This window comes from Gilliamella sp. GillExp13, assembly GCF_001690815.1.
Classification (GTDB): Bacteria; Pseudomonadota; Gammaproteobacteria; order Enterobacterales; family Orbaceae; genus Gilliamella; species Gilliamella bombi.
The window spans coordinates 1-53,232 of record NZ_LZHJ01000024.1; the positions used below are offsets into that span (position 1 = coordinate 1).

Annotated in this window: 47 protein-coding genes and 5 pseudogenes; 35 read left to right on the forward strand and 17 right to left on the reverse strand. The window is 34.3% G+C overall.

The window, feature by feature from the left end; all coding sequences use genetic code 11:
• The 4 genes from A9G37_RS01915 to frdD all read left to right on the forward strand — a co-directional run.
• A partial coding sequence (locus A9G37_RS01915) for an IS30 family transposase (RefSeq protein ID WP_141671010.1) occupies positions 1-455 on the forward strand: 455 nt, incomplete at its 5' end.
• A 609-nt stretch (positions 456-1,064) separates the two neighbouring features.
• Positions 1,065-1,415, forward strand: a complete 351-nt coding sequence (locus A9G37_RS01920) for a hypothetical protein (protein WP_065574489.1) — start codon at positions 1,065-1,067, stop codon at positions 1,413-1,415.
• Positions 1,416-1,687: 272 nt separating this feature from the next.
• Positions 1,688-2,083: a hypothetical protein gene (locus A9G37_RS01925; RefSeq protein ID WP_065574464.1), complete on the forward strand. Its 396-nt coding sequence runs from the start codon at positions 1,688-1,690 to the stop codon at positions 2,081-2,083.
• Positions 2,084-2,097: 14 nt separating this feature from the next.
• Positions 2,098-2,454 (forward strand): fumarate reductase subunit FrdD, encoded by a 357-nt coding sequence (gene frdD / locus A9G37_RS01930; protein WP_065560802.1) that lies wholly within the window; start codon positions 2,098-2,100, stop codon positions 2,452-2,454.
• 83 nt (positions 2,455-2,537) lie between these two features.
• Here frdD and A9G37_RS01935 read toward each other — a convergent pair whose 3' ends face one another.
• The 10 genes and pseudogenes from A9G37_RS01935 to A9G37_RS13415 all read right to left on the reverse strand — a co-directional run bounded on the left by A9G37_RS01935 (position 2,538) and on the right by A9G37_RS13415 (position 13,861).
• Positions 2,538-3,401, reverse strand: coding sequence for a hypothetical protein (locus A9G37_RS01935; protein ID WP_065574465.1), 864 nt, complete (start codon positions 3,399-3,401; stop codon positions 2,538-2,540).
• A gap of 247 nt (positions 3,402-3,648) precedes the next feature.
• Positions 3,649-5,232 (reverse strand): annotated as a pseudogene (gene yejF, locus A9G37_RS01940) (microcin C ABC transporter ATP-binding protein YejF); the annotation flags it as partial.
• On the reverse strand, positions 5,229-6,260 hold the full coding sequence (locus tag A9G37_RS01945) for an ABC transporter permease (RefSeq protein WP_034910222.1): 1,032 nt from the start codon (positions 6,258-6,260) through the stop codon (positions 5,229-5,231). The pseudogene yejF and the gene A9G37_RS01945, both read right to left, overlap by 4 nt.
• Complete coding sequence (locus tag A9G37_RS01950) at positions 6,260-7,348, reverse strand: microcin C ABC transporter permease YejB (protein WP_065574467.1); 1,089 nt, start codon at positions 7,346-7,348, stop codon at positions 6,260-6,262. The genes A9G37_RS01945 and A9G37_RS01950 overlap by 1 nt, the downstream gene beginning before the upstream one ends.
• A 1-nt stretch (position 7,349) precedes the next feature.
• Positions 7,350-9,320, reverse strand: a complete 1,971-nt coding sequence (locus A9G37_RS01955; RefSeq protein WP_081297612.1) for an extracellular solute-binding protein — start codon at positions 9,318-9,320, stop codon at positions 7,350-7,352.
• A 383-nt stretch (positions 9,321-9,703) separates the two neighbouring features.
• A complete protein-coding gene (locus A9G37_RS12715; protein ID WP_176701841.1) occupies positions 9,704-9,928 on the reverse strand; it encodes a helix-hairpin-helix domain-containing protein in 225 nt (74 codons plus the stop codon).
• Between the two features lie 226 nt (positions 9,929-10,154).
• A pseudogene (locus A9G37_RS01965) lies at positions 10,155-10,466 on the reverse strand (PTS sugar transporter subunit IIA); the annotation flags it as partial.
• 184 nt (positions 10,467-10,650) lie between these two features.
• The gene (locus A9G37_RS01970; protein WP_065574470.1) at positions 10,651-12,066 is read right to left on the reverse strand and encodes a PTS fructose transporter subunit IIC; all 1,416 of its coding nucleotides are present in this window, start codon (positions 12,064-12,066) and stop codon (positions 10,651-10,653) included.
• A gap of 11 nt (positions 12,067-12,077) precedes the next feature.
• A pseudogene (gene pfkB / locus A9G37_RS13410) lies at positions 12,078-12,997 on the reverse strand (1-phosphofructokinase).
• Positions 12,998-13,008: 11 nt separating this feature from the next.
• A pseudogene (locus A9G37_RS13415) lies at positions 13,009-13,861 on the reverse strand (tagatose bisphosphate family class II aldolase).
• A 345-nt stretch (positions 13,862-14,206) separates the two neighbouring features.
• Here A9G37_RS13415 and A9G37_RS01985 point away from each other — a divergent pair.
• Both A9G37_RS01985 and A9G37_RS01990 read left to right on the forward strand, forming a co-directional pair.
• Positions 14,207-15,028 (forward strand): DeoR/GlpR family DNA-binding transcription regulator, encoded by an 822-nt coding sequence (locus A9G37_RS01985; protein ID WP_065574471.1) that lies wholly within the window; start codon positions 14,207-14,209, stop codon positions 15,026-15,028.
• A 1-nt stretch (position 15,029) separates the two neighbouring features.
• Positions 15,030-15,994, forward strand: a pseudogene (locus A9G37_RS01990) (sugar kinase).
• A 244-nt stretch (positions 15,995-16,238) separates the two neighbouring features.
• On the opposite strand, the gene hemW reads toward A9G37_RS01990, so the two are convergent.
• Complete coding sequence (gene hemW, locus A9G37_RS01995; RefSeq protein WP_034910203.1) at positions 16,239-17,366, reverse strand: radical SAM family heme chaperone HemW; 1,128 nt, start codon at positions 17,364-17,366, stop codon at positions 16,239-16,241.
• A 180-nt stretch (positions 17,367-17,546) separates the two neighbouring features.
• Between hemW and A9G37_RS02000 the strand changes: the two genes are divergently transcribed.
• The 21 genes from A9G37_RS02000 to yfbR all read left to right on the forward strand — a co-directional run bounded on the left by A9G37_RS02000 (position 17,547) and on the right by yfbR (position 40,134).
• Positions 17,547-18,419, forward strand: a complete 873-nt coding sequence (locus A9G37_RS02000; protein WP_051634138.1) for a D-hexose-6-phosphate mutarotase — start codon at positions 17,547-17,549, stop codon at positions 18,417-18,419.
• A gap of 181 nt (positions 18,420-18,600) precedes the next feature.
• Positions 18,601-18,885, forward strand: coding sequence for a 50S ribosomal protein L25 (rplY, locus tag A9G37_RS02005; RefSeq protein WP_034910200.1), 285 nt, complete (start codon positions 18,601-18,603; stop codon positions 18,883-18,885).
• A gap of 181 nt (positions 18,886-19,066) precedes the next feature.
• Positions 19,067-20,527, forward strand: coding sequence for a glucose-6-phosphate dehydrogenase (gene zwf, locus A9G37_RS02010; protein WP_034910197.1), 1,461 nt, complete (start codon positions 19,067-19,069; stop codon positions 20,525-20,527).
• A 13-nt stretch (positions 20,528-20,540) separates the two neighbouring features.
• On the forward strand, positions 20,541-21,239 hold the full coding sequence (gene pgl / locus A9G37_RS02015) for a 6-phosphogluconolactonase (RefSeq protein WP_065560400.1): 699 nt from the start codon (positions 20,541-20,543) through the stop codon (positions 21,237-21,239).
• 255 nt (positions 21,240-21,494) lie between these two features.
• A complete protein-coding gene (gene mraZ / locus A9G37_RS02020) occupies positions 21,495-21,941 on the forward strand; it encodes a division/cell wall cluster transcriptional repressor MraZ (RefSeq protein ID WP_065574472.1) in 447 nt (148 codons plus the stop codon).
• A 15-nt stretch (positions 21,942-21,956) separates the two neighbouring features.
• On the forward strand, positions 21,957-22,892 hold the full coding sequence (rsmH, locus tag A9G37_RS02025; protein WP_034910189.1) for a 16S rRNA (cytosine(1402)-N(4))-methyltransferase RsmH: 936 nt from the start codon (positions 21,957-21,959) through the stop codon (positions 22,890-22,892).
• The gene (gene ftsL, locus A9G37_RS02030; RefSeq protein WP_080702296.1) at positions 22,885-23,265 is read left to right on the forward strand and encodes a cell division protein FtsL; all 381 of its coding nucleotides are present in this window, start codon (positions 22,885-22,887) and stop codon (positions 23,263-23,265) included. The genes rsmH and ftsL overlap by 8 nt, the downstream gene beginning before the upstream one ends.
• The gene (gene ftsI / locus A9G37_RS02035; RefSeq protein WP_065574473.1) at positions 23,265-25,043 is read left to right on the forward strand and encodes a peptidoglycan glycosyltransferase FtsI; all 1,779 of its coding nucleotides are present in this window, start codon (positions 23,265-23,267) and stop codon (positions 25,041-25,043) included. The genes ftsL and ftsI overlap by 1 nt, the downstream gene beginning before the upstream one ends.
• Positions 25,044-25,052: 9 nt before the next feature.
• Complete coding sequence (murE, locus tag A9G37_RS02040) at positions 25,053-26,606, forward strand: UDP-N-acetylmuramoyl-L-alanyl-D-glutamate--2,6-diaminopimelate ligase (RefSeq protein WP_081297613.1); 1,554 nt, start codon at positions 25,053-25,055, stop codon at positions 26,604-26,606.
• Positions 26,603-27,976 (forward strand): UDP-N-acetylmuramoyl-tripeptide--D-alanyl-D-alanine ligase, encoded by a 1,374-nt coding sequence (gene murF, locus A9G37_RS02045; RefSeq protein WP_065574474.1) that lies wholly within the window; start codon positions 26,603-26,605, stop codon positions 27,974-27,976. The genes murE and murF overlap by 4 nt, the downstream gene beginning before the upstream one ends.
• Before the next feature lie 4 nt (positions 27,977-27,980).
• Positions 27,981-29,063 carry a phospho-N-acetylmuramoyl-pentapeptide-transferase gene (gene mraY / locus A9G37_RS02050; protein WP_034910182.1) on the forward strand — a complete coding sequence of 361 codons (1,083 nt, stop codon included), beginning with the start codon at positions 27,981-27,983 and terminating at the stop codon, positions 29,061-29,063.
• Positions 29,064-29,085: 22 nt separating this feature from the next.
• The gene (gene murD / locus A9G37_RS02055; RefSeq protein WP_065574475.1) at positions 29,086-30,420 is read left to right on the forward strand and encodes a UDP-N-acetylmuramoyl-L-alanine--D-glutamate ligase; all 1,335 of its coding nucleotides are present in this window, start codon (positions 29,086-29,088) and stop codon (positions 30,418-30,420) included.
• The gene (gene ftsW, locus A9G37_RS02060; protein ID WP_081297614.1) at positions 30,417-31,568 is read left to right on the forward strand and encodes a cell division protein FtsW; all 1,152 of its coding nucleotides are present in this window, start codon (positions 30,417-30,419) and stop codon (positions 31,566-31,568) included. Before murD ends, ftsW begins: the two co-directional genes overlap by 4 nt.
• Complete coding sequence (gene murG / locus A9G37_RS02065) at positions 31,568-32,620, forward strand: undecaprenyldiphospho-muramoylpentapeptide beta-N-acetylglucosaminyltransferase (protein ID WP_034910177.1); 1,053 nt, start codon at positions 31,568-31,570, stop codon at positions 32,618-32,620. Before ftsW ends, murG begins: the two co-directional genes overlap by 1 nt.
• A 160-nt stretch (positions 32,621-32,780) precedes the next feature.
• Positions 32,781-34,229: a UDP-N-acetylmuramate--L-alanine ligase gene (gene murC, locus A9G37_RS02070; protein ID WP_065574476.1), complete on the forward strand. Its 1,449-nt coding sequence runs from the start codon at positions 32,781-32,783 to the stop codon at positions 34,227-34,229.
• Position 34,230: 1 nt separating this feature from the next.
• On the forward strand, positions 34,231-35,139 hold the full coding sequence (locus A9G37_RS02075) for a D-alanine--D-alanine ligase (RefSeq protein ID WP_034910172.1): 909 nt from the start codon (positions 34,231-34,233) through the stop codon (positions 35,137-35,139).
• A 13-nt stretch (positions 35,140-35,152) separates the two neighbouring features.
• The gene (locus A9G37_RS02080; protein WP_051634136.1) at positions 35,153-35,986 is read left to right on the forward strand and encodes an FtsQ-type POTRA domain-containing protein; all 834 of its coding nucleotides are present in this window, start codon (positions 35,153-35,155) and stop codon (positions 35,984-35,986) included.
• 21 nt (positions 35,987-36,007) lie between these two features.
• Entirely contained in the window at positions 36,008-37,261 is a 1,254-nt protein-coding gene (ftsA, locus tag A9G37_RS02085; RefSeq protein ID WP_034910169.1) for a cell division protein FtsA, read from the forward strand.
• 81 nt (positions 37,262-37,342) lie between these two features.
• The gene (gene ftsZ, locus A9G37_RS02090) at positions 37,343-38,482 is read left to right on the forward strand and encodes a cell division protein FtsZ (RefSeq protein WP_065560412.1); all 1,140 of its coding nucleotides are present in this window, start codon (positions 37,343-37,345) and stop codon (positions 38,480-38,482) included.
• A gap of 69 nt (positions 38,483-38,551) precedes the next feature.
• Positions 38,552-39,466, forward strand: a complete 915-nt coding sequence (gene lpxC / locus A9G37_RS02095; RefSeq protein ID WP_065574477.1) for a UDP-3-O-acyl-N-acetylglucosamine deacetylase — start codon at positions 38,552-38,554, stop codon at positions 39,464-39,466.
• Between the two features lie 80 nt (positions 39,467-39,546).
• On the forward strand, positions 39,547-40,134 hold the full coding sequence (gene yfbR / locus A9G37_RS02100; RefSeq protein WP_065574478.1) for a 5'-deoxynucleotidase: 588 nt from the start codon (positions 39,547-39,549) through the stop codon (positions 40,132-40,134).
• 7 nt (positions 40,135-40,141) lie between these two features.
• On the opposite strand, the gene A9G37_RS02105 is transcribed toward yfbR, so the two are convergent.
• The 3 genes from A9G37_RS02105 to A9G37_RS02110 form a co-directional block, all read right to left on the reverse strand.
• Positions 40,142-40,348: a zeta toxin family protein gene (locus A9G37_RS02105; protein ID WP_065574479.1), complete on the reverse strand. Its 207-nt coding sequence runs from the start codon at positions 40,346-40,348 to the stop codon at positions 40,142-40,144.
• Positions 40,349-40,502: 154 nt separating this feature from the next.
• Positions 40,503-40,652, reverse strand: coding sequence for a hypothetical protein (locus A9G37_RS12720; protein ID WP_176701842.1), 150 nt, complete (start codon positions 40,650-40,652; stop codon positions 40,503-40,505).
• Between the two features lie 433 nt (positions 40,653-41,085).
• Positions 41,086-41,790, reverse strand: a complete 705-nt coding sequence (locus A9G37_RS02110; RefSeq protein WP_065574480.1) for a lipopolysaccharide core heptose(II) kinase RfaY — start codon at positions 41,788-41,790, stop codon at positions 41,086-41,088.
• A gap of 184 nt (positions 41,791-41,974) precedes the next feature.
• Here A9G37_RS02110 and A9G37_RS02115 point away from each other — a divergent pair, with 184 nt between their 5' ends.
• Positions 41,975-42,268, forward strand: a complete 294-nt coding sequence (locus A9G37_RS02115) for a GIY-YIG nuclease family protein (RefSeq protein ID WP_065574493.1) — start codon at positions 41,975-41,977, stop codon at positions 42,266-42,268.
• Between the two features lie 12 nt (positions 42,269-42,280).
• On the opposite strand, the gene A9G37_RS02120 is transcribed toward A9G37_RS02115, so the two are convergent.
• From A9G37_RS02120 to argD, 3 genes are all read right to left on the reverse strand, one after another.
• Positions 42,281-43,267 carry a serine/threonine protein kinase gene (locus A9G37_RS02120; RefSeq protein ID WP_065574481.1) on the reverse strand — a complete coding sequence of 329 codons (987 nt, stop codon included), beginning with the start codon at positions 43,265-43,267 and terminating at the stop codon, positions 42,281-42,283.
• Positions 43,268-43,278: 11 nt separating this feature from the next.
• Complete coding sequence (gene yihA / locus A9G37_RS02125) at positions 43,279-43,890, reverse strand: ribosome biogenesis GTP-binding protein YihA/YsxC (RefSeq protein WP_065574482.1); 612 nt, start codon at positions 43,888-43,890, stop codon at positions 43,279-43,281.
• 65 nt (positions 43,891-43,955) lie between these two features.
• Positions 43,956-45,167 (reverse strand): bifunctional acetylornithine/succinyldiaminopimelate transaminase, encoded by a 1,212-nt coding sequence (argD, locus tag A9G37_RS02130; RefSeq protein WP_065574483.1) that lies wholly within the window; start codon positions 45,165-45,167, stop codon positions 43,956-43,958.
• 214 nt (positions 45,168-45,381) lie between these two features.
• On the opposite strand from argD, the gene A9G37_RS02135 reads away from it, so the two are divergent.
• The 7 genes from A9G37_RS02135 to pflA all read left to right on the forward strand — a co-directional run bounded on the left by A9G37_RS02135 (position 45,382) and on the right by pflA (position 52,875).
• A complete protein-coding gene (locus tag A9G37_RS02135) occupies positions 45,382-45,651 on the forward strand; it encodes an oxidative damage protection protein (RefSeq protein ID WP_065574484.1) in 270 nt (89 codons plus the stop codon).
• Positions 45,652-45,659: 8 nt separating this feature from the next.
• The gene (gene mltC / locus A9G37_RS02140; RefSeq protein WP_065574485.1) at positions 45,660-46,727 is read left to right on the forward strand and encodes a membrane-bound lytic murein transglycosylase MltC; all 1,068 of its coding nucleotides are present in this window, start codon (positions 45,660-45,662) and stop codon (positions 46,725-46,727) included.
• Between the two features lie 569 nt (positions 46,728-47,296).
• A complete protein-coding gene (locus A9G37_RS12725) occupies positions 47,297-47,470 on the forward strand; it encodes a hypothetical protein (RefSeq protein WP_176701843.1) in 174 nt (57 codons plus the stop codon).
• A gap of 123 nt (positions 47,471-47,593) precedes the next feature.
• Positions 47,594-48,241 carry a hypothetical protein gene (locus tag A9G37_RS02150; protein ID WP_065574487.1) on the forward strand — a complete coding sequence of 216 codons (648 nt, stop codon included), beginning with the start codon at positions 47,594-47,596 and terminating at the stop codon, positions 48,239-48,241.
• Between the two features lie 410 nt (positions 48,242-48,651).
• The gene (gene focA / locus A9G37_RS02155) at positions 48,652-49,500 is read left to right on the forward strand and encodes a formate transporter FocA (protein ID WP_081297615.1); all 849 of its coding nucleotides are present in this window, start codon (positions 48,652-48,654) and stop codon (positions 49,498-49,500) included.
• Positions 49,501-49,567: 67 nt separating this feature from the next.
• Positions 49,568-51,850 carry a formate C-acetyltransferase gene (pflB, locus tag A9G37_RS02160; protein ID WP_065574488.1) on the forward strand — a complete coding sequence of 761 codons (2,283 nt, stop codon included), beginning with the start codon at positions 49,568-49,570 and terminating at the stop codon, positions 51,848-51,850.
• Between the two features lie 245 nt (positions 51,851-52,095).
• Positions 52,096-52,875 carry a pyruvate formate lyase 1-activating protein gene (gene pflA, locus A9G37_RS02165; RefSeq protein ID WP_218059284.1) on the forward strand — a complete coding sequence of 260 codons (780 nt, stop codon included), beginning with the start codon at positions 52,096-52,098 and terminating at the stop codon, positions 52,873-52,875.
• Positions 52,876-53,232: the final 357 nt, after the last annotated feature.

Here is a 53,232-nt window from a genome sequence, read left to right on the forward strand (position 1 = left end):
CGATTATTAGCCGTAAAGACAAGCAAGCATTGGTGACATTAGTTGAACGCAAAACAGGGCTAGTATTAATTGGGCGCCTCAATCAACGTACCGCCTCCGAAACGAGAGATATGATAATAAAATTGCTAACGCCGTTTAAAAAAATGATTAAAAGCATCACCTTTGATAATGGAACCGAATTTAATTATCATCATGCTATTGAGCATTATTTAAACACCATCGTGTACTTTGCGGAGCCTTATAAAAGCTGGCAAAGAGGCACAAATGAAAACACCAATGGCTTAATACGTCAGTTTATACCTAAGTCAGCGGCCATTTCAGTAGTTGACGACAAACAGATAAAGAAAATACAATATCTATTGAACACACGCCCAAGAAAACGGCATAAGTTTAAAAGCCCTGCCGATTTTTATTCTAAGGAGCTAAGAAGAATTGCACTTCATGGTGTAATCTAGGTCAGGAAAAAATAGCTTAATAAATAAAAACAATTAATTATTAATATTAAGTTGATAATACGGTTAAATTATATAAAGCAATTTCAGGTGAAACATCTTATGATGTTTTTAGAGGATTATTTCAATCATGAAGTGTGAATAGCTCAATTCTTTTTTACAAATAATTGATAAAAATTTGGATATATAATTGATTTTATTGTTTTCATTTGTGTTAATAAAGATCCTATATATCAATAAAACAGAGATCACATTAATGTTGTTTTTGGCGTACTTTTGTTTAGCATATGATATATTAAAACTCTTTATGATTTGCTTTTAGAATAACGACATAGAGCAAATTAACACTTATGACAATAAAGTAACAATAATTGCCTTGATACCACTAAAACCGATGTAAAGGCCCTTTTATAATTTCATTAATTTGCATTATAAAAATACCTTGTTAAAATAAACCCGAAGCAAATTAAAGCATTATTCAAAAACGATATAATATTATTATTTTTAATTTATAAAAATATGGCTGGTTTGTATGATTCTGGAATTTAAAAATTATAAAAATGATCTCTTAAATTAAAGTACAATAAAAGATAAATATTAAGAATGGGTTTTATGGCTAATTTTCTAAAAAAAACATTTGGGGCATTAACTCTAGGTTATTTGATACGACAATATCTATTTTGTTTAATATTTGTTGTACCGCTTTTTTGTTTAATCATGTTTAAGTTTAAAAATCCTGAAAGTATATATTTAGGTATATGTATTTTAATACAATGGGGATTATATCCATATTCTAGATTTGTTTATGAAGGTGTTGTGAATTACATAGTTGGGGATAATTTATTTATTGTACGAACAGAATTGTTCTTAATAGTAAAAATATGGACAATGGCGCTGTGTTTTGGTTTTGCTTGGTTACTTGCTCCACTAGGTTTATTATATTTATATTTTCGATCGCCTTAGTTAGATGGATTTACCTTGCTATGCATTATTAAAAATATAAGTAATATAGCAATGATAATTCTGATACTTACTTTATATTGGGCTTTCTTTTTTATCCAAGCATGACTACTCACTAAAATTAGACGTACTTTTTTATAGTATTGCTGTATTAAAAGGTTATATTATGAATTGTTATAAGTTAGCAAGATAAAGCAGATTAACACTTGTAATAACCAAGTAAAAAACTACCAAACTATTACTAGCATAAAACACAATGCTACCAAGAGAGATTTATGAATCAACAAAATACCAATAATTGCCTTGATACGACTCAAACCGATGTAAAACGCTCTTTTATAATTTCAATTATGCATAAATTAGTTCCTTTTTCGATGATTTGGGTAAGTTTAGTTTTAATGTATGGCGTAATATGTATGTACACTAACACTGTTGGACAAGATGAGTTTTACCGTTTTATCTTCTTTTTACGTAGCCCTTTTGTTGTGGTGCTTAATTGTATTGCATTATTTATTAGTGTTTACCATTCAATAGTTTGGTTTAATTTAATACCCAAAGCTTTACCTTGCACAACATTTAATAAAAAATCTAACGCATTATTACTGATTGCGGGACTGTGGATGGTGATGCTAACTGTTTCGATTTTTTTATTTTTATTTGTATTGAAGTGAGTGGTATTGAATTAATGAAAAATCAACAAATTCAAGTTAAAAATACTGATGGAAAAGTCATAAAAGGATTATTTGCTTTAGGCGGTACATGGGCTGCAATTTTTTTACCAGTTGTGCTTGTCATTTTGGCATTTATTATTCCTTTTGGCGATGCAATAACACGTTCTTATATTCTTAAAATAGCCAATAAAGAAATTGGTAAAGTTTTTTTATTTTTGATGATTTCATTACCTATCTGGTGTGGATTACAACAAATTTTATCCATTTTACACGAGCGTAAAATCTATCCTAAACGTGAAAAATTACTGACGTTTGGATTAGCATTAGCATGGACATTACATGCTATTTATATATTGTTTATTCGAATGTAAGAGATATTTTTTTGAATTGTAAGAACAACGGCAAAAATACACAAAACGTTATCAATCAAATCACGTTTTGTGTATTTTATAGACTAATAATAAGTAAGTTCTCGGGTAATAGTTGCCTGCCTATCACTTTGATTACTTTTAACTTTAATTGCTGTTAGCCAATCATTTTTTTCATTAAAGGTTGAAAAATTAGTTACATAATGAGCCACTTCTTTGCCTGATGATAAATAAGTAGCTTCAATGGTTGTTAATCGATGATGACCATTATCATATTGATACGAAAAATCACTCTCATTTTTCATATTATTACTAAATTGATACAACACTTTGGTTAGCTGTTGCTCTTGATATCTAAATGTATAAATTGAAGCCCCTTTTTGTTCTTTACCTGTATAGTTACCATTCTCATCAGTTTCTTTAAGTAGCCATTGTACATTTTTATTGATAAGACAATTATTACTGTCGTATACATAAGTATCTGTTTCAAAAAAGACAAAATCGGTAGCTTTTTTAGTTTGCTGTGATACGACAATTTTGCCTTGTTCATCGGTATTAAATTGGATAATGCTGTTAGTTTTATCTTCTACATCTTCAATGATATTTTCCCAACCAGATTTATTTTTTTGTAGGTGTTCCGAGTAAATACGGGTATTTTTATCTGAATAAAGATCATAATGGCTTTGTGTGATAAGTCCGTTAGAAGCATATTCTAGTTTGTGCTTAGCTGTAGAGCTGTTAGTATCCGTTCCCAATTTGGTAGTTGAAGTCCGAATCTCTTGTTTAATATTTCTTACTGGTGAGTCAATATAATCGAGGATTTGAAAGATATAGTTATTTGCCTCAACTGTATTCTGAGTAGGATTATCACTACAGGTTATCGCCATGGCATTTATTGGAATTATTGATAAGCAAGGGGTTAATAAAAAAGGTAGTATTCGTTTTTGCATAATAAACCTGCTAAATAAATTGATATATTGACTTATTAACAATGGTTTATATTATAAACCATTGTTAAATTATTGCGTTGCATATTTATTTTCTACGCATTAACAGGGCATTTTCCCAACTGACCTCTCTATCTTTTCTCTTATCTCGCTGTAGATCTTGTTGAGATTCATCCTTATGAGTAAATTGCTCTGTTTTGTCAATTTTATCTTTATGTATCATAGTGTTACTTTTCTTTCGAGGTGGCTTATCTAAAAATGAAAGTAATGCTTTTGTATATTCATCTTCAGGAGAATAGAAGATCTTCTCACGTGAGCCTTGCTCAATAATACTACCATCTTTCATAACAACCACTTGGTGACACATAGTGTAAACCAACGCTAAATCATGGCTAATAAACAAATAACTAAGCTGATGCTTTTCTTGCAATGATTTCAGTAAATTAATAATTTGTTTTTGAATAGTATGATCCAACGATGAAGTAGGTTCGTCTAAAATCAATAATTCTGGTTGTAAAATTAACGCGCGAGCAATCGCTATTCTTTGACGCTGACCGCCAGAAAACTCAGTTGGGTAGCGATAACGCATTTCAGGATCAAGGCCAACTTCTTGCATAATATCGATTACCGCTTGTTCACGCTGAACTTTGTTTAATTTTTTATGAGTCATTAATCCTTCACTAATAATTTGCTCAACATTGAGGCGAGGATTAAGCGAAGAGAACGGATCTTGAAATACTACTTGGATACGGCTTCGAAATGGTAACAGTTTTTTACCTGTTAGATTTTGTATCGGATGGCTATCAAATAAAATATCACCTTGCGATTTAATTAGCCGTAAAATTGCTAATGCTGTAGTGCTTTTCCCCGATCCTGACTCACCTACAATACCAACCGTTTCACCTTGGTGTACAGCAAACCCAATATTGTTGATAATTTTCTTCTTTTGGCTGCTAAATAAACGTTTTTTGGTAATGACTTCAACATTAAGGTGATTAACATTAAGTAATATTCCAGGTGAATCGGGCAATGGTACAGGTTCACCTTTTGGCTCTGAATTCAATAGTGTTTGAGTATATTCATGCTGTGGACGTAAAAAGACACGCTGTTTATTATTGTATTCAATAATTTGGCCCTGTTGCATAACAGCCACTTTATCAGCAAGCTTTTTAACAATACCAAGGTTATGCGAAATAAAAAGCATACTCATATTGAGTTCTTTCTTTAACTCTTTTAGTAACTGAATAATTTGTGCCTGTACAGATACATCTAGTGCTGTTGTCGGTTCGTCAGCAATAAGTAACTTTGGATGCGTTAATATTGCCATAGCAATCATTACTCGCTGCCTTTCGCCACCAGATAGTTGATGAGGATAAGCTGATAATTTACTTTTTGGTTCCTTAATGCCTACACGATCAAGGTATTGTAAAATTTCGCCACGAGCTTGATTACGCTTCATTCCTCGATGTAACGCCAGCACTTCATAAAGTTGCTTTTCAACTGTATGTAGAGGATTTAATGACACCATCGGTTCTTGGAAGATCATGCTAATTTTATTGCCACGAACTTTACGAAGTTCTTTATCTGGCGCATGTAATAATGATTTTCCTTCAAACAAAATATCGCCAGTTGAGTATACCACTTGTTCTTTACGTAGTAGTCGTAAAATTGATAATGCGGTAATGCTTTTTCCTGAACCTGACTCCCCCACTAACGCAAGTGTTTCTTGCTCATTAATATCAAAACTAACATTACTTACTACTTGCGATAGTAAATGCGTACTTCGTTTAAATGCAACACTTAAATCCTGAACGGATAATAAAGGAGAACTCATTGATATACTCCTTTGTTTGGATCGAACGCATCTCTTACTGCTTCACCAATAAATATAAGCAATGAAAGGAGCGTTGCAATAATTAAAAATGAACTAATCCCTAGCCAAGGCGCTTGCAAATTATTTTTACCTTGTAGTAATAATCGTCCTAGTGATGGCGAATCAATCGGTAAACCAAAACCTAAAAAATCTAGCGCTGTTAGTGTTGTTATCGAGCCACAAAGTATAAAAGGTAAAAAGGTTAATGTTGCCACCATGGCATTAGGCAAGATATGACGAAACATAATTTTAGTATCACTAACTCCCATTGCTTTAGCTGCACGAATATAATCAAAATTGCGAGTACGCAAAAATTCAGTACGCACAACACCTACTAAAGCCATCCAACCAAATAATACGGTAATACCTAATAACCACCAAAAATTAAGCGGTAAAATACTGGCTAACAGAATAATAACAAATAGCTCTGGTAACCCACTCCATATTTCTATGAAACGTTGACCGATTAGATCAATTTTACCTCCATAATAGCCTTGTATAGCCCCAAAAATGACACCAATAATTGAAGTGAAAATCGTCAAGAAAATCGCAAAAAACATAGATATGCGAAAACCATATAAAATATTGGCTAATACATCGAAACCTGCATCGGTGGTGCCTAACCAATGTGATGCCGAAGGCGGCGTTGGAAACGTGTTTGATGTATCATAAATTAATGTATTGTAGCTATAACGAAATGGCGCCCATAAAATCCAGCCATTAGCTTCTATTTTATTTTGTACAGCAGGATCAAGAAAGTTGGTTTGCGTGGCTAATTGTCCACCAAATTCCGTTTCTGGATAAAAATGAAAAATCGGCGAATAGTAATTATCCTGATATTTAATAAAAATTGGTCTATCGTTAACAATAAAATCAGCAAATAAGCTAATCACAAAACAGATCATAAATAACCAAAGTGAATAATAACCACGACGATTCTGTTTAAATCGTTGCCAACGCTGTTGATTAATAGAGTAATGGGTGGTCATTAGTTGCGAGCCTCAAAGTCAATACGTGGGTCAATCATCATATAAGATAAATCAGATAATAATTTAGTAATAAGGCTGATTAATGTAAAGATATACAATGAACCAAAAATCACCGGGTAATCACGTTGTATAATTGCCTCATATCCCAATAGCCCAAGTCCATTAAGCGAAAAGATAATTTCAATCAATAATGAACCTGTAAATAAAATACCAACAAAAGCCGCAGGAAAACCCGATACAATCAGTAATGTTGCATTGCGAAAAACATGTTTATATAAAATTTTTCTTTCACTTAATCCTTTAGCACGTGCGGTTATTACATATTGTTTGCGGATTTCATCTAAAAATGAATTTTTAGTTAGCATGGTGAGGGATGCAAAACCGCCAATGACCATTGCGATAGTAGGTAAACAGATGTGCCATGCGTAGTCTTTTATTTTGCCCCAAAAATCGAGTTGATCAAAATGGTTTGATATTAGCCCACGTAGAGGAAAAATATCCCAATAACTACCACCAGCAAATAATACAATAAATAAAACTGCCAATAAAAAAGCAGGTATTGCATAACCAATAATAATTAATGTACTTGACCAAAAATCAAATGCAGAACCATCTTTCACTGCTTTGCGAATGCCTAACGGGATTGAAATGAGATAAACAATCAAAGTACTCCATAATCCCAATGAAATTGAAACAGGTAAACTTTTGGCAATTAAACCTAGTACTGATTCACTTTTAAAGAAACTATTACCAAAATCAAATAATATATATTTCTTTAGTGTTTCGATATAACGTTCAAATATCGGTTTATCAAAGCCGTACTGCTTTTCTATCATTGCGACAACTTGGGGATCAAGACCACGTGAACCTCGATAATTTGATTCATTTTTATACTGCTGCACTGACGCAGATGAGCTACCGCTCCCTGGCAATAGCCCTTGCCCTGCTTGCGGTCCGTTTTCAATCATAGCAAGCGCCTGATCAACGGGTCCACCTGGCGCAACTTGTACAATAAAAAAGTTGATAGTTAAAATCACAAACAATGTTGGAATAATCAGCAACAGTCGACGAATAAGGTAATTGATCATATTAATGTTCCCGATTTTTAGGTAGGCTAGCTGCTTTGTTTGCATCATACCACCAACTATCAACACCGATTGCATAAGTAGGTTGTATAGCTGGTTGCCCAAATTTATTCCAGTATGCATAATATGTTTTACTGTTATACCACATTGGAATCATTGGATATTCTTGCGTTAAAATCCGATCAAGCGCTCGTCCTAGCGGGACTAACTCTTCTTGATTATCCACATGTTTGGTGATTTCAGCAATAATGGCATCAATAGCCTTATTATGCAAACCCGAAGCATTCCATGATGAGTTAAGATACTCGCTGCCCCAAAGCACTAGCAAATTAGAGCTTGGGTAATTTACGGCATAATAATCACGTGCAACCATATCATAATCACGTTCACGAACACGTCGTAATTGTTGTGCTGAATCTAGCAAGGTAATATTCATGGTGATCCCTAAACGTGCTAAATTTTGTTGAAAGGGAATGGCATATTTAATATCACTACCAAGGTAACTGATCAGTTCAAATTCAAATGGTTGCTGTGTTTTAGTGTTAATCAGCTTACCGTCTTTAACTTCCCAGCCAGCTTGTTTTAGTAATTCTGCTGCCTTTAATAAATTATTACGATTAAAACCCTGACCATCACTTTTGGGCACATAATAGGCATTACCGAAAGCACGCTTTGGAATAATATCTTTATAAGCATTAAGCCATTTTAATTCTTGCTCGCTAGGTATGCCAGTTGCTGCATAAATGGTATTTTCAAAAAAGCTATAAGGTCTTTTGTAACTGTCATAATAAAAGGCATGATTTAGCCATTCAAAATCAAATGCCAAGGTAATGGCTTCACGAACTTTAATATCTTTAAATAGATCTTTTTGTAAATTAAACGCAAGCCATCTAGTGTCGGTAGCTGTTTGAACTGGTTTTTCTTGTTTAATAATATGGTTAGAATCAAAATATCTACCTTGATATTGAGTAAACCAGTTTTTAGGTTGATCTTCAGCACGCAAATCATATTCGCCTGCTTTAAAGGCTTCTAGCGAAACGTTATCATCCATATAATAATCAATACGTTTTTCGTCAAAATTATCTAAGCCTTTATTAATAGGTAAATTACGTGCCCAATAATTCGGATTACGTCGATAAACAACATATTGCCCTAATTTATATTCGCTAATGTAGTATGGACCACTACCAACTGGTGGTGTAGTTAATGGTTCAGAAAGATCATGATCTTTCCAAAAATGTTTCGGCATAACTCGCATACTACCAACGAATGAAAGGAGTTTTTCCCGATCGGAATCGGGAATATCAACACGCACATGGTGATCATCTATTGCCTTAACTGTAATGCCTTTATTATAAACACGATACTGAGGCACACCTTCGGTCATAAATTTGTGAAAGGTAAACTCAACATCATGGGCAGTTATTGGTTTCTCATCTTGAAAACGAGCGTTGGAATTAATAGTAACCTCAGCCCAACGATAACTATCAGAAAAAGTTATTGATGTCGCAATAAGTGGATAAAAACTGGTAATATCATCAGCCGTATTGGTAAAAAGCGTGTCATATAACGCCCCCGAATTTCGCTCTGGTGCTCCACGGCTAGCATAGCGATTCAAATTATCAAAAGAGCCAACTTCAGCCAGTTTAATCACTCCACCTTTAGGTGCATTAGGATTTACATAATCAACATGTTGGAAGTCAACATGATACTTTGGTTGACCTGAAAGTGAAAAGATGGTTTTGTGGTAAATTACCTCACGTTTTTCAGTAGGAATAACGATATCAATTTGTTTATCCTGAGATGATTGAACAGGAATATTAACATCGGTTTCTTCCTCAGTTTGAGGTGAAATTGTTTGCGGTAAAATTTGTTGTTCTTCATCGGCAAAAGCAGGTGCAGAACAAATGGCTATACCACTTAGGCAACTCAAGATGAATAATATTTTTATAGGTTGTTTAATTCGACTAATCATCCTAATCCCGTTCCTGCTTTTATTTAACAATAACATGTTTATATTACTTTTTATTTATTATTAACAAATTCAAATCATTTAAGACAATCATCATCGCCTAGCTAGGGTGTCTATTTTGCCAAACTTCAACTAAATGAGCAAAAACTAATTAATAAAGTTTATATAAAATGATAATGTTAGCGAAAAGCATACCGTTATTTTTAGATTAAACAAGCTATATTGAATCAATTATACATTTTATATTTTTCAATATGACTAACTATACCTACATAAATTGGAATATATAGACAGCTATCTTTTTGTTAAAAAGTTTCAGGTAACTATACGTTTCAGTATAAATATCTTGAAAATAGATAAGAAATCAAAAAATCGATTATCATTGTTTAATTGAAAAGTTGGATGTACTTACCACCCATAAAAGGAATATTACGTATTGTTAAACTCAAAAAATGAGTTATTACCGTTTTTGCTTGATGTCTGTTTTTCCAACAAGTTGAACCTGATAATAACGTACTTTTGTTAAGGATTTCATCTAAACTAGCATTACACAATTTATCGAAAGAATCGAAGTTCATCTTTTCAAGTCTTTCAATAATTTTGGCACCCACGAATTTAAGCTCCATCAACTGTTGTCGTTCTGTTTCTGAAAAGGCAATATTATTACCATTACGTTATATTAAATATGCTTTTAAAATAATGTGCTTTTGTAGCTTTTTTATGTAGGCGCCTGTTAACATTTTATAGGAATAATGCTTTGTTATTAATAGTTTTTATCGAGATAATTTCATAACAACATTTTTATGTCTTTTCTTTTTATTACAAAATCAAGATCTTTTAATTACCTTGAAGAATTGCTAATAAATCCTCCGAAGTTTTAACTGCGTGAATTCGTATTAGCGTATCTTCAGCAATCACTGCTCGAGTTAGTTGACGTAAAATATCTAAATGTTCATTGGTTTTTGCAGCAATACCAATGACAACATAAGCTATATTATTATCTTCATCCCAATTAATTCCTTCAGGATAATATATGATTTTGAATCCAGTTTGGATAACACTATCACGTTTTTCCGTTGTGCCGTGTGGAATGGCGATTCCGTTACCTAAAAAAGTCGAAATTTGTTTATCACGATCAAACATTGCTTGGGTATAGTCAGTCTTTGACTAACTTAGCTTGGATCATCTTTTCTGATACGTCTTTAATTGCTTCTTTTTTAGAATAGGATCCAGTTATGATATGAAATATCATGTACTGTCAAATTTAATGTGCTCATTTCTATTCCTTACTAAATTGAATATACCGAAATAAATCGGTATATTTCTTGATTGATTAAACTGATTTTTTGGCAACTAATTGTCGATTTTGATGAATACGTACTAAACCTAATAATATAGCGCCAACTAGTGCTCCTACGAAGATACAGCCTACCCATAAAAATGGTTTATTAACCAATGGCAGAACTAAAAATCCTCCATGTGGCGCTGGCACTTGAATTTGACATATGAATGTCAATACTGATGCAATTGCAGAAGATAACATCATAATTGGAATTACTCGCAAAGGATCCTTAGCCGCAAATGGGATTGCTCCTTCTGTAATATGTGTCGAACCTAAAACATAGTTAACAAGTCCAGCAGCACGTTCTTCTTCTGTGAAAGCTTTGCTGCGGAAAATAGTAGTAGAGAATGCAATAACAAAGGGTGGTACTATACAAGCAGCAGACACACCTGCCATGAAATAGAAATTTCCTTCACCTAACAACATAGTGCCAGTAACATACGCTGCTTTATTAACAGGACCACCAAAGTCAAACGAACACATTGCTCCAATAACAATACCGAGTAAAACAGGATTTGCAGATTGTAATGATTCAAGGAAAGATTTCATTTCATTATTAATACTTGCAATTGGACCACCAAGTAAAAACATACCTGCACCGATAACAAATACACCAATTAATGGCATAATAAAAATCGATTTAAGTCCTTCAAATGAACGAGGTAATCTATCTAACATTTTTTTGACATAAAGCATTAAATAGCCTGCTGCAAAGCCAGCTATAATTCCGCCTAAGAATCCTGCACCGGTAATGTTGGCAATTAAGCCACCAACAAAACCAGCCACCATGCCAGGTTTCCCGCTTATTGAATAGGCAATAAATCCAGTAAAGATTGGTACCATTATGCCAAATGCTTGCCCACCTATTTTCATTAACAATGCAGCAAATTCATTATATTGGGCATTATTAGGGTCGGCGGAATAGATTCCCCATAAAAATGATAAAGCAATTAGTACTCCACCTGCGACAACAAATGGTAGCATGTTTGACACACCACTCATTAGGTGTTTATAGATTTGGCGTCCAATCGATTCTTTTACTTCTACTTGGTTTGATGAAACTGTGTTATTAGTGCTATTTTGTGCGCCTTTACGAACAGGAACTGTACCTGACATAATTTTTTCGATTAGTGCTGCAGCCTTATGGATACCGTCTTTAACGAGTACTTCAATCACGGGTAAACCATTAAAGCGATCTGGATTGACATCTTTATCTACTGCAATAATAACTCCAAGTGCATTGGCAATATCAGCATCAGTAATGGCGTTATCAATACCACCTGCACCATTTGTTTCCACTTTTATGTCGACTCCAGCCTTTTGGGCCGCTGATTTTAAGGCCTCTTCAGCCATATAAGTATGCGCGATACCGGTTGGGCAGCCTGTAGCGGCTAATATTTTTTTCATAACAATCTCCTTTACTTGATTAGGGTAACTTCAAGTTGATCCATATAGATATTGATTTTATTCAGTAAACCTAATCCGTCTGATTCTGCAACGTTAGCACCTGTTGCTGATGCCTTTTTTATAGCTTTTTCAATATGTTGTTGTTCAAGTAGCCATTCACTAAGAAAGGCGGCTAGTGACGCATCACCAGCACAAGCCGAGCTAATTAATTTGATTTTTACAGCATTGCAAAACCAAATATTTGTCCCATTAGAAAAGTAAAGCCCTTTAGCGCCCATGGTTAATAAAATATTTCTCGCTCCTTGTGCATGAATATTTTCTAGTGCAGCAATGACTTGTGATTTTGTTTTCGTTTCAAAGCCAAAAATCTCTTTTACTTCATCATCATTAGGTTTAATTAATAGTGGTTTATAGGAGAGTAAATCACCTAATTTTGGGTGACTAATATCAAGGATAACTTGAATATTTTTTTGTTGCATAAATTTAAAATAGCCTCGTAATATTCAGATTCAATATTATTTGGCAAGCTACCACTGATGACTAAATAACTATTGTTAACCAGTGATTCAATAATAGTTAGCATTTCTGTTTTTTTATCATTAGGTATAAACGGACCTTTACTGACTAATTTATATTCGTTTTCATTATCATTGATAAAAACATTAATACGCGTGATATCATCAATAAAACAGGGTTTTGTCTTGACCTGTATTTTCGTTAGTTCATCAATAATATATTTACCAGAAAATCCACCAAAGAATCCTAATGCACAAGTGGGGCTATCAAATTTATGCAATACGATTGAAACATTGACTCCTTTTCCATTCGGGCTATATTCAGTATGAGAGGTTCGATTAACTGCATTAGGGGTAAGCCCTTGACAATGAATATTCATATCGATTGCAGTGTTAAGTGTTAATGTATAGATCATCATCTTGGCCTCTATAATTTGCCTGCACATCCACATGTTGTAATAATTTTTTTGACAATGTCTTTCATTGCTGCTTTTGCAGGTTTCATATAATGGCGGGGATCATTGGCATCGGGATGTTCAATAAAGTATTGTTTTAATGCATCTGAAAATGCAATTTTTAATTCTGTCGCAACATTTACTTTACAAATTCCACGCTTAATACACTCACGCACGTCTTTCTCTGGAACACCCGAAGCGCCATGTAATACGAGAGGAATATCAACCATAGAGCGAATTTCTGATAGACGATCAAAATCCAGTTTTGGCTCTGATTTATAAAGACCATGTGCTGTACCAATGGCGATAGCGAGGGAGTCAATTCCTGTTTTTTCAATAAAATCTAAAGCTTGTTTTGGATTAGTATATAAAGCATCTTTATCATTAACGATTAAATCATCTTCAACGCCACCAAGGCGACCTAATTCAGCTTCAACACTAACATCGTAGCGGTGAGCATATCAACTACTTGTTTGACAATGGCGATATTTTCTTCATATGGAAAATGGGAGCCACAATCATTACCGATCTTACTCCTGCATTAATTTTATTGATGATGTCGTTATATTCTTCGTGATGATCTAAATGAACAGCTAATGGAATGTTATGTTTTTTTGACAAAGCATTTGCTATAGCAAGTATATTTTCTGTTTCTGCATAACTGTATGTACCAGATGTACCAGCCAAAATAACGGGCGATTGTAATTCTGTTGCTGTTTCAACAACGACCTGCATAGTTTCTAAGTTATGGATATTAAAGGCAGGCACAGCATAATGTTCTTTTTGAGCCTTTTTTAGCATGTTGTTACTTGAAATAATAGTCATATAACTTCTCCTTAATAATCTAATTCACTTTGTATTATGTTAATAATTTTTGTTTTGAAAATTATTTCCATTAATTATGATTTCAAAACGAAAGTTTTGCTAGTAATAATCGCGTGAGTTAGATCACAAAAATTAACATTACTTTTAAAACGAAATAAAAAAGATTGATAAATTTTCGTTTTGATAGTTAACATGTATATGTGAAACGCTGTGGGATAAAAAATGCTAATTATTAATGGTATGATTTATAATATAAAATTCTAATCATAGTTTGATGTTGACCTAATATATGATTAATTCTATTATCACTATCCTTAATTTTTATCTATGGCGTAGGAAATAAAATTGGCTAGAGCATCTTCAGGTTTATTAAAACGACGATTACAAATTGCAGAAATTGTTCGTAAGCAAGGTGAAGTTAAAGTTGATGAATTATCTGAATTGCTTCAGGTCTCAAATGTGACTATTCGTCAAGATTTGACTTATTTAGAGCAGCAAGGATATTTAAAGCGTTCTTTTGGTGGTGCAATTTATGTTACCCCTGAAGGTGTGTTTAATCAGCTAAGTGTTAATACACCAAGTTATATACAAAGTAATAGTTGTGATATTGAATTAGTTAAAACCTGTTTAAGTTATATTAGTGATGGCGATATATTGTTTTTAAGCCATGGAAATTTGATAAGAAAGTTTATTCCGTTTTTACATTGCAAAAAATCATTAATACTTATTATGAATGACATTAGCAATGCACAATTAGCGAAAGAGTTTACCGATGCTGAAGTAGTGCTTGTTGGTGGAGCCGTACTGGAAGGGAATCTTTTGTTAGATAACAAAATGATCAATTTTATTTTGAACCAATTTTCTATATCGCATTTTGTTATCGAATTAAGTTCAATCAATACTGATAATCAATTGATTATTGAAAGTTTAGAACAGGTTAGAATTTATCAACAAATAATGAAAAAAGCAGCACATACAATTGGCATATTACCGCAACGTATTATTCATAATAATGATAATAGTATTGGAACTTTAGTTGATATTGATATGGTGATGTTATCAAGATCTGCTGTAACCGAGTATCATCAACAATTATTAGATGCTAATTTTGAGCAGCTTATTTCAAATAAATATTGTGTAACTTATCAAAACAAATTGGAGACATAATATGCGTTTTAAAATCTGCACGATAGGCGAACTGCTAGTTGAGTTTTTAGCAAAAGAACAAAATCAGCGTTTCGATCAAGCTGGGGAGTTTATCGGCCCTTTTTTTAGTGGCGCCCCTGCAATATTTGCAGATCAAGTTGCAAAATTAGGTTTTCCTGTTGTTTTTTTTAGTTGTGTAGGAAAAGATATTTTTGGAAAAATGTGCATCCATCGCCTTAAAAGTGATGGTGTCATTATTGATGGTATTACTCCACATAATAAGGCCAATACAGGTAGTGCGTTTGTTACTTATAAAGGTTCTAATGAAAGAGATTTTATTTTTAACATTCCAAATAGTGCATGTGGTTTACTTTCGTTTAACCATATTAATGAAAACTTATTAAGAGATTGTACTCATTTGCATGTAATGGGGTCATCGCTTTATTCATTTCGTGTGATTGATGCTATGAGAAAAGCATTGGATATCATCAAAAGTAAAGGTGGTACAATTTCATTTGATCCTAATCTACGCAAAGAAATGTTTGATATACCAGAAATGGAACAATCTTTCGATTATATTATGGAGTATACCGATATATTTTTACCTAGTGAAAGCGAAGTTAGCTATTTTATTAACAATAATGAAAATGAACAACAAACCATGTTTAAGTTGCTTAAAAAAGGTATTAAACATATTGTGGTAAAAGGGGGGCTAAAGGAGCTAAATATTATGGACTTGATGAACAAGGTCATTTACAAAAACTTCATGCTGATGGATACAAGGTCAACTCGATAGATCCAACTGGTGCGGGAGATTGTTTCGGAGCAACATTTGTCAGTTTAATGTTAGCAGGTTACTCTGTTGAACAAGCCTTGCAATATGCTAACGCTAGTGGTGCTTTAGCCGTATCTAAAAAGGGTCCGATGGAAGGAACTTCTACATTAGCTGAACTAAAACATTTCCTTTTTCATACTTCAATTGAATAGTTATTAAAATTAATGTGATTATCGGAATTATAGGCAAAAAAAACCCAATAACAAAAGTTATTGGGAAAACATAAGGAATAGGAAAACAATGAAATAATGCATTGTCGAGACATAGTATGTACTTTTTTTTGAAGAAAGTCTGTAAAGATATGTGAATAATTGATTAAATAGTTCGTATCTATCATGTTAAATAAACGTAAAGGATAAGTTTTTTTAGATAAATATAGGTATTTCAAAATGTTATCTATAAAAACATCTCTAATAACGAATTCAAGAATAACTTGCCATGATCAGTTACCAGCCAGTTTTGTTTATCCTCAATTAAATAGTTCTTTTCAATGGCAATCGCTATTTGTTTTTCAACTGAGTGTAAAGGTAAATAAGTCCGTTGTTCAAATTCATGTTTAGGTGTTGGTTCAAAAAGTCTAAAACGATTCATAAAAAATTCAAAAGGCAATTCCTCTTTTGGAACTGTATAATATTTATCTAAATAACGTCCCTCTAAATACCCTTTTGGGTGACGAGTTTTTATGGTGCGAATAATTTTTCCATCAGGTTGCGTTAATTTACCATGAGCGCCACATCCAATGCCTAAATAGTCTCCAAATCGCCAATAATTTAAATTATGTTGGCATTGTAATCCTTCTTTAGCATAAGCAGAGGTTTCATATTGTTGGTAACCACTTTTAGTTAATAATTGATTACCTTGTTGATAAATTTCCCAAAGTTTATCATCATCAGGTAAAACAGGTGGTTTTGAACCAAATAGCGTATTTGGCTCAATCGTTAATTGATACCAAGATAAATGCGGTGGTGCAATAGCAATGGCTTGTTTTAGGTCATATAGAGCATCATCAATACTTTGATTTGGCAAACCATGCATTAAATCTAAATTAAAACTTCTTAAATTTAATGTTTTGGCAAGTTTTCCGGCTGTGATTGCTTCTTTGGGATCGTGTACCCGTCCTAATTTAACAAGTTTATCGGTTTGAAAACTTTGCACGCCAATTGATATTCGGTTTATACCCGCTTGCTGATAGCCATTAAATCTTTCTATATCAACAGAATTTGGGTTAGCCTCAATGGTGATTTCAGCATCCTTATGTATAGGGATGATCTTATTTATATTTGATAATAATTTATCAATCAACTCGGCTGAAAATAGACTAGGTGTACCTCCACCGATAAAGATTGAATGAATTGAGCGGTTTGAACAGAAAATAGTATCGTTTTGTAGGTCTTTAAGCAAATGCTCTACATAAGATTCATAATTTGGCGTTTTTTTTATGGTATGTGAATTAAAATCGCAATAGGGACATTTTTGTACGCACCATGGCATATGAATATATAAACTTAATGGGATTTTATACATAAACGTAGTGTTACCTGAAACTTTTTGACAAAAACAATTAGAGTGTTGTTTCACTATTTATAGTGCTTTATTTTACTCCAATTCTTTAAAAAATGCTTTTGCATCTATTATGTTTTTATTATTAACTTAAGAAGTATACAATTATCAATAAGTTGTTAAATTTATTATTTAGGAGTAAATATGAGTATATATAAAGAGATTTTAGAGAGTAGCTTATCAGGTGTATCCTTAAGCCCATCAATTAAACAATCAATTTATGGTGAACTGCCAATTTTAGTTATTAATCATAGCACTTGTTGTGCTGCTGTTGCATTACAAGGTGCACACTTATTATTTTGGCAACCATCTACTGAACAAACACCAGTTGTTTGGCTGAGTAACAAAACAAATTTTAAAAAAGGTGTAGCTATTCGAGGTGGAGTGCCTGTTTGTTGGCCTTGGTTTGGTCAGTTAGGCAATCCTTCTCATGGTTTTGCACGCCTTGTCGAATGGACATTAGATTCATGTAAAGAGGACGAGCAAGGCGTTACCCTTGTTTTATCGCTCACTAATAATCCGCAGACAGAATCTTATTGTAGCAAACCTTTCTCGGTATCATTAAATCTTCATCTAGGTAAAACTTGTGAAGTTTCTTTAAGCTGCTCAGCAGACTTTGATGTAACTAGTGCTCTACATACTTATTTTGGAGTTGATAATATTGATAGTGTTGTAGTCAAAGGTTTAGGTGAAGCTTATCAAGAAAGACTTGCTGATGAAAACAAACCAGCGACTGTAGGTCAATTGACATTTAATCAAGAAGTCGATCGTATTTATACCAATGCAAGTAATCAAATCACTGTTACTGATGGCACTCGAACAATTCAATTAACCAATACTAATGTAAGTGATATTGTTACTTGGAATCCATGGATAAATAAAGCTAAATCAATGGGAGATTTTGGTGATGATGAGTATAAATCTATGGTTTGTGTCGAAGCAGGTTGTATCACAAAACCATTAAAGTTATTACCGAATAAAAAATCAACTTATGGTTTTAAAATAGAATTGATCTAAGTGTGCATATAATATTCCATATACGTAATCAATATTTTACTGATTTGTAATATGATTAATTGATTGCGTTTAGAAGGATAACACTTTATAATCTCCAACGCTTTTTAAAGCACTAGTTTGATAGCCAATTACTGGGTCGCCTGTAATTGGTTTCTATTTTAAATAATTAAGAGAAATTAATATGTTTACATTCAAAGCTGAAGTTAGAAAAGAGCATGGTAAGGGTGCGAGCCGCCGCCTGCGTCACGCTGGTAAATTCCCAGCCATTATTTATGGTGGAACTGAACCTGCAGTCTCTGTTGTGCTTGACCACAACCAAGTTTTTAATATGCAAGAAAAACCAGAATTTTATTCTGAAGTGTTAACTATTGAAGTTGACGGAAAAGCAGTTAAAGTAAAAGTGCAAGCAGTACAACGTCATGCATTTAAACCAAAATTAGTTCATATGGATTTTGTACGAGCATAATTTGCTTATTGGGAAATTACCCAATAACTTGTTTCAAACAAAAGGTCACCCAGAGGTGGCCTTTTTGTTTTAGAGTAAATAAAGGATAATGCCTATTACTATGATTTATCCTATTAATCGGGTGTACACCAACCATTCAACATAATAGAATAATTACATTATACCATCGTAGGAGAAAACCATGTCTGATATCCCAGCTTGCGATTTAGTTATTTTTGGTGCTAAAGGGGATTTGACAAGACGTAAATTATTACCGTCTTTATATCAATTAGAAAAGTACGGAAAACTACCTGAACAAACAAAGATTTTAGGCGTAGGGCGGGCTGATTGGGATCATGCCGCTTATTGTGAGGTAGCAAAAGAAGCACTAATCTCGTTTATGCCAGAACCGTTAGACGATAATATTTGGCAACGATTTAGCCAACGATTGGACTTTCATAAATTAGATGTTAATGATAGTGCTGGTTTTGAAGGATTGAAAAATAAACTTGATTTGAATCATCCAGCTATTTTCTATTTTGCAATGCACCCGGGTGCTTTTGGGACTATTTGTCAAGGTTTAGCTGCTGCAGGATTAAATCAATCGCAAAACCGCATTGTGATGGAAAAACCACTTGGAACAGATCTCAAGTCATCTCGAGAAATCAATGATTCAGTGGCTAAATTCTTTAGTGAGTCGCAAGTTTATCGTATTGATCATTACTTAGGTAAAGAATCAGTATTAAACCTATTAGCCTTACGATTTGCTAATACAGTGTTTGCGTCATTTTGGGATCGTAATTCTATTGATCATGTTGAAATTACGGTAGCTGAACAAGTAGGTATTGAAGGGCGTTGGGGATATTTTGATAAGGCAGGTCAAATGCGTGATATGGTACAAAACCATTTATTACAAATATTAACCATGATTGCCATGTCCCCACCTGCTAATCTTGAAGATGATAGCTTGCGTAATGAAAAAATAGCAGTACTTAATGCGCTTAGACCAATTAACAAATCCAATATTCGTGAAAAAGTAGTTCGAGGGCAATATACAGCAGGTTTTGTTAATGGTGTTAATGTGCCGGGCTATTTAGAAGAAGATGGCGCAAATCAAAAAAGTAATACTGAAACATTTGTTGCAATTCGAGTTGATATTGATAACTGGCGCTGGGCAGGTGTTCCTTTTTATTTACGTACAGGTAAGCGCTTACCAAGTAAATGTTCTGAAGTTGTAGTTTATTTTAAACCATTACCGCTTAATTTATTTAGTGAATTTTATCCAGAATTGCCACAAAATAAATTGACGATTCGTTTACAACCTGATGAAGGTATGGATATTGAAATCCTAAATAAAGTACCAGGGTTGGATAGTAATCATAATTTACAAACCACTAAACTTGACTTAAGTTTCAGCGAAACTTTTCACCAACAAAGTGCTGATGCTTATGAGCGTTTATTACTTGAAGTTATGCGGGGGCGTCAAGCATTATTTGTTCATCGTGATGAAGTTGAAGCTGCATGGAAATGGGTTGATTCAATTATTAGTGCATGGGAAACAGAAAAAGAACCACCAAAAACTTATCAAGCCGGAACTTGGGGACCAGTTGCATCCGTTGCCTTAATCACTAAAGATGGGCATTCATGGCACGAATTTGAATAAAGGAAAAATAACTATGTTTATGTTAAATAAATATCAAAATAGTCAATTATTGATCGAGGATTTAACCTCACATATCGTCAATGAATTAAAACAAGCCATTGTACAAAAAGGACATGCTTCAATTGCGGTTTCTGGTGGTAGAACACCTATTCCACTGTTTGTTTCACTTAGTCAACAAAATATAGCATGGAGTAGAGTTTTTATTACGTTGGTGGATGATAGATGGGTTGATGATACTGATGATGCTAGTAACGAAAAGTTAGTGAACACTTATCTATTACAAAATAATGCTAAATTGGCTAATTTTGTCGGTTTAAAAAACAGTTGTAATAATCCATTTGATGGTGCAGAAGTTACAGAAAAACTTTTAGATAAAGTTCCGATGCCATTTGATGTAGTGATTTTAGGTATGGGAGAAGATGGGCATACTGCCTCATTATTCCCAGGCGCTGCTAATTTGGCTAGCGGTTTAGATATGAAATCTGGGCGGAAAGTTGTTGGTATGACACCATTAACTGCACCACTAGATCGTATTACATTAACATTGCCAGCTATTTTAAATAGCAAAAATATTTACCTGCATTTAGTTGGTGAAAGCAAATTGCGTGTATTAGAACAAACCGAAAAAGATAATGATGTTAATCAAATGCCTATTCGTGCTGTTTTGCAGCAGGATAAAGTTAATATAACTGGGTTTTGGACCGTATCTTAAATTTTCTTCATTTTTGTTTGCCGACTTACGTCGGCAAATCCCCCCTCCTTAATTTCCTTATACCAGCAATTTATTTTCTACATAAAAAACCTAGAAGATGCTTTTAAATCATTTATAAATTAATTATTCAAATACCTATTAATTTATTAAATTTTGTGGTAAAAAGTGGGGTTAAGTGGTAAAAATGGGTGTTTTTATTAACATATTGATTTTTAATAATTAAAATTTAAATAAATTATAAAGAAAAATACTTTTATGTTTAGTGGTGCAATTTCAATTAATTTAGATAATAAAGGGCGATTAGCTATTCCTACTCGCTACCGAGAGTTTTTATCTGAAGGTATGGTTTGCACAATTGGTTTATACGACCCATGCCTGACACTTTATTCAATGTCCGAATGGAAATGTATTGAACAACAACTTGCAACATTATCAGCTATTGTTGAAACTGAACGTAGAATAAAAAGATTGTTATTGGGGTATGCAACTGAGTGCCTAATGGATAATTCTGGACGAATTTTATTGTCATCTACATTGCGTACTTATGCAAAATTAGAAAAAAATACAATGTTTGTTGGTCAATCTAATAAATTTGAAATTTGGGATGAGGCAAGTTGGTATCAACAAATTAATGATGATATTACCGCATTATCAAGCGATATTGAAAACTTATCAGATAATTTGAAAAGTTTAACTATTTAATAAGAGTAAAGATTGATGGATTATCAACATACGACGGTTTTATTAAACGAAGCTGTGAATGCATTAAATATAAAAAAAGATGGCATTTATGTTGATGGTACTTTTGGGCGAGGAGGTCATTCTCGTTTAATACTTGAACAACTTGGTACACAAGGACGATTGATTGCTATTGATCGTGATGAACGTGCAGAGCAAGCTGCGTTACAGATAACAGATCCTCGATTTACTTTTATTCGTGGTGAATTTTCTAATTTATACCGATATATTGAAGAGTTAGAATTATTGGGTGAAATTGATGGTGTCTTGTTAGATCTAGGTGTTTCATCACCACAACTTGATGATCCTGACAGGGGATTCTCTTTTATGCGTGATGGACCTCTTGATATGCGCATGAATACTAGCAAAGGTTTAACTGCAAGTGAATGGTTACTTAGCAGTGATGAAGACGATATTTCATGGGTATTAAAGACATTTGGTGAAGAGAAATTTGCCAAACGTATTGCTCGATCGATTGTCGAGCAGAATAAAATTTCGCCGATTACTCGTACCTTAGAGTTGGCTAATTTAATTGAAAAAGCTACACCAAGAAAGGATAAAAATAAGCATCCAGCTACACGTAGTTTTCAGGCTATTCGTATTTATATTAATAGTGAATTGGAAGAAGTCGAGCAAGTGCTAAATAGTTGTTTATCAGTGCTTGCCAATCAAGGAAGATTAGCGGTTATTAGCTTTCATTCTTTAGAAGATAGGATTGTAAAACAATTTATTAGTAAACAGAGTAAAGGTCCAGATTTACCAGCTCGATTACCATTAACTGAACAACAAATAAAAAAATATGGTGGTGCTAAATTAAAATCCCTTGGCAAAATTAAACCTCAAACTATTGAAATTAATAATAACCCGCGTTCCCGAAGCGCAATATTAAGGGTAGCAGAAAGGAAAAATGAATAACCAAAACAATGATTTTTTTCTAGATAAAACTTATATTGATAAAAATTTTCAAAAAAGACCGAGTAAAAGCTTGTTTGGTGTAATTATTGGGGATTTATTTAGGCATCAAAAAATTTCATTGTTATTACTTGTGATGATTATTATTTCTGCTGGTGCAGTATTAATAACAACGCAACAGATTCGTAAACAGTTATTTGAACGTGAGCAACTTTTATTAGAACAAGATGTGTTAGAAAGCGAATGGCGGAATTTAGTTATTGAAGAAAATGTACTTGCTGATCCAAAACGTGTCGAAGAGAAAGCTAGAAATCAATTAGGTATGTCTTATGTGACACAGCAAAATGAAACAGTCATTGTAATAAAGAGTAAATAATGAAACCTGCCACTAAATATAAAAAAAATAAAACTAAAAAGGTTGCAAAAACAAATAAAAATAATAGGTTAAATGGTAAAAGACAGTTTTTTACACCGAATCGTTTTTATATTATATATGGACTTATTATTTTAGCGATTATTTGTCTTATGGCTCGAATGGCATTATTGCAAATTATTGAACCAGATAAACTGATTGCTGAAGGTAATAAGCGCTCACTTCGTCACCAAGAAATTGATGCACCAAGAGCCATGATCACCGATCGTAATGGGCGTGCGTTAGCAGTAAGTGTACCGATGTTTGATGTTTGGGCAGATCCTAAAATTGTTGTGCAAAAAGGTGGTGTTAAAGCTGATGATATTAGATGGCAAGGATTAGCGCAAACGTTGAATATCCCAATGTCAACGCTAAAGCAAAAATTAAATAACCCATCAATGAGATTTGTTTATTTGTCTAAGCAAGTAACGCCAACAATATCTGACTATTTAAAAAAATTAAAGTTACCGGGGATATCGTTTGCTAAAACATCTAAACGTTATTACCCTGCGGCAGAAAATATAGCTCAATTAATTGGTTTAACAGATATTGATGCAAATGGTGCTGAGAAAGGTTCTGAAGGTATTGAAAAAAGCTTTAATAAATGGTTAATAGGCGAATCGGGGCAAAGAGTTGTAAGACGTGATCGAGTAGGTCGTGTTATTGAAGAATTAGAACGGACAGAAACAGAAACAGCATCAGATTTAATATTAAGTATAGATGAGCGTTTACAATCACTAGTTTATAGCGAACTTAGTCAAGCGGTTCAATTTAACAAAGCGGATAGTGGAACAGCTGTATTGGTTGATGTGCATACTGGTGAGATTTTAGCGATGGCAACCAGCCCATCTTATAATCCAAATAATCGCTCATCAATTGATTATAATTTATTGAGAAATAGAGCTGTTACTGATGCGTTTGAACCAGGCTCTACGGTTAAACCGCTAGTTGTAATGGCTGCCTTAGAAAAGAAAATTGCTAACTTAAATACTATTATCGATACTAGACCTTTTTATGTTAATCGTTATGAAATTAAAGATGTGTCATATCAAAAAACACTTAATTTGGCAGGTATCTTAGAAAAATCAAGTAATGTTGGCGTAAGTAAGCTAGCTTTACAAATGCAACAGGGTGATCTTGTAGAATTCTATAGTCGATTTGGATTAGGTCAACCAACAGAATTAGGTTTAGGTGGTGAAGTTAGTGGTTCAATTGCAGCCGATAGAACCAGAAAATGGGCTGATATTGAGCGAGCAACATTTGCGTTTGGATATGGATTAACTGTTACCCCATTACAGCTAGCAAGAGCTTATGCAACTATCGGTAGTTATGGAATTTACCGACCTGTATCAATTTTAAAAGTCACAGAACCTGTTAAGGGTAAACGTGTAGTTTCTGAAAAAGATGCTAAAACAGTTGTTCAATTAATGGAGGCTGTAGCTGTTACTGGTGGAGGAACTAAAGCATCGGTTCCTGGTTATAGTGTTGGAGTTAAAACAGGAACAGCGAAAAAATTATCCGGTGGACGGTATGTTAATCAATATTTAGCTTATACCGCAGGTATCGCTCCAGCAACAGCACCAAAGTATTCACTAGTTGTTGTTATTGATAATCCTAAAGCTGGCCAATATTATGGTGGTTCAGTTTCTGCACCTGTTTTCAGTCGTATTATGGGCGGTGTGCTTAGGACGATGAATGTGAAACCCGATCGCCAAGTTGATGGACAAATGATTATTTATTAGTAGGTGAAAATGCTAGCAACAAACTCGTTTAAAACATTATTGGAATTATTAGGTGGAAGATGTAATTTAAAATTAGATGATTTTCCACTTAATCATTTGCGTATAGATAGTCGCAAAGTAGGAAAAAACGATGTTTTTATCGCTATCAAAGGTCATACAGTTGATGGTCAAGCATTTATTCCACAAGCTATTTCAATGGGTGCAGTTGTTATCTTAGTAGAAGCAAGTAGAAAATCAAATGACTTAAAAATTGACTATATTAGGCATGAAAATAAATCGATAATTCCACAAATTAGTGTTTTCCAACTTTCACAACGTCTATCCCTGATTGCTAATGAGTTTTATCATTCTCCATCAAAAAAATTATCTGTTATTGGTGTGACAGGAACCAATGGGAAAACAACTGTTAGTCAGCTTATTGCCCAATGTTTAACATTATTGAATGAAAAAACAGCACTAATGGGAACTATTGGTAATGGAATTTATAATGAACTTGAGCCATCAGTTAATACAACGTTATCAGCAGTAGATGTGCAAACCTTATTAGCCGAATTTGTAGAGAAACAGGTCAAAGTTGTAACGATGGAAATTTCTTCACATGGGCTTGCTATGGACCGGGTTAAAGGACTAAATTGCGCTGCTACTGTATTTACCAATTTAAGTCGAGATCATCTTGATTATCATAAAACAATGAGTAGATATGCAAAAGCAAAATGGTCGTTATTTACCCCCGATGAAAAAGACAAACAAGTTTTAACTGCTGGTAAATCAATTATTAATTATGATGACAAATATGGTAAAAGATGGATTGAAAAACTTCCACAAGTGACGGCTGTATCATGTCAAACAAAATCATTACGTCGACTCAAGGCGTTAAATATACCTTATGTTGGTGTATCAATGATCGAATATCATGATAAAGGTGCCCAAATTCATATGGAATCAAGTTGGGGAAATGCAATTATTAGTAGCCGATTGCTAGGTGAATTTAATGTTTCTAATTTGCTATTGGCTATAGCTACACTTTTAACATTGAACTACCCATTTTTTGCTATTGTTAATATGGCTTCTTTTTTGACTCCAATCTGTGGGCGAATGGAGGTTTTACATGTAAGAAATAGCCCAATGGTTATTGTGGATTATGCGCATACTCCAGATGCGTTACAGAAAGCTTTGCAAGCTAGTCGAATTCATTGTAAAGGTTCTTTATGGGTAATTTTTGGATGTGGTGGTGATAGAGATACAGGCAAAAGACCTTTAATGGCTGAAATCGCAGAACAATTTGCTGATAAAATTGTTTTGACTAATGATAATCCACGTACTGAAGATGAAATGAAGATTATTCACGATATTCAACAAGGTTTACATCATGCCGATAATGTACACATAATTACCAATAGAGTGCAGGCTATTACACAAACATTAAAGCAGGCTGAGGCTAATGATGTCATTTTAATTGCAGGTAAAGGGCATGAGGACTATCAAATAATTGGTAATACCAAATATCACTATTCAGATCAAGAAACAGTGAAAAAAATTCTAGGAGTAGAGAATCAATCATGATTCCATTAGACATTGAGCAACTAAAAAAAATAGTTAATGGTGAATGTTATTACATTCAAGATGAAAGTGCTGTGATTGATACAATTTGCACTGATTCACGAAAAATAATAAAGCAATCGCTATTTATCGCGCTTGTTGGAAACAATTTTGATGGACATGCTTTTGCTGAACAATCTATTAAAGATGGTGCTATAGCCGTGATCGTCGATCATAAACTTGATAAGCCCATACCACAGATTGTTGTTAAGGATACTCGCTTGGCTTTAGGGGTAATCGCTAATTTTATTCGGCAGCAAAGTACAGCTAAAATTGTTGCGCTTACAGGTTCATCAGGTAAAACGTCAGTTAAAGAAATGACTGCGGCAATATTACAACACTGTGGACAGACCCTTTATACACAAGGCAATTTCAATAATGATATCGGGGTGCCATTAACGCTGTTACGCTTAACTAAACAAGACCAGTTTGCAGTTATAGAATTAGGCGCTAATCATATTGGTGAAATTGCTTATACTACAAATTTTGTTAAACCACAAAGTGCTTTAATTAATAATATTGCAGAAGCACATATAGAAGGTTTTGGATCACTTGAAGGTGTAGCAAAAGCTAAAGGCGAAATCTTTCAAGGATTGCTTGATGGTGGTATTGCTATTATTAATTTAGATAGTTGTTCTGATAAATGGTTTACTCAGTTAGTAAACAAAACAGTTTGGACTTTTTCGTTAACGAACCCTTCTGCTCAATTTTATGCTAGTAATATTCAACACGAAAAAAATACAACATTTACATTACATACACCTAAAGGTGAATGTGAGATTATGTTATCCCTAGTTGGGAAACATAATATTTCAAATGCGATCGCAGCATCAGCTTTAGCGCTTTCTGTTGGAGCAACTTTGAATCAGATCCAGCAAGGCTTGGCCTCTTTAACGCCTGTAAAAGGACGATTATTTCCAATAAAATTAAATCAAACCCAATTAATTTGGGATGATACTTATAATGCTAATGTTGGATCAATGTCAGCGGCAGTCAAAGTCTTGGCAAAACAACCAGGTTATCGTATTTTAGTCGTCGGCGATATGGGAGAGCTAGGGTCAGAAGCTGAAAAATATCATTGCCAAATAGGTGAGCTTGCTCATGATGAAAAAATTGATTGTGTAGTAAGTGTAGGCAAATTAAGTCAATTTATTAGCCAGTTTAGTGGTGTAGGCCACCATTTCAATAATAAACAAGATGCAGTGAATTATCTATTAATGCTGTTACGCCAACAACCAAGTTTAATAATGTTAGTTAAAGGTTCGCGTAGTGCAAAAATGGAAGAAGTTATCGAAAAAATTCAAATTGAACAACTCAAAATGAGTCAGGATTAAGATTATGTTGCTTTGGATATCGGAATATTTAGTTAAACATTTTACCTTTTTTAATGTTATCTCTTATTTAACGGTAAGAGCTATTTTAGGTTTATTAACTTCGTTAGCAATTTCATTATTTTTGGGGCAAAAAGTCATTGACTGGCTACAAAAATTACAGATTGGTCAAGTTATTCGTCATGATGGACCTGAGTCTCATTTAAGTAAAAAAGGAACACCAACTATGGGGGGAACGCTAATTTTAGCCTCAATTTCCTTATCGGTACTGTTATGGGCAGATTTACGCAATCCTTATGTTTGGGTAACTTTATTTGTTTTAATTGGTTATGGCATTGTTGGCTTTGCTGATGATTATTTAAAAGTAATTCGTAAAAATAGTGCTGGATTAATTGCTAGATGGAAATACTTTTGGCAATCGGTTATTGCGTTAATTGTTGCTTTTGGTCTTTATATTTATGGCAAAGATAGCACGGTAACAGTACTTGTTGTGCCATTTTTTAAAGATGTGATGCCTCAATTGGGACTATGGTTCATTTTGTTAACTTACGTAGTTATTGTAGGGGCTGGTAATGCCGTTAATTTAACAGATGGGCTTGATGGGTTAGCAATTATGCCAACTGTTTTTGTAGCCGCTGGTTTTACGCTTGTAGCCTGGGCTACAGGAAATGTCAATTTTGCTGCTTATTTGAATATTCCTTATATCAAATTCAGCGGAGAGCTGATGATTGTTTGCACTGCAATTATTGGTGCTGGACTTGGTTTTTTATGGTTTAACACATATCCAGCCATGGTTTTTATGGGAGATGTTGGATCGCTAGCGTTAGGTGGCGTGTTTGGAATTATTGCTGTTTTATTACGACAAGAATTTTTATTACTGATTATGGGCGGAATTTTTGTTATTGAAACTTTATCCGTAATTTTACAAGTAGGATCATTTAAATTACGGGGTAAAAGAGTTTTCCGTATGGCACCAATTCATCATCATTATGAATTAAAAGGCTGGCCAGAACCACGTGTTATTGTACGGTTTTGGATAATTTCATTGATGTTAGTTGTAATAGGTTTATTAACTTTAAAATTACGTTAATAAAAGATATTAGGATCAAATCATGGTTAGCTATCAAGGGAAAAATGTCGTTATTATTGGTTTAGGTGTCACAGGACTTTCTTGTGTAGACTATTTTCTTGCTCAAAATGTTATACCTAAAGTTATTGATACTCGTAAATCGCCATCAGGAATGGAACAATTAGACAAACGTGTTGCTTGCCATTTAGGGGAATTAAATGTTGAGTGGTTGCTTGATGCTGATTTAATAATAGTCAGTCCAGGAATTGCTTTATCAACACCTGAACTACAACTGGCAGCTAAAAAAGGTATTGAAATTATTGGTGATATTGAACTATTTTGCCGTGAATTAAATCAACAAAACAGTAAGCAAATTATTGCCATTACAGGTGCAAATGGTAAAACGACAGTAACGACATTAGTTGGTGAAATTATTAAGTCGGCAGGTATTAAAGTCGCTATTGGTGGTAATATTGGGCAGCCAGCATTATCGTTATTGAATCAAGATTACGATGTATATGTTCTTGAACTGTCTAGCTTTCAGCTAGAAACAACTCAGAGTTTAAAAGCTACAGTTGCAACAATCTTAAATATTTCAGAAGATCATATGGATCGTTATCCTCTTGGATTAATGCAATATGTTGAGGCTAAGCAACGTATTTATCATAATGCCAAGTATTGTGTAATTAACCATGATGATAAGTTAACTATTCCGACTGACCGACAAAAAAACTGCGTTTCATTTGGTGTGAATAAAGGGGATTATCATTTGGATTTCCACTTTGAACACTTGATTGCACAAGAGCAGCCAGTAGTAGCGACTAAAATAATGAAACTGGCGGGATGCCATAATTATCTTAATGCGTTAGCGGCTTTAGCTATAGTTGATAAACTGAAAATTTCACGGGAATCTAGTATAGCAACAATTATTTCATTTCATGGTCTAGCACATCGTTTTGAGTTAGTGTTGGAAAAAAATGGTGTGAAGTGGATTAATGATTCCAAAGCAACCAATGTAGGTAGTACAGAAGCAGCATTAAATAGCGTAGTTTGCAAAGGGAAATTATTTTTATTATTAGGTGGGGATGGAAAATCAGCGGATTTTTCGCCATTGATCCCTTTTTTTGAAAACAGAAATCTAGAAATTTTTTGTTTTGGGCGTGATCGTTTTATCCTTGCTAAGCTAGCACCTCATATAACAACTGTAACTGAAACATTGTCAGATGCAATGCAAGTTATTGCTCAAAAAGTTGAACCAGATGATGTGGTTTTGCTTTCTCCAGCATGCGCAAGCTTAGATCAGTTTAAGAATTATATTGAACGCGGAAAACAGTTTTCACAACTTGCTGAACAATATATTCAAAGGAGTACAAAATGACACTCTTTTGGTTAAAAAAACAAGTTAACCCTCACATACCATTTGACAACCAACTACTTTGGACTGTGTTAGGTTTAATGATCTTTGGTTTGATCATGGTGACATCTTCTTCAATGGCATTTAATGAAAGCGATCCTTTCTTTTATACACAACGAGAACTTATTCAGTTAGGACTATCATTATTTTTAATGTTTATTACGTTTTATATTTCAATGCAACGTTGGCAACAGTTTGCTTCTGTTTTACTTATTATTGCTATTATTATGTTAATCGTTGTGTTAGGTATTGGCTCTTCGATTAATGGAGCATCTCGTTGGATACCTCTAGGAGTATTCAATTTTCAACCTGCAGAACTTTCAAAATTAGCGCTATTTTTATTCTTAGCTGGTTATTTATCACGTAAATCTGAAGAAGTACAAAGTGGCTTTTGGGGTTTTTTTAAACCAATGGTTGTTATGACTATACTTTCCATTTTGTTACTTAAACAACCAGATTTAGGTACTGTTATTGTTTTATTTATGGTCACTATTGGCATTTTATTTATTGCAGGTGCGCAATTGTGGCAATTTATTGCTATTTTGCTAACGGGAGTTGGCGCAGTAATTTGTTTGATTTTGTATGAGTCTTACCGCTTAACACGACTGTTAACCTTTCTTGATCCTTGGCAAGATGCTACAGGTTCAGGTTATCAATTAGTCGCCTCATTAATGGCAATTGGTAATGGAGGCGTTACTGGGCAAGGTATGGGAAATTCTGTACTGAAATTAGGTTATTTACCCGAATGTCATACTGATTTCATTTTCTCAATTATATCAGAAGAGTATGGATATATAGGTGTAGTTGCTTTATTGTCATTACTTTTCTTTCTAACATTTAAGGCACTTGCAATTGGTTATCGAGCACTGAATGAAAGTTCATTGTTCTCTGGTTATTTAGCTTGTGAAATCGGGATATGGTTTGGTTTTCAAACATTTGTAAATGTGGGTGTTACATCTGGAATGTTGCCTACTAAAGGATTAACACTACCATTTATTAGTTATGGTGGATCAAGTCTTATTGTGATGAGTATTGCAACAGCGATATTACTCCGAATTGATTTTGAATTTAGACAACAACAAGCCCAAGCAAGAATAAGGTTAATAAAATAATGAAAAAATTATTAGTTATGGCAGGAGGAACTGGGGGGCATGTTTTTCCGGGTATTGCTGTGGCGCAATATTTAATGAAGCAAGGCTGGCAGGTAAGATGGTTAGGAACTGCCGATCGAATGGAAGCACACTTAGTTCCTGAAAATGGTATTGATATTGATTTTATCGAAATATCAGGGCTACGAGGCAAAGGTGTTATGGCATTATTAAAAGCACCTTATAAAATTTTAAAAGCAGTTTTACAAGCTAGAAAAATTTTAAAAACTTATCGCCCTGATGTTGTTCTAGGTATGGGAGGATATGTTTCAGGCCCAGGGGGGATTGCAGCAAAAACACTTGGTATACCAGTTGTATTACATGAGCAAAATGGTATAGCAGGTTTAACCAACAAATATCTAGCTAAAATAGCAGCTAAAGTTTTACAAGCATTTCCTACTGCTTTTCCTAAGGCAGAAGTAGTTGGCAATCCTGTTCGTAGTGATCTTTTGACTGTGGCAAAACCTGAAGAAAGATTCAAAGATCGTGATGGGCCAATTAGAGTATTAGTCATGGGAGGCAGCCAAGGAGCTAAAGTTATTAATGATATTGTGCCTAAAGTGATAACAAAATTATCCGATAAATATGTAGTATGGCATCAAACAGGTAAAGGAATGTTGAATTCCGTAATTCAGTCATACCAAAATTGCGATATGACCAATAACAAAGTGACTGAATTTATCCAAGATGTTGCAGATGCATACAATTGGGCAGATATTGTAATTTGTCGTAGCGGAGCATTAACCGTTAGTGAAATTGAAGTAGTTGGTATTGGTGCTATTTTTATTCCGTTTATGCATAAAGATCGTCAGCAATTTTGGAATGCAAAATCACTAGCAGATATAGGTGCTGCTAATATTATCGAGCAACCTGATTTTAGTGCTGAATCGCTATCCAATTTGTTATGTAATTTGAACCGTGACAAATTAATTGAAATGGCAATTAAAGCTAAAAGTTTATCTATTGTGAATTCCACAGAAAAAGTAGCAGAAGCCCTTAATTCGGTGATAAAATAATACTTTTCTGACATAAATTTATGTAATATTTTTGTCAAAATGTTTCAGGTTAGATATATGTTTGAGTCAATGATTCATTTGAGCATTAAAAAATAACGATGATAGATATGTTCAATGATGATATGTACTGTGAACTATAAAATAATTTAGGAGTTAAATAGTGAATACAAAGGAATTAGCGAAGTTAAGAGCAATTATTCCTGAAATGAAGCGAGTTAAACATATTCACTTTGTGGGTATTGGTGGTGCTGGTATGGGAGGAATTGCTGAAGTTCTCGCTAATGAAGGATACCAAATTAGTGGATCAGATATTGCTGAAAATGCGGTTACTCAACATCTAGAAACATTAGGGGCAAAAATTGTTATTGGCCATGCGGCTGAAAATGTGATTAATTCTAGCGTTGTTGTTATATCCTCAGCTATTTCGCAAGATAACATTGAAGTAATAGCTGCTCGTTCAGCACGTATACCTGTTATTCAACGTGCTGAAATGTTAGCTGAATTAATGCGTTTTCGATATGGTATAGCAATTGCTGGTACTCATGGTAAAACTACAACTACTGCTATGGTTACCTCTATTTATGCTGAGGCGAAACTCGATCCAACTTTTGTTAATGGTGGTTTAGTTAAGGCGGCAGGAACACATGCTCAATTAGGTAGTAGCCGTTATTTTATTGCTGAGGCTGATGAAAGTGATGCTTCATTTCTTCATTTGCAACCGATGGTATCTATTGTAACAAATATAGAGCCTGACCATATGGACACTTATCAAGGTAGTGTTGATAATCTAAAACAAACATTTATTTCATTTTTACATAACCTTCCATTTTATGGTTTAGCTATTATGTGTTACGACGATCCTATTAATCGAGAATTACTACCGATTGTGGGACGTAAAATCATCACTTATGGATTTAGCGAAGAGGCTGACGTTGTCATTAAAAATTATCGTCAAGAACGAGGTGTAAGCTATTACACTGTTTGTCGCCCAGATTGCCAAGATTTGCAGATTGAGTTAAATGCACCTGGTAAACATAATGCTTTAAACTCGGCGGCTGCGATAATTGCAGCAACAGAAGATGGTATTGATGATGAATCAATTATAAATGCATTAGCTAAATTTGCTGGTACTAGTCGGCGTTTTGATTTATTAGGTATATTCCCGCATGTTGATGGTGGCGATATAATGATGGTTGATGATTATGGTCATCATCCTAGCGAGGTTAATGCAACAATTCAAGCAGCAAGAAACGGCTGGCCTGAACGAAGATTGGTTATGTTATTCCAACCACATCGATACACGCGTACTCGGGATTTATTTGACGATTTCGCACAAGTGCTTTCTCAAGTCGATGCACTTGTTATGTTAGATGTCTATTCCGCAGGAGAGCAACCTATTGCTGGTGCAGATAGCCGTTCGTTATGCCGTTCTATTCGCAATCGTGGCAAAGTTGACCCAATTTATGTTTCGGATTTAGATTTGCTACCCGAAATAATGCAAGAAGTTTTACAAAGTGGTGATTTATTAATTACACAAGGTGCAGGTAGTGTTGGTCGTATAGCACGCCAATTAGCCAAAACTCAATTATCATCAGAAGAGGTTTTATAAAATGGTAGATAAAGTTGCTGTATTGTATGGTGGTACTTCAGCTGAACGGGAAGTGTCACTTAAGTCAGGTAAGGCTGTACATGCAGGATTGTTGGCAAATGGTATCGATGCGCATCTTATTGATACTAAATATCATCCTATTACCAATTTAAAAGAAGAAGGTTATACAAAAGCTTTTATTATTTTACACGGACGTGGTGGGGAAGATGGTATTGTTCAAGCGATTTTGACTTATCAAAATATTCCTTATACAGGCAGTGATGTTTTATCATCAGCCTTAACAATGGATAAACTGAAAACTAAGTTAGTGTGGAAATCACTCAATTTACCTGTTGCTGAATATGTTATGGTTGAAAAATCACAATCAATTGATACTGATACCATAGTTAAACAGCTTGGTTTACCGTTGTTTGTTAAACCAAGTCATGAAGGATCAAGTGTGGGAATGGCTAGAGTTAATGAAGCATCTGAATTGGAAGAAGCTATTAGCGCAGCTTTCAAATATGATAGTGTAGTGATGGTTGAGTCATTTTTAGCAGGTCCAGAATTTACGGTAGCAATTGTTGGTGACGAGGTCTTACCTTCAATCCATATTAAACCCGCAACTAAATTTTATGATTATGATGCGAAATATTTATCTGATACCACTCAGTATTTTTGTCCAAGCGGTTTATCTGATGAACAAGAACAAGAAATTCGTAAATTAGCGTTAGATGCTTATAAAGCAGTAGGATGTCGAGGGTGGGGAAGAGTTGATATCATGTTTAATGCTAACCAAAAACCTTTTTTACTTGAAGTTAATACCGCTCCAGGTATGACAGATCATAGTTTGGTACCAATGGCGGCAAAAGAACATGGATGGTCATTTAATGAGCTTGTTGCTAAAATTTTGAATTTGGCAACTTTATAATTGGCCTTATTTTATGAAACAAGTTCGGCAAGCAGCGCATAGAAGGGACGATAAAAACAAAAGAAAGCTGCTTATTTTTCGTAATACAGAGCAATTAATAGGATTTTTGTTCTTTATTGCGATTATTTGTATTAGTATTTGGGTCGTTCAAAGTTTTAAAAATTGGATGGATGATCCCGAACAAATGGTATTGTCTCAATTAACATTGAGTGGAGAACATACCTATACAACTGAGGATGATCTTCGGGAAGCTATTTTAGGACTTGGGTTGCCTAATACCTATATAGGACAAGATGTTAATGATATTCAACAAGAAGTAATGCGATTTCCGTGGGTGAAGCAAACCAGTGTACGTAAACAGTGGCCAGATAGGTTAATTGTCTATGTCGAAGAATATAAACCCGTGCTTTATTGGAATGACTTATTTTTACTTGATAAAAGTGGCAATGTATTTAGCGTACCACTTGACCGTATAAGCAACTTAAAATTACCAAAATTATATGGTCCAGAGGGTAAAGCAAAATCGGCGTTAGAAACTTATTATAAATTAGAGAATCTTTCTAAAAAATTAGCTAATAATCAGTTGGCACTACATATTAAAACAGCAATAACTGATGAACGTAACGCGTGGCAATTGATGGTAAAACAGTGTGTATCAGGTTTTTGCCAAGAAAATCAGGAAATAAAATTACTATTAGGTAGTGAAAATATTGAACAAAGATATCAACAATTTATCAAGTTATTTCCGGAAATTCAGTCAAGAATGCCAGAAAATGAAAAAATAATGGTCGCTGATTTACGTTATGAGAATGGCATTTCAGTGCAAAGAGAAAAAATGGTGCAGTAAGGAATAAATTAAGGCTGAAGTATGAAAGCAACAGAAAAAAAATTGGTTGTTGGATTAGAGGTTGGTACATCCAAAGTACTTGCTCTTGTTGGTGAAGTTCTTCCCGATGGTGTTGTCAACATCATCGGTGTAGGTCATTGTCCATCAAAAGGGGTTGATAAAGGTGGTGTGAACGATCTTGAGTCTGTCGTAAAATCAATCCAAAGAGCGGTTGACCAAGCTGAATTAATGGCTGATTGTCAAATATCTTCAGTATATTTAAGCCTTTCAGGTAAACATATTCGTTGTCAAAATGAGATAGGCATGGTGCCAATAGAGGATGAAGAAGTAACCGCAGAAGATGTTGACAATGTTGTTCATACAGCAAAATCAGTCAGAATTTTAGATGAGCACCGTATTTTGCATGTCATTGCACAAGAATATTCTATCGATTTGCAAGAAGGTATTAAAAATCCTATTGGCTTATCTGGAGTAAGAATGAAAGCCAAAGTTCACTTAATTACTTGTCATAATGATATGGCTAGAAATATTGTGAAAGCAGTAGAACGTTGTGGTTTGAAAGTGGATCAACTTATTTTTTCTGGATTGGCCTCTAGCTATGCAGTTTTAACGGATGATGAAAAAGAACTTGGTGTTTGCGTAATTGATATGGGTGGCGGTACAATGGATGTAACGGTCTATACGGGAGGTGCGTTACGTCATTCAGTTGTAATCCCTTATGCTGGGAATGTTGTTACTAGCGATATCGCATATGCATTTGGCGCTCCGCCAATGGATGCTGAAAATATTAAGATTCGTTATGGATGCGCTGTAGGTTCATTAATTGGCAAAGATGAAGTTATTGATGTTCCAAGCGTAGGTGGAAGACCATCACGTTCATTGCAACGACAAACTCTTGCTGATGTAATTGAACCACGCTATTCAGAACTTCTTTCGTTGGTACAAAAAGAGTTACTTGTATTACAAGAAGAACTTAAAAAACAGAATATCAAATATCAATTAGCAGCAGGTATTGTTTTAACTGGTGGTGCAGCGCAAATAAAAGGAATGGTAGAGTGCGCTGAAAAAGTTTTTCAAAATCAAGTGCGTATTGGTCAGCCATTAAATATATCTGGATTAACCGACTATGTTCAAAAACCTTATTGTTCAACAGCTATAGGGTTATTGCATTATGGAAAACAAAGTTTATTAAATGATGATGGAAAAGATAATAATAAATCATCATTAAAAGGGATAGCTAAACGATTAACCGGATGGTTTAAAAAAGAATTTTAGCTAATATATTTCAAGAACTTCGTGGACATTGTAGATGATTATCTGTACAATGTTCGCAGATCGTAAATTTGGAGATAAGTTATGTTTGAACCTATGGTTGCAGATGATGAACCAGCAGCAGTCATTAAAGTTATTGGTGTAGGTGGTGGCGGCGGTAATGCTGTCGAGCATATGATTGCTGAACATATTGAAGGCGTTGAATTTTTTGCAGCAAATACAGATGCACAAGCTTTAAAAAGAATTAAGGTAGGTCAAACTATCCAAATCGGAACTAATGTTACTAAAGGGCTTGGTGCTGGTGCTAATCCTGAAGTCGGTAGAAATTCTGCTGAGGAAGATCGTGATGTCATTCGTAGTGCTATTGAAGGAGCCGACATGGTTTTTATCGCAGCAGGAATGGGTGGCGGCACTGGAACGGGGGCAGCCCCTGTTGTTGCGGAAATAGCAAAAGAACTAGGAATTCTAACAGTTGCAGTTGTTACTAAACCTTTTGGTTTTGAAGGTAAAAAGCGTATGGCTTTTGCTGAGCAAGGTATTTCTGAGTTGGCAAAACATGTTGACTCACTAATTACTATTCCGAATGATAAATTATTAAAAGTATTAGGTCGTGGTGTTAAATTACTTGACGCTTTTGCCGCTGCTAATGGTGTTTTAAAAGGTGCAGTACAAGGTATTGCAGAGCTTATTACTAAACCAGGCCTTATCAATGTTGACTTTGCTGATGTAAGGACAGTGATGTCTGAAATGGGATATGCTATGATGGGTTCTGGTCGAGCTAGTGGTGATAATCGAGCTGAAGAAGCCGCTGAAATGGCGATTTCTAGTCCATTGCTTGAAGACATTGATTTATCTGGAGCTCGAGGCGTATTAGTTAACGTAACATCTGGATTTGATATTGGTTTAGAAGAATTTGAAACAGTCGGTAACACAGTTAAAGCATTTGCTTCTGATAATGCTACGGTTGTTGTTGGTTCAACTTTTGATCCAGATATATCTGATGAAATTCGAGTAACAGTGGTTGCAACTGGTATTGGTATGGATAAACGTCCAGAAGTTAAAATGCCTAAACCAGTTTCACACAATGAGCTATTTAGCCGAAGCAGTCCTTTAGGACAACAAGAAGAGAAATTGGCAAAGGTTGTTAATGAACCAACAGCTTCTCCTCTTGAAGATCATAAAATTTTAGATATTCCTGCTTTCATACGGAAGCAAGCAAATTAAAGTAAAGTTGAACTTATTTGATTTTTTATTGTCAAAATCAATAGGAGCAAATAAAAAAGTAGGTGCAAAGTGAAACAAAGAACATTAAAAAAGACTATTCAAGCAACTGGTGTTGGTTTACATACCGGCAAAAAAGTTACTTTGACATTACGTCCTGCGCCTGAAAATACAGGTATAATTTACCGTCGTACTGATTTAAATCCATGTGTGGATTTTCCCGTGGATGCAAAATCTGTGCGTGATACAATGCTTTGTACTTGTTTGATAAATGAAGATAATGTTCGTATTTCTACTGTTGAGCATATTAATGCTGCATTAGCAGGGCTAGGTATTGATAATATTATTATTGAAGTTAATGCCCCTGAAATACCAATTATGGATGGTAGTGCAAGTCCATTTGTTTATTTATTGCTTGATGCTGGTATTGCTGAACAAAACGCACTTAAAAAGTTTTTGTGTGTAAAAGAAACAGTTCGAGTTGAAAATGGTGATAAATGGGCTGAAGTAAGGCCTTATAGTGGCTTTAAACTGGATTTCACTATTGATTTTCAACATCCGGCTATCGACAGTAGTTCACAACGTTATCAACTAGATTTTTCGTCTGAATCGTTTATTCGTCAAATCAGCCGTGCTAGAACATTTGGTTTTATGCGTGATATTGAAGCATTACAATCTAAAGGTTTATGCCTAGGTGGTAGTTTAGATTGTGCAATTGTTGTTGATGATTATAAAGTGCTAAATGAAGATGGTTTGCGTTTTGAAGATGAGTTTGTGCGTCACAAAATGCTTGATACTATCGGTGATTTATATATGAGCGGTCACAATATGATTGGTGAAGTTGTTTGTTATAAATCAGGTCATGCATTGAATAATCAATTATTGCAAGCATTGCTAGCAAAACAAAATGCATGGGAGTATATCACATTTACAGAAGAGCAAACTGTACCACTTGCATTGGGTACCCAACAGCTTATTCTCGCGTAAAATAATAAGTAACATTTTATATTATAGACGCTCCTGTTTTTAATAGGAGCGTTTTTATTTTATATTAAAGAGATAGTAATATGAATAACAGTCATTTTTTTGCTCATTTATCCCGATTAAAACTAATTAATCGTTGGCCTTTAATGCGTAATGTAAGAACTGAAAATGTATCAGAGCATAGTTTACAGGTTGCTTTTGTTGCACATGCCTTAGCAATAATTAAAAACAAGAAATTTAATGGAAATGTTAATCCAGAAAGAATTGCATTGCTGGCAATGTACCACGACGTTTCAGAAGTAATAACAGGCGATCTACCAACACCAACAAAGTATTACAATCCACAAATAACGGTTGAATATAAAAAGATTGAAAAAATAGCACAGCATAAACTTATCAATATGCTTCCTAAAGAATTACAAGATGATTTTAGAACATTAATTGATGATGATTTTTATGATGAAACCGAGAAAAGTATTGTAAAACAAGCTGATGCATTATGTGCTTACCTAAAAACGATTGAAGAACTCAGTGCGGGCAACAATGAGTTTAAGTTAGCAGAACAACGTTTAAAAAAGACTTTATCTGAACGTAACAGTCCTGAAATGAATTACTTTTTAGACGTTTTTGTTCCAAGCTTTAGTTTATCACTAGATGACATAACCATGTAAAATTAGTTTATTTATAAGCATCGGTATCAATAACCAAGAAATTGTTTTTGGCGTATTCATTGCTTACAGTTGATTTGCCTGAGCCGACCTGTCCGCCGAGTAAAATTACTTCAGGGTTATTTGAAGGTTTAACAAATCTCAGATATTCATTCTTGATTGCATTCTCGAAAATTCTGTCATGCTTATCTTTGGGAAGAATAAATTTATTAGCCATAAAATAAATAGTCAATCATCTTCTGAAAATACTACATCGGGAAATACTTCATTAAATTTCGGGTGAAAATTACCAGCCGCAATGGCTTTGAGTTCGTCTATATCTGCTGTACTTGGGGGGATAATTCCAACTTCATATAAATCTTGTAGAGCCTTTATATAGAGAGGGTAAGCGGCATCATAAGCGGCTTGGTCGCCTGTTTCTTTAATTGAGCTGAAGTAGTGGCAAAACTTGATTTTTCTCGTTTAACCGCCTGTTTTGCTGCGTCAATCCAGGGGTAAATGCTGGGATCTAGTGTTTTCATGATGTTTCCTTATTCATCGTTATAAATCGAGTGCGCCGAAATGGATCATAGACATAAAGAAAAAAGTCAAAATTACCATACCAATGGTGGTGGGCATACTAAAGTAGGCATGGCCTAAAAGGTAGCTACCCACTTAAACATTTTTTATTTCTATTATAGATTATTAATAAAAAATACATACTTTTTCAGAATATTAAATTCTGTGATAATAAAAAGGTTTTTACTCTAGTTATAATAAATGTATTTTATGTCAGATACAAGTTAAATGGCTTTTAAGCTCGTCAATTTCCTCTAACTAATCGAGATATTTTTTAGTGATATACGTGATAACGAAACTAATTCACGATATCACTAATTAAAAAATTACGATTATACTGAATAATAATCACTCGAACCTTTACAGGATCAACAAACTCTCACAATGGTAAAATAATTAATCTTCTTTCCCTCGGATCTTCCGAGACAATCGTTTAAACCCATGAGTAAACTTTTTAATTGGCATTGCAAAAAAAGGAACCTTAATTTTGATATCAAAGCGTTCTTTCAACTCGATTGCGTCATTGGCTTTAGTTAGCCAAATAAATCCTGAGTTCGTTAAATCGATGGCCTTGATTTTTCCTTCAGGCGTTAAGATAAAATTTCCGCCATGAATATCATTAGATACTAAATTATAACTGTGCAGTTTTTCAATACAGTTTTTAACTTGCTCGCCATACTCTTTCATTTCTTCCCACTTTAAAGAGCGCCCTTCGATAAAGTTAAAAATCATATAATGGCGTTTAGTTTTTTGATCGAAAGCAACCAAATACAGTTCATAAGCAATATCGGCATTATCAAGTGATATTTTGGCGAGTTTACGAATTAAATTGAAATAAAAGTCGCCTGTAATTTTGGCGATTAAACGACGCTCTAAACGGTGCTCAATACCGCCATCAATTTTAAAAATAAATTTTGATTCATTATGATCGATTAAATAAGTATATCGCTCTAATTTATCGCTAGGATCGAGTAATTCATGATGTCCTTCTTCTGCCAAAAATTGGTCAAAAAGTTCTAAATAATTGATTTCGTCATTTTGCACATAGGCGAACTTCATATCGCCACGTTGAACTTCAATAATTTTTGCAAAGTTATTCAAATTTTATTATCCCAGAATACATCAAAAAAATTGACTTATCTTAAACATTATCTGCGTTAAAGTAAATGAAACAGTAACGTTTAACTAGTAGTATGAATAGTATTAATTAAAAAGTGATGAATATTTGCTATGCCATTAAAATGATATTATGGTTAAATAATTGAATTTATATTATTGGTTAGTTATGTCTAATAGCGCATCCGAATGGTTTTTATATATTATTAGAACAGCAAAAAAATCACTCTATACTGGTATTACAACAAATGTGGAAAGAAGGCTTCACCAACATCAAACCAACAAAGGTGCAAAGCATCTAAAAGGGCAAAAAGATTTAACTATTGTGTACCAGATCTATATTGGTGACAGATCGATGGCGCTTAGGCTTGAGTACCGAATAAAACAGCTTTCTAAACAAAAAAAAGAGAAGTTAGTCACAAACCAGCCTAATTTAAACGAATTATTAAAACTACTCAATTAATACGCTTTATATTCACATCATTGGCATTAACTGTATTGTAGGAGCTTTAATTGCATCAATTTGCTTATTAAACTCAGTTAATTGTTGACGCCAAAAATCCTCATCAGTAATCCATGGAAAGGCGATAGGAAAAGCAGGATCTTGCCAACGCTCTAAAATCCATGCTAAATGATGAACCATTCTCATCGCTCTTAAAGGTTCGATAAGCTTTAATTGATGATGATCAAAATCACAAAACTCCTGATACATTTCAATCAATAAATCCAACTGTAAACGTTGCTGTTGACGCTCACCATGTAGTAACATCCACAAGTCTTGAATTGCAGGGCCATTACGAGAATCATCAAAATCAACAAACATTGCATTATCGCGCCATAAAATATTACCCGCATGGCAATCGGCATGTAATCGAATAGGCTGCCAATCGTTATGCCAATGCTGTTCAACAGTTTTTATTAACTGGGCTAAAATATCTTTAAGGTCAGTTTGAACTTTCTTAGAAATATAAGCGCTAGATAGCAAGATATCTTGTGGCCGATAAAGATATTCTTCTAATCCAATAGTTGAACGATGTAAAAATGTCCGCTTAGCACTAATTTGGTGGATACGGCCAAGCAACATACCCACAGATTCCATTTGCTTGATATTATCCATCTCATATTGTCGTCCTCCAACACTAGCAAACAACGTAAACAGATAACCTTGATATTCGTGTAGTGTCGTATTATTAAATGTTAATGGCGTAATAACGGGAACATCAGCATCAGCTAATTGCATAGTAAACTGATGTTCTTCAAGAATTTGCTGGCGATTCCAACGATTTGGTCGATAAAACTTAGCCACATAACGTTTATGATCTTCATCTTGAAATTGATAAACACGATTTTCATAACTATTTAACACAGTCAAACCAGAATCTATATTCAATCCTATTGAAGATAGGCTATCAATAATTAAATCTGGTGATAAAGATTGAAACGAAAATGTTGAACTATTCATTGAATGAACCTTTATTGCAAACTAAACCATTCATCTAATTTTTGTTTTAGAGCTTCAAGTCCAATACGCTTAGGTGATGAAAAAGGAGCAACAGTAATATCTCCTTGAAAAGGTAAAATGGCCTCTTTCACCATATTAACTTGTTTTTTTTGAGCGCCAGAAGCTAATTTATCAGCTTTAGTAAGCAGTAACATAATAGGAATATCAACTGAAACCGCCCACTCAATCATCTGTTGATCTAAATCTTTTAATGGATGTCTAATATCCATCAATACAACCAAACCTTTTAAACTCTGACGTTTTTGCAGATATTCACCCAATGATTTTTGCCATTTACGCTTTATAGCCTCTGGCACTTGAGCATAGCCATAACCGGGTAAATCTACTAAACGGCAATTTTCTTCAACTTCGAAAAGATTAATAAGTTGGGTTCGACCTGGCGTTTTACTCGTTCTAGCAAGTCCTTTTTGATTGGTTAATGTATTAAGTGCGCTTGATTTACCAGCGTTAGAACGGCCAGCAAAAGCAATTTCAACACCACTATCAACAGGTAGATGAGAAATATCAGGCGCACTCAAAATAAAATGAGTTTTAGCATAATTTAATGGGTGAATATTGGTCATAAATAAGTATCCTTTAAATGCAACGGCATTTAATTGACTAAAATGTCGTTACTGTATAGAAAAACTTAAGAATTGACAACTTTTTCCACAGCTTTTGCTAATCGAGTCATACCTTCTTTAATTTCATCTTCAGAAATAATTAGTGATGGGGTAAGGCGTAAAACATTAGATCCGGCATTTAAAATCATCACTTTAAATTCGGATGCTACGTTCAAAAAATCACGAGCTTTATTGTGAAATTTGGGCTGTAACTCTGCACCTAACAATAACCCTTTTCCACGATACTCTCGAAATAATTTAAATTTATCATTAATTTCCTCTAATTGCTCAATAAATACAGCACGTCGTTTTTGCACACCTTCAAGTATTTCAGGAGAATTAATAATATCAAAAGCCTCGCAACCCACAGCACAAGCTAAAGGGTTACCACCATAAGTTGTACCATGCACACCGGGATGCATAACTGAAGCAATTTCGTCTGTTGTTAACATAGCACTAATTGGAAATCCACCGCCCAGTGCTTTAGCTGAGGTCAAAATATCGGGCTTTACATTATATTGTTGATAAGTAAATAAACTGCCTGTTCGACCCATTCCACACTGCACTTCATCAAACACCAGTAACGCTTTATATTCATCACATAGCTCACGCAAATCCTGTAAAAATTCTGGTGTGGCTGAAGTTAACCCACCTTCACCTTGCACAGGCTCTAGTACAACCGCACAAGTATGATCATCCATTACGGCTTTAACTGCATCAAGATCATTAAAAGGAACATGAATAATATCAGCTGGTTTTGGACCAAAACCATCCGAATACTTAGCCTGACCACCAACAGAGACGGTAAAAAATGTACGCCCATGAAAAGATTGATAAAAAGCAATAATTTTAGTCTTATAAGGATTGTATTTATGTATTGCGTAATGACGAGCTAATTTAAACGCAGCTTCATTAGCTTCGGCACCAGAATTTGCAAAAAAAACACGTTCAGCAAACGTATTATCGATAAGTTTTTGAGCAAGATTTAAAGCCGGCTCATTAGTAAAAACATTACTTACATGCCATAACTTTTCACTTTGTTCATGTAATGCTTTAACTAATCTTGGATGACAATGCCCAAGCGCATTTACAGCGATGCCACCTGCAAAATCAATATATTCTTCACCATTTTGATCCCAAACACGACTTCCTTTACCCATTACGGGGATAAATTTTGCTGGTGCATAAATAGGTAAAATAACTTTATCAAAAAGTTCACGTGTGATTTTTGGCTGCATTGTTTAATCCTTATTTATTTTATTAACTAGTTCCTATCATTTTAATCGAACTAATTGCGGTGTAAAGTAAATAATTATTCAAATATTTTAAATTAATATTCACTAATTAAAGGTGAGTTCAATTTAAAACTAATATAATAATTTTCTTCTTATCTATAATTATTTTCAGGTATAATTAGCCACTATTCGTTGAGTGTACTTAAAAGAGATAAAAATGAGTCGTGTCGTTTATTGCCATTATTTAAAAAAAGAAGCAGAGGGATTAGATTTTCAACTTTACCCAGGAGAGCTTGGAAAACGTATTTTTAACGAAATATCCAAACAGGCATGGCAAGAATGGCTCAAAAAACAAACTATGTTAATTAACGAAAATAAATTCAATATGATGAATCTAGAACATCGAAAAAAAATTGAAGCTGAAATGATCAAATTTCTATTTGAAGGCGAAGAAGTTGTTATTGACGGATACAAACCCCAAAATTGAGATGTAAAATGAAAAAAAATAAAAAAATCATAGCGTTAATTATTACTGTAACTCTTCTAACAGGTTGTCCTAGTACGAATTCAAAAAAAGATGAAGACTATTATATTAAAGACACTAATGCTTTTAATATATTAATTAGCCAATATGCTAATAACATTGAACAAATTTGGGGGCCTAAAGAAGTCCTTATAGCAGGTCCAAAAGACTACGTTCAATATGAAGATAACCTAAAAACTCGCGTCCATATTAACTTCGTTTCAGGTGTAATTACTATTGAAACCATGACAGAATCACCAATAGAAAACCTAAAAGAAGCGATAGTTTCGACATTACTTATGTCAGAGCCAGTTGACATTATACGCCATGACAAAATCAGTCAAGACTTATCTCAAGAACCATTTTTATACAATCAGGTATTAGATCAAGATCATCAACCGATTCGTTGGAGTGGCAGAGCTAATAGTTTTGCTGATTATCTACTTACCAATAACATAAAAACCCGCTCATCAGGTTCTCATAAAATCACTTATGTTGAAATTAAACTAGTTCCTAACCACATAAATCAGCGTGCCAAAAAATTCTTACCAATCGTAACCGAAGCATCTAATCGCTACTATATTGATGAACGCTTAATTTTAGCGATTATGGAAGTTGAATCAGCATTTAACCCATATGCTGTTAGCCGTACTGATGCACTAGGACTAATGCAAGTACAGCAACACACCGCTGGACGTGATATTTTCAAATTACGAGGCAAATCAGGTGAACCAAGTCGAAAATTCTTACTTGATCCACGTAATAACGTTGATATGGGTACCGCTTACTTATCATTACTAAAAACCAAATACTTAGCTGGCATCAATAATCCAATCTCGTTAAGATATGCCGTGATTACATCTTATAATGGAGGAGTAGGAAGTGTGTTGCGTACGTTTTCTAACGATCGCAATGAAGCTATCAACATCATAAACTCAATGACACCACAGCAGGTTTATCGAAAATTAGTCACTTCTCACGTTTCGCAAGAGTCACGTAATTATCTAATAAAAGTCAATAGAATCTTAGATAATAAATAAGTTATTAAAAAATAAATATTTCCTCATCATTCATAAGTAATGATGAGGAAATATGTCATTTACCAGCTCATAAATAAATGATAAAGCAAAATGGATTTAATGGTTGTTTAAAGATTACACAACATAATCAGCCAATATCTATCTATTCAGAAGTTAACAAACAATAGCTAACTAACAAAAGGTAATAAACAAAAGTCTAAGCGATTGTAGGTAAAACACCCTAACAGTTTTTAAAAGATTATTTTCATCTTTACATTTTTTACAAAAAATTCGCCAAAAAACTAGCCAACTATTTTTTAAACGGCTATACTTTAACCGCTATAGGGAAACAAGCTTATTAAATAAGTGAATAATTATAAAAATTTAAATAAAACAAATAATTACTTGAAAGGTAAACCATAATGCATTATCATTTTAGCCACCAGACACTGGCAAACCTATGTCTTAAATTTATCAAATAATCCTATTCGACGAGTTTTTACAAAAAACTCATTTATACCTTCCAAATTATTTCTCAAATTATTATCAAAATTGTCCCAAAAAAGCTTATTGTGTTAGGGCTGTTATTATTGTCATCTTCATGGAACTTACAGGCGAATGGCAAAAAATATCGAACAGGTAATCGTAGTGATGTAATAATGCTACCATCGCCAGTTATCAATTATGTAAGGCCGAATCTGCTATTTGGTAAAAATGGTGCAGATATGAGTGGGGTCAACTTCGCAGGTCCAGCTGATATATAGAATCCTGATAAGGGCTTCTTAGTTCAATCAATCAGTCCTGAATCATACAACCTAAATTTTCCGACCACGGGTGGGCATAACTTATATTTTGATTTACTCATAAGTGGAGTAGATATAAATGAATTGACATGGGAACCCGTTACTTTGGAGGGAATCACTGCGACAGTGACAAATGTTGTAGCTAATGATAATTGGATTCCTGATGAAGACAAGGGACAAGTTGTCGCCCGTGTTAAGCTAACAGGTCCAGAGGCAAGAAATCAATGGCTTAATCCGAATCCCAACCCAATTGCTAAGCCAGTGTTACCGCAGACGTTTGAGTTAGTGGGTAGAGATATTAAAACTAATGACGAGGTAGTAAAATATGGCTTTAAGTTAAAGCAGTGGTTTGTTAACCGAGGAGGTAAATACGATACAGCACCAGCTCAAATAACATGGTGTAGTCGTTTGGGGTATCGTCTTACGCAGTTAAGAGATTTAACCAATGCAGTCAGAACAACTAGTTTTCCTATTTCTAGTGCCACACCGTCGTCATCTGAAAATAATTACCAGCGTCTAATTGGAGCTGGATTTTTCACGGAGTGGGGCTACATGTCGCATTATGCTAATGCGGACTTCGCTTACAGCACTCACTCCCACTATGGTTATTGGACGAGCAATTCCATACCCGGTCGTCAGTTCTATGCCTACTCGGATACAGGCTACATCAATAGCAATCACATGGGGGCCACCTTCGGCTATTATGCTGTTTGCACCGCACCTTCGCCGTAGGGGGCATTGAGCAGGCAAAGCCTGCGAGCTTTTTTCTTAAAAAACAAATTCAACGTAATAAAAAACTAGCCGATGAGTGTATGATTCTATTTAAAAATAACAAGAAAAATCCCAATAAAATCAATTGTCTATTTGAACAATTTTAGAGCGAAAAACACGCTTATAGCACGGAAAGGTTAATGTAACTAATTTTTATCGCGTTCAATAGGTTGATTCTAAATAAGATTAGCTCCCCAGTAGGTATAAATTTTCCTAAAAATTTTAACTCACTATTTTTACTATAAGTAACCTATTTAATAATGAGGGATTTTTGTGGTTTTAAAGTTTTTTAATAAAAAAAACGTGATCTGCTTCAAATTTTGAGTATACTATGCGTCTCATAAAACCCTAGTTTTTTTGAGGATGTTAGTTTGAGTACCAATAAACTTGTGGATTCATATTCTCCCGCACAAATGACCCAAATTGCTGAAGACCTAGGCAATTACAAAGTAAACAAACACCCATGTAGTACGATTTTATCCGCAATGCTTGCTGGTGTTTATATTTCTATCGCTTTTGTATTTTATATTACTGTAACAACCGGAACAGCAACCGTTGCTTTTGGTTTGGCAAAATTAGTCGGCGGTATTTGTTTCTCTTTAGGACTTATGCTTGTTGTTTGTTGTGGTTCTGACTTATTTACTTCAACCGTATTGACCATTTTACCTAAAATGACCCATAAAATTGGCTGGACTAAAATGATTCGTAATTGGATTTTGGTCTATGTTGGTAACTTTATTGGTGCTATACTGTTTGTTACAGTTATTTGGTTTTCAGGCCAGTATATGGTAGCCAATGGTTTGTGGGGACTAAATATTTTACAAACCGCTGATCATAAATTACATCACACCTTTATTGAGGCAGTATGTCTTGGCTTTCTAGCTAATCTAATGGTCTGTTTGGCCGCCTGGTTGAGTTATGCTGGTCGTAGTTTACTTGATAAAATGCTAATTATGATTTTACCTGTTGCGATGTTTGTTGCCAGCGGTTTTGAGCATAGTATTGCAAATATGTTTATGATTCCTATGGGCATTGTGATTAAGAACTTTGCGTCCCCTGAGTTTTGGCAAGCAGCTGGTGTGTCGGCAGATGCATTTAAAGAGTTAACTGTATCGCATTTTGTATTTAAAAATTTAATTCCAGTTACAATTGGGAATATTTTAGGTGGTTTAGCTGTAGCACTACCTTATTGGGCTTTATATTTACGTAAGCCACATTGATTTTATAATATTTACCCTCATATGTAATGGGGTAAATAGTTATTTTTGTAAACCTGAGGTGAAAATTATGAGTAATTTAAACGAAGTACAAGCAGCAGCTTGGAAAGGATTTAAAGATGGTGATTGGCAAAATAATGTTAATGTCCGCGATTTTATTCAAAAAAACTACACGCCATATGAGGGCGATGAGTCTTTCTTAGCTGGCGCAACTGAAGCCACAACTAAGTTATGGGATAAAGTAATGGAAGGCATTAAAATTGAAAATGCTACCCATGCCCCTGTGGATTTTGATACAAGTGTTATTTCGACAATTACTGCTCATGATGCAGGTTATATTGAAAAAGATTTAGAAAAAATTGTTGGCTTACAAACTGAAAAACCATTAAAACGTGCAATTATTCCGTTTGGTGGTATCAAAATGATCGAGAATTCTTGTAAAGCTTATAACAGAACGCTTGATCCTTTAGTCAAAAAAATCTTTACTGAATATCGTAAAACTCATAACCAAGGTGTTTTCGATATTTATACTCCAGATATTCTTCGTTGTCGTAAATCAGGTGTTATTACTGGTCTTCCTGATGCTTATGGCCGTGGTCGTATTATTGGTGACTACCGTCGTGTTGCGCTCTACGGTATCGACTACTTAATGCAAGATAAATTTGCACAATTTAATTCACTACAAGCTGATTTCGAAAACGGTGTTGATCTTCCAATGATTATGCAACGTCGTGAAGAAATTGCTGAACAGCATCGTGCACTTGGCCAAATTAAAGAAATGGCAGCTAAATACGGCTTCGATATTTCTGCCCCAGCAAAAACTGCACAAGAAGCAGTTCAATGGACATACTTTGGTTATTTAGCTGCGGTTAAATCACAAAATGGTGCTGCAATGTCATTAGGTCGGACTTCGACTTTCTTTGATATTTACTTCCAACGCGATCTTGAAGCTGGTTTAATTACAGAAAAAGACGCTCAAGAAATTGTTGACCATTTTGTTATGAAGTTACGTATGGTTCGTTTCTTACGTACGCCAGAATATGATGAATTATTCTCTGGTGACCCAATTTGGGCAACTGAATCTATAGCTGGTATGGGTGTTGACGGTCGTACATTAGTTACTAAGACTTCTTTCCGTTTCTTAAATACTTTATATACAATGGGTCCATCTCCAGAACCTAACATGACAATCCTTTGGTCTGAAAAATTACCAAGTGGATTTAAAGAGTTCGCATCAAAAGTATCTATCGATACATCATCATTACAATATGAAAATGATGATTTAATGCGTCCTGACTTTAATAATGATGACTATGCTATTGCATGTTGTGTAAGCCCAATGATTGTTGGTAAACAAATGCAATTCTTTGGTGCGCGTGCAAACCTTGCTAAAACTCTACTATACGCAATCAACGGCGGTGTGGATGAAAAATTAAAAATGCAAGTTGGTCCTAAAGAGACTCCAATCACTGATGAATATTTAGATTTTGATACAGTATTTGCTCGTTTAGACCACTTTATGGATTGGTTAGCAAAACAATACGTAACTGCATTAAATGCTATTCACTATATGCACGATAAATACAGCTATGAAGCATCATTAATGGCGCTTCATGATCGTGATGTTATTCGTACTATGGCATGTGGTATTGCTGGTCTTTCAGTTGCAGCAGACTCACTTTCTGCGATTAAGTATGCAAAAGTAAAAGCAATTCGTGATGAAGATGGTTTAGCTACTGACTTTGAAATTGAAGGTGAATATCCACAATTTGGTAATAACGATCCACGAGTTGATGATATCGCTGTTGATTTAGTTGAGCGTTTTATGAAGAAAATTCAAAAACTTAAAACTTATCGTAATGCAACTCCTACACAATCTGTATTAACCATTACATCAAATGTTGTTTATGGTAAGAAAACAGGTAATACTCCAGACGGACGTCGTGCTGGTGCGCCATTTGGACCAGGTGCTAACCCAATGCACGGTCGTGACCAAAAAGGTGCGGTAGCTTCATTAACATCTGTTGCTAAACTTCCATTTGCTTATGCTAAAGATGGTATTTCTTATACTTTCTCTATCGTTCCAAATGCATTAGGTAAAGATGATGATGTGCGTAAACGCAACTTAGCTGGTTTAATGGATGGTTATTTCCATCACGAAGCTACAGTAGAAGGAGGTCAACATCTAAATGTTAATGTATTAAATCGTGATACATTATTAGATGCGATGGAACATCCTGAAAAATATCCACAATTAACTATTCGTGTTTCTGGATATGCAGTGCGTTTCAACTCATTAACTAAAGAACAACAAAATGACGTAATTAATCGTACATTTACGCAAAAAATTTAGTTTAGTTAATTGTTAGATTAATTGAAATAGCGTCCTTAAGGGCGCTATTTTTTTATCAGCACGAACACTATTTTGCCAACTTTAATTAAATATTAATACGATGATAATAATTTAATATTGTTGATATTTATCCAGTATAATTAATCGAAATATAATTCATGGCGATTAATACTATTGGTTTAAGTTTGACGATAGTGGAGTTAAAATTATTAAAAAGTCATATGAGCAATGATTCGAGATTATCTATGGAACAACAAAATATTATTATGACAACTAAGCCGCCTATTAAAGGTCGTATCCACTCTTTTGAATCCTTTGGTACTGTTGATGGTCCAGGGATTCGTTTTATTGTTTTTTTTCAAGGTTGCCTAATGCGTTGCTTGTATTGCCATAATCGTGATACATGGGATTTAAAAGCTGGTCGAGAGGTCACCGTTGATGAGCTGATGAAAGAGATTGTTTCTTACAAAAGTTTTATTATGCCTAATGGTGGTGGTGTGACAGCTTCGGGCGGTGAGGCTACGTTACAAGCTGAGTTTGTTACTCAATGGTTTAGAGCTTGTCATCAAGAAGGTATTAGTACTTGTTTAGATACTAATGGTTATGCAAGGCAACTCGACCATGTTGTTGATGAACTTTTAGAGGTAACAGATTTGGTCATGCTTGATTTAAAGCAAGTTAATGATGAAATTCATCAAAAATTAGTTGGAGTGCCAAATAAACGAGTTCTTGAATTTGCTAAATATTTGCAAAAAATTAATAAGCGAACTTGGATACGTTATGTTGTTGTTCCTGGATGGACTGATGATGATAATTCAGCACATCTGCTTGGTAAATTTATTGAGGGGATGGATAATATTGAGCGTGTAGAATTACTTGCTTATCATAAACTAGGTGCTTATAAATGGGATACGATTGGTGATAAATATAAGTTGGAAGGCGTTGAGGCTCCACCAAGAGAAACCCTTGATAGGATCCAAGGTATTTTAGAAAGCTATGGTCATTATGTTACATTTAGTAAATAGTTGATAGATTGTTTGATAAGAGGCGCATTCAATTGTGCCTCTTTTGTATCTATTGTAATCTTTTTCGTTTTATTGCACGTATAACAAAAATCCCACCCTCAAAAGCTAGAATGCAAACAGATAACCAAATAAATCCATATGATACAATATGTTCTGATGAAACTTTCTCATGCAAAAACAGTATAGAAATAACTGTTAGTAGTACTGGCTCTACATATCCTAATAAACCAAATGTAACTCTCCCCTAAAATAGTACAGCAAAAAAGTAGAAAATTCTCTATGATAAAAGTAAAAGGGGATTTAATGATGAAAAAAATGACTGAACATCAAATCGTCGCTATTTTAAAAGAAGCTGAA

Bases quoted from the DNA above. Each gene is read 5' to 3' on its own strand.
- A9G37_RS01920 (WP_065574489.1), top strand. From the start codon at position 1,065: ATGGCTAATTTTCTAAAAAAAACATTTGGGGCATTAACTCTAGGTTAT.
- A9G37_RS01925 (WP_065574464.1), top strand. From the start codon at position 1,688: ATGAATCAACAAAATACCAATAATTGCCTTGATACGACTCAAACCGAT.
- frdD (WP_065560802.1), top strand. From the start codon at position 2,098: ATGAAAAATCAACAAATTCAAGTTAAAAATACTGATGGAAAAGTCATA.
- A9G37_RS01935 (WP_065574465.1), bottom strand. From the start codon at position 3,401: ATGCAAAAACGAATACTACCTTTTTTATTAACCCCTTGCTTATCAATA.
- A9G37_RS01945 (WP_034910222.1), bottom strand. From the start codon at position 6,260: ATGACCACCCATTACTCTATTAATCAACAGCGTTGGCAACGATTTAAA.
- A9G37_RS01950 (WP_065574467.1), bottom strand. From the start codon at position 7,348: ATGATCAATTACCTTATTCGTCGACTGTTGCTGATTATTCCAACATTG.
- A9G37_RS01955 (WP_081297612.1), bottom strand. From the start codon at position 9,320: ATGATTAGTCGAATTAAACAACCTATAAAAATATTATTCATCTTGAGT.
- A9G37_RS01970 (WP_065574470.1), bottom strand. From the start codon at position 12,066: ATGAAAAAAATATTAGCCGCTACAGGCTGCCCAACCGGTATCGCGCAT.
- hemW (WP_034910203.1), bottom strand. From the start codon at position 17,366: ATGTATAAAATCCCATTAAGTTTATATATTCATATGCCATGGTGCGTA.
- A9G37_RS02000 (WP_051634138.1), top strand. From the start codon at position 17,547: ATGAGTATATATAAAGAGATTTTAGAGAGTAGCTTATCAGGTGTATCC.
- rplY (WP_034910200.1), top strand. From the start codon at position 18,601: ATGTTTACATTCAAAGCTGAAGTTAGAAAAGAGCATGGTAAGGGTGCG.
- zwf (WP_034910197.1), top strand. From the start codon at position 19,067: ATGTCTGATATCCCAGCTTGCGATTTAGTTATTTTTGGTGCTAAAGGG.
- pgl (WP_065560400.1), top strand. From the start codon at position 20,541: ATGTTTATGTTAAATAAATATCAAAATAGTCAATTATTGATCGAGGAT.
- mraZ (WP_065574472.1), top strand. From the start codon at position 21,495: ATGTTTAGTGGTGCAATTTCAATTAATTTAGATAATAAAGGGCGATTA.
- rsmH (WP_034910189.1), top strand. From the start codon at position 21,957: ATGGATTATCAACATACGACGGTTTTATTAAACGAAGCTGTGAATGCA.
- ftsL (WP_080702296.1), top strand. From the start codon at position 22,885: ATGAATAACCAAAACAATGATTTTTTTCTAGATAAAACTTATATTGAT.
- ftsI (WP_065574473.1), top strand. From the start codon at position 23,265: ATGAAACCTGCCACTAAATATAAAAAAAATAAAACTAAAAAGGTTGCA.
- murE (WP_081297613.1), top strand. From the start codon at position 25,053: ATGCTAGCAACAAACTCGTTTAAAACATTATTGGAATTATTAGGTGGA.
- murF (WP_065574474.1), top strand. From the start codon at position 26,603: ATGATTCCATTAGACATTGAGCAACTAAAAAAAATAGTTAATGGTGAA.
- mraY (WP_034910182.1), top strand. From the start codon at position 27,981: ATGTTGCTTTGGATATCGGAATATTTAGTTAAACATTTTACCTTTTTT.
- murD (WP_065574475.1), top strand. From the start codon at position 29,086: ATGGTTAGCTATCAAGGGAAAAATGTCGTTATTATTGGTTTAGGTGTC.
- ftsW (WP_081297614.1), top strand. From the start codon at position 30,417: ATGACACTCTTTTGGTTAAAAAAACAAGTTAACCCTCACATACCATTT.
- murG (WP_034910177.1), top strand. From the start codon at position 31,568: ATGAAAAAATTATTAGTTATGGCAGGAGGAACTGGGGGGCATGTTTTT.
- A9G37_RS02075 (WP_034910172.1), top strand. From the start codon at position 34,231: ATGGTAGATAAAGTTGCTGTATTGTATGGTGGTACTTCAGCTGAACGG.
- A9G37_RS02080 (WP_051634136.1), top strand. From the start codon at position 35,153: ATGAAACAAGTTCGGCAAGCAGCGCATAGAAGGGACGATAAAAACAAA.
- ftsA (WP_034910169.1), top strand. From the start codon at position 36,008: ATGAAAGCAACAGAAAAAAAATTGGTTGTTGGATTAGAGGTTGGTACA.
- ftsZ (WP_065560412.1), top strand. From the start codon at position 37,343: ATGTTTGAACCTATGGTTGCAGATGATGAACCAGCAGCAGTCATTAAA.
- yfbR (WP_065574478.1), top strand. From the start codon at position 39,547: ATGAATAACAGTCATTTTTTTGCTCATTTATCCCGATTAAAACTAATT.
- A9G37_RS02105 (WP_065574479.1), bottom strand. From the start codon at position 40,348: ATGGCTAATAAATTTATTCTTCCCAAAGATAAGCATGACAGAATTTTC.
- A9G37_RS12720 (WP_176701842.1), bottom strand. From the start codon at position 40,652: ATGAAAACACTAGATCCCAGCATTTACCCCTGGATTGACGCAGCAAAA.
- A9G37_RS02115 (WP_065574493.1), top strand. From the start codon at position 41,975: ATGTCTAATAGCGCATCCGAATGGTTTTTATATATTATTAGAACAGCA.
- A9G37_RS02120 (WP_065574481.1), bottom strand. From the start codon at position 43,267: ATGAATAGTTCAACATTTTCGTTTCAATCTTTATCACCAGATTTAATT.
- yihA (WP_065574482.1), bottom strand. From the start codon at position 43,890: ATGACCAATATTCACCCATTAAATTATGCTAAAACTCATTTTATTTTG.
- argD (WP_065574483.1), bottom strand. From the start codon at position 45,167: ATGCAGCCAAAAATCACACGTGAACTTTTTGATAAAGTTATTTTACCT.
- A9G37_RS02135 (WP_065574484.1), top strand. From the start codon at position 45,382: ATGAGTCGTGTCGTTTATTGCCATTATTTAAAAAAAGAAGCAGAGGGA.
- mltC (WP_065574485.1), top strand. From the start codon at position 45,660: ATGAAAAAAAATAAAAAAATCATAGCGTTAATTATTACTGTAACTCTT.
- pflB (WP_065574488.1), top strand. From the start codon at position 49,568: ATGAGTAATTTAAACGAAGTACAAGCAGCAGCTTGGAAAGGATTTAAA.
- pflA (WP_218059284.1), top strand. From the start codon at position 52,096: ATGGAACAACAAAATATTATTATGACAACTAAGCCGCCTATTAAAGGT.